This is a genomic window from Flavobacterium sp. UGB4466 (genome assembly GCF_903469665.1).
In the GTDB taxonomy this organism is placed as follows: domain Bacteria; phylum Bacteroidota; class Bacteroidia; order Flavobacteriales; family Flavobacteriaceae; genus Flavobacterium; species Flavobacterium lipolyticum.
Genome location: NZ_CAGKLC010000039.1, coordinates 1 through 40,538, shown reverse-complemented (window position 1 = coordinate 40,538; position 40,538 = coordinate 1). Strand labels below are relative to the sequence as shown.

33 protein-coding genes are annotated in these 40,538 nt (G+C 35.6%); 25 read left to right on the top strand and 8 right to left on the bottom strand.

The window, feature by feature from the left end:
- Positions 1 to 254 precede the first annotated feature (254 nt).
- The 9 genes from serS to proC all read left to right on the top strand — a co-directional run bounded on the left by serS (position 255) and on the right by proC (position 8,625).
- Positions 255 to 1,526, top strand: a complete 1,272-nt coding sequence (gene serS / locus JO950_RS11490; protein WP_202702767.1) for a serine--tRNA ligase — start codon at positions 255 to 257, stop codon at positions 1,524 to 1,526.
- Between the two features lie 110 nt (positions 1,527 to 1,636).
- A complete protein-coding gene (gene lgt / locus JO950_RS11485; RefSeq protein ID WP_202702766.1) occupies positions 1,637 to 2,461 on the top strand; it encodes a prolipoprotein diacylglyceryl transferase in 825 nt (274 codons plus the stop codon).
- A gap of 117 nt (positions 2,462 to 2,578) precedes the next feature.
- The gene (locus JO950_RS11480) at positions 2,579 to 4,360 is read left to right on the top strand and encodes a tetratricopeptide repeat protein (protein WP_202702765.1); all 1,782 of its coding nucleotides are present in this window, start codon (positions 2,579 to 2,581) and stop codon (positions 4,358 to 4,360) included.
- A 135-nt stretch (positions 4,361 to 4,495) separates the two neighbouring features.
- Positions 4,496 to 4,807 (top strand): DUF4286 family protein, encoded by a 312-nt coding sequence (locus tag JO950_RS11475; protein WP_202702764.1) that lies wholly within the window; start codon positions 4,496 to 4,498, stop codon positions 4,805 to 4,807.
- 77 nt (positions 4,808 to 4,884) lie between these two features.
- Positions 4,885 to 5,070: a hypothetical protein gene (locus JO950_RS11470; RefSeq protein WP_017495903.1), complete on the top strand. Its 186-nt coding sequence runs from the start codon at positions 4,885 to 4,887 to the stop codon at positions 5,068 to 5,070.
- Between the two features lies 1 nt (position 5,071).
- The gene (locus JO950_RS11465; RefSeq protein WP_202702763.1) at positions 5,072 to 5,548 is read left to right on the top strand and encodes a nucleotidyl transferase AbiEii/AbiGii toxin family protein; all 477 of its coding nucleotides are present in this window, start codon (positions 5,072 to 5,074) and stop codon (positions 5,546 to 5,548) included.
- An 82-nt stretch (positions 5,549 to 5,630) separates the two neighbouring features.
- Positions 5,631 to 6,416, top strand: coding sequence for a 16S rRNA (adenine(1518)-N(6)/adenine(1519)-N(6))-dimethyltransferase RsmA (gene rsmA, locus JO950_RS11460; protein WP_017495904.1), 786 nt, complete (start codon positions 5,631 to 5,633; stop codon positions 6,414 to 6,416).
- Positions 6,400 to 7,749 (top strand): magnesium transporter, encoded by a 1,350-nt coding sequence (gene mgtE, locus JO950_RS11455; protein ID WP_017495905.1) that lies wholly within the window; start codon positions 6,400 to 6,402, stop codon positions 7,747 to 7,749. Before rsmA ends, mgtE begins: the two co-directional genes overlap by 17 nt.
- 99 nt (positions 7,750 to 7,848) lie before the next feature.
- Positions 7,849 to 8,625, top strand: coding sequence for a pyrroline-5-carboxylate reductase (proC, locus tag JO950_RS11450; protein WP_202702762.1), 777 nt, complete (start codon positions 7,849 to 7,851; stop codon positions 8,623 to 8,625).
- Between the two features lie 105 nt (positions 8,626 to 8,730).
- Here proC and nhaA read toward each other — a convergent pair whose 3' ends face one another.
- Both nhaA and JO950_RS11440 read right to left on the bottom strand, forming a co-directional pair.
- A complete protein-coding gene (gene nhaA, locus JO950_RS11445) occupies positions 8,731 to 9,876 on the bottom strand; it encodes a Na+/H+ antiporter NhaA (protein WP_202702761.1) in 1,146 nt (381 codons plus the stop codon).
- A 163-nt stretch (positions 9,877 to 10,039) separates the two neighbouring features.
- Complete coding sequence (locus JO950_RS11440) at positions 10,040 to 10,729, bottom strand: alpha/beta hydrolase (protein WP_017495908.1); 690 nt, start codon at positions 10,727 to 10,729, stop codon at positions 10,040 to 10,042.
- A gap of 333 nt (positions 10,730 to 11,062) precedes the next feature.
- On the opposite strand from JO950_RS11440, the gene JO950_RS11435 reads away from it, so the two are divergent.
- The 4 genes from JO950_RS11435 (at position 11,063) to JO950_RS11420 (ending at position 13,348) form a co-directional block, all read left to right on the top strand.
- Entirely contained in the window at positions 11,063 to 12,010 is a 948-nt protein-coding gene (locus JO950_RS11435) for a 2-hydroxyacid dehydrogenase (protein ID WP_202702760.1), read from the top strand.
- A 180-nt stretch (positions 12,011 to 12,190) separates the two neighbouring features.
- Positions 12,191 to 12,574 (top strand): DUF4234 domain-containing protein, encoded by a 384-nt coding sequence (locus JO950_RS11430; protein WP_017495910.1) that lies wholly within the window; start codon positions 12,191 to 12,193, stop codon positions 12,572 to 12,574.
- Positions 12,549 to 13,013 (top strand): DUF2752 domain-containing protein, encoded by a 465-nt coding sequence (locus JO950_RS11425; protein WP_202702759.1) that lies wholly within the window; start codon positions 12,549 to 12,551, stop codon positions 13,011 to 13,013. The genes JO950_RS11430 and JO950_RS11425 overlap by 26 nt, the downstream gene beginning before the upstream one ends.
- A 59-nt stretch (positions 13,014 to 13,072) precedes the next feature.
- Entirely contained in the window at positions 13,073 to 13,348 is a 276-nt protein-coding gene (locus JO950_RS11420; protein ID WP_017495912.1) for a TM2 domain-containing protein, read from the top strand.
- A 64-nt stretch (positions 13,349 to 13,412) separates the two neighbouring features.
- On the opposite strand, the gene JO950_RS11415 is transcribed toward JO950_RS11420, so the two are convergent.
- Positions 13,413 to 15,215, bottom strand: a complete 1,803-nt coding sequence (locus tag JO950_RS11415) for a lysophospholipid acyltransferase family protein (protein ID WP_070906348.1) — start codon at positions 15,213 to 15,215, stop codon at positions 13,413 to 13,415.
- Positions 15,216 to 15,334: 119 nt separating this feature from the next.
- Between JO950_RS11415 and JO950_RS11410 the strand changes: the two genes are divergently transcribed.
- From JO950_RS11410 to JO950_RS11400, 3 genes are all read left to right on the top strand, one after another.
- Positions 15,335 to 16,096, top strand: a complete 762-nt coding sequence (locus tag JO950_RS11410) for an exodeoxyribonuclease III (RefSeq protein ID WP_202702758.1) — start codon at positions 15,335 to 15,337, stop codon at positions 16,094 to 16,096.
- Positions 16,097 to 16,210: 114 nt separating this feature from the next.
- On the top strand, positions 16,211 to 17,155 hold the full coding sequence (locus tag JO950_RS11405) for an OmpA family protein (protein ID WP_202702757.1): 945 nt from the start codon (positions 16,211 to 16,213) through the stop codon (positions 17,153 to 17,155).
- Between the two features lie 260 nt (positions 17,156 to 17,415).
- Entirely contained in the window at positions 17,416 to 18,453 is a 1,038-nt protein-coding gene (locus JO950_RS11400; protein WP_202702756.1) for an NADP(H)-dependent aldo-keto reductase, read from the top strand.
- A gap of 131 nt (positions 18,454 to 18,584) precedes the next feature.
- On the opposite strand, the gene JO950_RS11395 is transcribed toward JO950_RS11400, so the two are convergent.
- The 3 genes from JO950_RS11395 to JO950_RS11385 form a co-directional block, all read right to left on the bottom strand.
- On the bottom strand, positions 18,585 to 20,549 hold the full coding sequence (locus JO950_RS11395) for a transglycosylase domain-containing protein (protein WP_202702755.1): 1,965 nt from the start codon (positions 20,547 to 20,549) through the stop codon (positions 18,585 to 18,587).
- Positions 20,550 to 20,704: 155 nt separating this feature from the next.
- Positions 20,705 to 22,066 carry a DNA repair protein RadA gene (gene radA, locus JO950_RS11390; RefSeq protein ID WP_202702754.1) on the bottom strand — a complete coding sequence of 454 codons (1,362 nt, stop codon included), beginning with the start codon at positions 22,064 to 22,066 and terminating at the stop codon, positions 20,705 to 20,707.
- On the bottom strand, positions 22,066 to 23,220 hold the full coding sequence (locus tag JO950_RS11385; protein ID WP_202702753.1) for an alpha/beta hydrolase: 1,155 nt from the start codon (positions 23,218 to 23,220) through the stop codon (positions 22,066 to 22,068). Before JO950_RS11385 ends, radA begins: the two co-directional genes overlap by 1 nt.
- Before the next feature lie 766 nt (positions 23,221 to 23,986).
- Between JO950_RS11385 and JO950_RS11380 the strand changes: the two genes are divergently transcribed.
- The 6 genes from JO950_RS11380 to JO950_RS11355 all read left to right on the top strand — a co-directional run bounded on the left by JO950_RS11380 (position 23,987) and on the right by JO950_RS11355 (position 34,093).
- Positions 23,987 to 25,093: a hypothetical protein gene (locus tag JO950_RS11380; protein WP_202702752.1), complete on the top strand. Its 1,107-nt coding sequence runs from the start codon at positions 23,987 to 23,989 to the stop codon at positions 25,091 to 25,093.
- Positions 25,094 to 25,106: 13 nt separating this feature from the next.
- Entirely contained in the window at positions 25,107 to 26,789 is a 1,683-nt protein-coding gene (locus tag JO950_RS11375; RefSeq protein ID WP_202702751.1) for a glycerophosphodiester phosphodiesterase family protein, read from the top strand.
- A 22-nt stretch (positions 26,790 to 26,811) separates the two neighbouring features.
- Complete coding sequence (locus JO950_RS11370) at positions 26,812 to 27,891, top strand: T9SS type A sorting domain-containing protein (protein WP_202702750.1); 1,080 nt, start codon at positions 26,812 to 26,814, stop codon at positions 27,889 to 27,891.
- A 409-nt stretch (positions 27,892 to 28,300) separates the two neighbouring features.
- Positions 28,301 to 31,675, top strand: a complete 3,375-nt coding sequence (locus JO950_RS11365) for a TonB-dependent receptor (protein ID WP_202702749.1) — start codon at positions 28,301 to 28,303, stop codon at positions 31,673 to 31,675.
- 11 nt (positions 31,676 to 31,686) lie between these two features.
- Positions 31,687 to 33,084 carry a RagB/SusD family nutrient uptake outer membrane protein gene (locus JO950_RS11360; RefSeq protein WP_237732341.1) on the top strand — a complete coding sequence of 466 codons (1,398 nt, stop codon included), beginning with the start codon at positions 31,687 to 31,689 and terminating at the stop codon, positions 33,082 to 33,084.
- 106 nt (positions 33,085 to 33,190) lie between these two features.
- Entirely contained in the window at positions 33,191 to 34,093 is a 903-nt protein-coding gene (locus JO950_RS11355) for a glycerophosphodiester phosphodiesterase family protein (protein ID WP_237732340.1), read from the top strand.
- Between the two features lie 169 nt (positions 34,094 to 34,262).
- Here JO950_RS11355 and panD read toward each other — a convergent pair whose 3' ends face one another.
- Complete coding sequence (panD, locus tag JO950_RS11350; protein WP_017495920.1) at positions 34,263 to 34,613, bottom strand: aspartate 1-decarboxylase; 351 nt, start codon at positions 34,611 to 34,613, stop codon at positions 34,263 to 34,265.
- Positions 34,614 to 34,627: 14 nt separating this feature from the next.
- A complete protein-coding gene (panC, locus tag JO950_RS11345) occupies positions 34,628 to 35,506 on the bottom strand; it encodes a pantoate--beta-alanine ligase (RefSeq protein WP_202702746.1) in 879 nt (292 codons plus the stop codon).
- A 78-nt stretch (positions 35,507 to 35,584) separates the two neighbouring features.
- Between panC and JO950_RS11340 the strand changes: the two genes are divergently transcribed.
- The 3 genes from JO950_RS11340 to glmS are packed head-to-tail and all read left to right on the top strand — an operon-like array spanning position 35,585 to position 39,896.
- On the top strand, positions 35,585 to 36,391 hold the full coding sequence (locus JO950_RS11340; RefSeq protein WP_017495922.1) for a glycogen/starch synthase: 807 nt from the start codon (positions 35,585 to 35,587) through the stop codon (positions 36,389 to 36,391).
- Between the two features lie 21 nt (positions 36,392 to 36,412).
- A complete protein-coding gene (locus JO950_RS11335; RefSeq protein WP_202702745.1) occupies positions 36,413 to 38,035 on the top strand; it encodes a DUF4270 domain-containing protein in 1,623 nt (540 codons plus the stop codon).
- Positions 38,036 to 38,045: 10 nt separating this feature from the next.
- Positions 38,046 to 39,896, top strand: coding sequence for a glutamine--fructose-6-phosphate transaminase (isomerizing) (gene glmS, locus JO950_RS11330; protein WP_202702744.1), 1,851 nt, complete (start codon positions 38,046 to 38,048; stop codon positions 39,894 to 39,896).
- Positions 39,897 to 40,538 lie beyond the last annotated feature (642 nt).

Below are 40,538 nucleotides of genomic sequence, written 5' to 3'. Positions count from 1 at the left end.
GAAGAGTGAAGAGTGAAGAGTGAAGAGTGAAGAGTGAAGAGTGAAGAGTGAAGAGTGAAGAGTAAAGAGTGAAGAGTAAAGAGTGAAGAGTAAAGAGTGAAGAGTAATCTCTGCGTATCTCTGTGTTTTCTCTGCGAATCTCTGTGGTACAGCCTCGAAATAACTTTAGAACCAACTTTGTCATGATCTTAGGAAACATTTCCTTAAATTTGCTTCCATTATAAAAAAAATACAATAGTTATAAAAAACAAGCTATGTTACAAATCGCATTTATTAGAGAGAATCAGGAGAAAGTAATCAAGGCTTTAGCAAAACGAAATATCGATGCTAAAAGCGTTGTGGAAGAAGTGGTGCAATTAGACGAAAACCGTCGCGCAACACAAGTAGAATTAGACAACACTTTATCCGAATCTAATAAATTGTCCAAAGATATAGGGGAATTGATGAAAGCTGGCGAGAAATCGAAAGCTGCAATCTTGAAAGAAAAAACAGTTTCCTTAAAAGAAAAAAGCAAAGAATTGGGTGAAAAAGCAGAAGCTTTAGCCGCCGAATTAACCAATAAATTATACACTTTACCCAATCTTCCTGCTGATATTGTTCCGGAAGGAAAAACACCAGATGACAATCTGAACGTTTTTCAGGAAGGTGATATTCCGGTTCTGCACGAAGGAGCACAACCACACTGGGAGTTGGTGAAAAAGTATGATATCATCGATTTTGAATTGGGTGTAAAAATTACTGGAGCAGGATTCCCGGTTTATAAAGGAAAAGGAGCCCGTTTACAGCGTGCTTTGATCAATTACTTTTTAGACAAAAATACTGCTGCCGGATACAACGAAGTTCAGGTACCGCATTTGGTAAACGAAGCTTCAGGTTATGGAACAGGACAATTACCGGACAAAGAAGGGCAAATGTATCATTCAACTGTTGATGATTTGTATTTGATTCCAACCGCTGAGGTTCCGGTTACGAACTTGTTTCGTGATGTAATTTTAAACGAGAGCGATTTGCCGGTTTTGCATACCGCTTATACGCCATGTTTCCGTCGTGAGGCAGGTTCTTACGGAGCTCACGTGCGTGGATTGAATCGTTTGCACCAGTTCGACAAAGTAGAAATTGTACGTGTGGAGCACCCGGATAAGTCTTATGAAGCATTAGACGGAATGGTCGAACACGTAAAAGACATTTTGAAAGAATTAAAATTACCATACCGTGTTTTACGTTTGTGTGGGGGTGATATGGGCTTCACATCTTCTTTGACTTATGATTTTGAAGTGTTTTCAACGGCACAGGATCGTTGGTTAGAAATCAGCTCAGTTTCTAACTTTGAGACTTTTCAGGCCAACCGTTTGAAATTGCGTTTCAAAGACAAAGACGGAAAAAATCAATTGGCACATACCCTAAACGGAAGTTCATTGGCATTGCCAAGAGTTTTGGCCGGAATTTTAGAAAATTACCAAACTCCGGAAGGAATCGTAGTACCGGAAGTATTACGTCCATACTGTGGATTTGATATTATAAATTAAGATTGAAATAAGGTTTACAGTCGCAGCCTCAGTTTCCAGTGAATTGCACTGAATATTGAGACTGCGACTGAATACTGTAAACCGAGACTGAATACTAAAAAAAGAGGAAGATGGGAGGGATTTTAAATTGGGACGCAGATCCCGTTATTTTTTGGATTACAGATAGTTTTCCATTAAAATATTATGGCGCTTTTTTTGCCTGCGGATTACTGCTGGGCTACGCTATAGTGCGTAATATTTACAAAAAAGAAAATCTTTCGCTCGATAATCTTGATAGTTTATTGGTTTATGTGATCGTCGGGACCATTTTGGGTGCGAGATTGGGACATTGTTTTTTTTACGAACCGTCCTATTTTTTACAGCATCCTATAGAGATTCTGTTGCCCATACAAAAAGTTGCGGGAGTTTATAAATTTGTTGGATACCAAGGGCTCGCTAGTCATGGAGGTTCAATAGGAGTTCTAATCGCTATGGTTTTATATTGCCGAAAGTATAAAGTAAAATTCCTGTGGCTTTTAGATAAAATGGCAATTGGAGTTCCGGTAACGGGAGCTTTTATCAGATTTGGAAATTTTATGAATTCTGAGATTTACGGAAAACCTACCAATGGAAACTGGGGTGTGGTTTTTCAGAGAGATGATTTGATTCCAAGACACCCGACACAGCTGTATGAAGCCTTTGCCTACCTGTTGATTTTTGTGATTTTATTGATGATGTACAAATCAGAGAAGATACGAAAAACGGATGGTTTGATCTTTGGCTATTTCCTGATGTTACTGTTTCTGGCGCGATTTATAATTGAGTTTTTCAAAGAAAATCAGGAAGCTTTCGAAAATAGTATGCTTATTAACATGGGGCAAATATTGAGTATTCCTTTTATTTTGATAGGTCTGGGACTGATTGTCTGGAAGTCTAAGAAGAATGTTCTTATTTAGTTTTCATTCGCGGTTCTCAGTCTCGGTCTACGTTGAATAATGTAAACTGCGACTGCAAACGGAGATCGAGAACTGTGACTATAAACTGTCACTGAACACTGAAAAAAAAGCTAAAATATGAAAAACAGCATCATCTATATCGTCTTATTCTGGTCTGCTTTTGCATTTTCACAGAATGAACAGCTTGCGCAGTATTATTACGATAAAGGTGATTTTGAAAAAGCTAAAATCAGTTACGAAGAACTTTTAAACAGTTCGCCGTCCAATACACAATATTTTTTAAGAACAATTGACTGTTATCAGCAGTTGCAGCAGTTTGACACTGCACAGAAAGTAATTCAGGATCGTTACAACAAATACAAACAAGGCGTTTTTTTAGTAGAGTTAGGGTATAATTTCCAACTGCAGAAAAACGATGCGAAAGCCAAAAGTTACTACGAACAGGCGATCGAAAAGATTAAAACCAATCCGAATGATGTTTACGGAGTTGGTAATTCTTTTGAGAAAAAAGTATTGCTTGAGTATGCATTACGAGCCTATCAGACCGCCATGTCAATTCAGCCGAATTATAATTTCAATTTTCAAATCGGAATGTTGTACGGACAGTTAGGGCAGACGGACCAGATGATTGATCTTCTGCTGACAGAATCGTACAAAAATCCACAGAACGCAAATTTAATACAGACACAGCTGTCTCGTTTCATGAACGGTGAAACGGATAATACCGCTTTTAAAGATGCGATGCGAAAAGCTTTGATTCTGAGAACACAAAAAGATCAGGATGTGTTTTGGAATCATTATCTGAGTTGGTTTTATGTACAGCAGAAAGAATTCGGTAAAGCCTTTATTCAGGAAAAAGCAATTTACAAACGCGACCCGGAATCACTCTCAAGCATTGTTAATCTGGGACAATTTGCGTTAAATGAAGATGACACTGACACAGCAGAGGAAATTTTTAATTTTATTCTTCAGACGACTAAAGATCGTGATTTACTCATTCAGACAAATTCGTCTTTGATGCAGATAAAAATCGATAAAGCGCAGGAAAAAGAGTATCCATTAATCAATTCCGAACTACAACAATTGCTCATAACCTATGAAATAACTCCTTTTACCTTATCTTTGCAAATAATTCAGGCACATTTCCTGGCATTTAGTCTCAAAAAGACAGAAGAAGGTAAGGATATTATTAAAAAAGCGCTGGAATTAAATCTGAATGCCTATCAGCAGGCAGATGCGAAAATGGAACTGGCAGACATTCTGCTTTTAGAAGAGAAGTTCAATCAGGCACTTATTTATTATTCGCAAATTCAATTGGATTTGAAGAATGATGTAATGGCGCATGAAGCGAGTTTGAAAGCCGCCAAAACAAGTTATTACAAAGGTGATTTCGAGTGGGCTTTGAAACAGTTTAAAGAATTGAAGGCGGCAAATACGCAATTAATTGCCAATGATGCACTCGAGTATTTTTTACTGATCAACGACAATACAGTTGCCGATTCAACACAAACCGCTTTGAAGCAGTTTGCCAAAGGTGATTTTTTGATGTATCAGAATAAAAAGCAGGAAGCAATAGCTCAGTTTCAAGGGATATTGAAAACGTTTAAAGGGCAGGAAATTGAAGCTGTTACAATGTTGCGTTTAGGTAAAATTTACGAAAGCCTGAAGGATTACACCTCAGCTTTGGCGCAGTACCAGCAGATTATTGACTATCATGGTGACGGAATTTATATCGACGAAGCCTTGTTTTTCTCTGCAGAAATTTACAACGACGAATTGCATAATGCAGAAAAGGCAAAGCCTTTATATGAGAAGGTAATTTTTAATCATCAGGACAGTATTTACTTTGTTGATGCCAGAAAAAAATACCGGGAGTTAAGAGGAGACAAGAATTTATAATTTAGCTCATTAGACTTCTTAGATTTTAGATCACTTAGATTGTTTAGATCTCAAAATATCTCAGCATCTAAGTTTAATAAGCATTAATCTAACATTCTAAGAAGTCTAAGAAGTCTAACAATCTAGAAAGAAAAAATGATTATTTACAACGTTACTACCAATATACACGAGAGCGTTCAGGAGCGATGGTTAAAGTGGATGCAAGAGAAACATATACCGGAAATTCTGGCCACACAAAAGTTTTCTTCGGCAAGAATTGTCAGAGTGATGATTGAGGAAGAAATGGGTGGAATTACCTATTCTGTTCAATATGTTACAGACAGCAAAGAAACGTTAGAACGTTATTATATCGAAGACGAACCGGCATTTCATAGAGAAGCGTTGGAATTATTCGCTGATAAAATGCTTTCTTTCAGAACAGAGCTGGAAGTGATTTCGGAACATTAAAAGAGATTGTTGGATTATTAGATTTTTCGAATAATCCAACAATCTAACGATCTAACAGTCTAACAATCTAAGAAAAGATGGAGATTCGGTTTCAAACAAAAGAAGAAAGCAACAAACAGCAACAGGAAGATTTCCTGAAGTTGTCTAAAACCGAAAGAGTTTACGCTTTTTTTCGTTTGATGGAACAGGTAAGCAGGTTTCCGATTAAGAATAAAGAGGATAAGAATAAAGATAATTTTCTCATTGTGATTAAACCAAAATAGGATGTCAAAATTGTGGAATCAAAACATTGATGAATTTATCACTTTAGCCAATAAACATCAGGTTCGTATGCTTATGGTAGGTGGAGGAGCGGTTAATTTTCATGGTTATCAGCGACATTCAGCAGATGTTGATTTTTGGATCGAGACAACAGCAGAGAATTTTAAAAGACTGATTCTTGTTTTTAACGATATGGGGTATGAAATTGATGATTTTCCTGATAATGTGAAAAGACAAGAACAGAATATATCCGTTAAATTTTCGCCTACAGACTTAGATTTGGAGTTAATTACCAGATTTTCGGTAAATAAAACTTTTGATGAGGCTTATAGGGATAGTGAAGAAACAACGGTTAATGATAAAACATTTTTAAAATGGAATGTTTTATCACTGGAAGACCTGATTACAAGTAAGATTAAAGCGAACAGAGCTAAAGATTTACTCGATATTCAGCAACTTCGTGAAATAAATAAGAAGTAGATGATTTGATTGTTAGAGTATTCGATATTTTAATAATCTAACAATCTAGGGAGTCTGACAATCTAAGAATCTAGAAAAGAGAATGGAAAAAGTAAAAGCTAAAAAACATTTAGGACAACACTTTTTAAAGGATGAAAGTATCGCCAAAGCAATTGCAGATACCTTAAGCCTGAACGGATATGATGAGGTTTTAGAGATAGGGCCGGGGATGGGTGTGTTGACTAAGTATTTGCTTGACAAACCAATTAATACACACGTGATCGAGATCGACACAGAATCGGTGGCGTATTTAGGTGAAAATTATCCAAAATTAAAAGATAACATTATTTCTCAGGATTTCCTGAAGTACAATATTAATGAGGTTTACGAGAACAAGCAATTTGCTATTATCGGAAACTTCCCTTATAATATTTCAACACAGATTGTTTTTAGAACTTTAGAATTTAAACATCAGATTCCGGAATTTTCGGGGATGTTTCAAAAAGAAGTTGCAGAACGAATCTGCGAGAAAAAAGGATCAAAGGCTTACGGAATCTTATCCGTTCTGGCCCAGGCTTTCTATACTACAGAGTACCTGTTTACAGTAGATGAAAACGTCTTTATTCCTCCGCCCAAGGTGAAGTCGGGTGTGATGAGAATGACCCGAAAGGAAGATTATAGTCTTCCTTGTGGAGAAAAATTGTTTTTCACAGTAGTGAAAACGGCTTTTCAGCAAAGACGAAAAACATTACGTAACAGTTTGAAAACATTAAATTTAACTGATAAGTTGCGAGAAGACACTATCTTTGATAAACGTCCTGAACAGCTTAGCGTAGAAGAATTTATTGAACTGACTCAAAAAATAGAAGCCGATGGAGTTCAAAGTTAGCAAAGACTTAATCCAACAATTAGAAGAGCACATTGTTAAGAAAAATGACAAGGAACTTGAAATTTTACTTAATGATTTGCACCATGCTGATATAGCCGAAATTCTGGACGAGCTGGATTTCGACGATGCTACCTATATTTTTAAGGTTTTAGATAGTGATAAAACGGCCGAGATTCTTCTGGAACTAGAAGATGATCTTCGTGAAAACATCTTAAGCCGTCTGTCGCCTAAAGAGATTGCAGAAGAGCTTGATGAGCTGGAAACCAATGATGCGGCCGATATTATCGCCGAACTTTCGCAGGACATTAAAGCAGAGGTAATCTCTGAGTTAAACGACGTTGAGCACGCTAAAGACATTGTCGAATTACTGCGTTACGACGAGAATACTGCCGGAGGTTTGATGGGAAAAGAGCTGGTGAAAGTTAATGAAAACTGGAATGTTCTTACCTGTGTCAAAGAAATGCGTATTCAGGCCGAGAATGTTTCCAGAGTACATTCAATTTATGTCGTTGACGATGAGAATCGTTTGAAGGGCAGGCTGTCTCTTAAAGATTTATTGACCACTTCTACCAAAACACAGATCGGAGATATTTACATCAGAAAGTTAAATTTTGTAAATGTTGATACCGAAGATGTTGAAGTTGCCCGTATCATGCAGAAGTATGACTTAGAAGCAATTCCGGTGGTAGACGAGTTAGGCCGTTTGGCAGGAAGAATTACTATCGATGATATCGTAGACGTAATTAAGGACGAAGCCGATAAAGATTATCAGTTGGCAGCGGGTATTACACAAGACGTTGAATCTAACGATAGTGTTCTGGAATTGACCAAGGCACGTTTGCCATGGCTTTTAATTGGAATGGTAATCGAAATTGTGGCATCATTTGTACTAAAGGGTAACGAAGCCACTTTTCAGAAATATTCAACTCTGATTATTTTTGTGCCGTTGCTTTCTGCGACAGCAGGTAACATTGGAGTTCAGGCTTCGGCAATCGTTGTGCAGGGTTTGGCAAACGGAACATTAAAAGAATTCAGCAGAGGATATTTTAGCAAGGAGATAACCGTTTCGATGATTTCGGGAACTATTATTTCATTACTTTTACTGGGATATCATTCCATTATGTACCAACAATACCTGGTAGGAATGGCCATTTCAATTTCGATGATTGTAGTAATTTTGTTTGCAGCGACTCTGGGAACTTTAGTGCCGTTGTTTTTACATAAAAATAAAATCGATCCCGCTATTGCAACAGGACCTTTTATCACCACAACCAATGACGTATTTGGTATTATGCTCTACTTCGGAGTAGCCAAACTTATTCTTGGATTCTAAGTTTTTGCAACAAATTAATAGATAAGAGTGATTATTGATCTCTAAAATCGGCGTAATTTGTAACCCAATAATTCGCTATTAACCAGCCAAATAAAAGCAATGAAAGTACACATTATAGGAGGCGGAAACCTCGGGGTTTCTATTGCCTTGGGAATTGCTAAATTCTCTAAAAATAATCAGGTTACCGTTACAAGAAGAAACACCGCCAGTATTCAGTATTTATCAGAGTATGGAATTACGGTTTCATCAGATAATAAACATACTATTCAGGAAGCTGATGTGGTTATTTTAACCATAAAACCCTATCAGGTAGACACTGTTTTAGCAGAGATTTTGCCTGTTATTAAAGGAAAAACAATTGCCTCGGCTGTAAGTGGATTGTCTCTGGACATGCTTCAGTCTAAAACCAATAATGAATTTGCAGTAGTTAGAATTATGCCCAATATTGCTGCGCAGTTTGGTGAATCGGCAACCTGTATTTCTTTTCCTGAACAAGACAGAGAAAAAGCATTACCAATTGTTGATTTGTTTCAGGATTTGGGGACTGCTCCGGTAATTGACGAAAAATTAATGGATGCGGCAACCGTTCTTGGCGCATGCGGAACAGCCTATGCCTTAAGATATATTCGCGCTTCTATGCAGGCCGGAATCGAAATTGGATTTGATTCTAATACCGCTTTGGCTATCGCTGCTCAAACAGTCAAAGGAGCGGCAAAAATGTTACTGGAGGAACAAGTACATCCCGAACAATTAATCGACCGTGTAACGACGCCTCAGGGTTGTACAATTGTAGGTTTGAATGAAATGGAGCATAATGGTTTCAGCTCATCACTAATCAAAGGAATTAAGACCTCTTTGAAGCAAATCAAAGGATAGTTATAAACGATATTATTTTAAAAATCCAAATTCCAGGTGTTGATACATTGGAATTTGGATTTTGTGTTTTTTAGAGTTTTGTAGAATTAATTGTTTTATGAAAAACTAGGCCTTCTTTTTCTTCGACAAAGTAAACTTTAGATAGAATAATCCAAAAAGACCTGAAAGCACAGAGGCAATCAGAATAGCGATCTTCGAGAAAACAATAATTTCAGGATCCTTAAAAGCCAGAATAGTGATGAAGATGGACATGGTAAAACCAATTCCGCCCAGCATTCCGGCACCTAGTATATGAGCCCATTTTAAGTTTTTAGGCAAGCTGCACAATCCAAGACTTACACCAATAGCCGAGAAAAGTAAAATTCCTAAAGGTTTCCCTACTACGAGCCCCAGGATAATTCCAAATGTATTAGGGTGATTCAAACCTTCATGCCAGTCCGACTGAATAGCGATACAGGTATTCGCAACAGCAAACAAAGGCAGAATAAAAAAAGCAACCGGTTTGTGTAGAAAATGCTGCAATTTATAAGAAACAGAATTTTCATCGCCACTTCCAAATGGAATTACAAAAGCCAGAATAACTCCCGTGATGGTAGCATGAACACCTGAGTTTAGCATGAAATACCACATTACAACACCTCCGATAAGATACGGGATAAGGTTGTGAACTTTCAAACGATTCAAAACAAACAAGAAAACCCAGATTCCCAACGCAATTGCAAGATTTATAAATGCGATTGAGGTTGTATAAAATATAGCGATAACGATTATGGCTCCCAAATCATCTATAACAGCTAAGGCAGTTAAAAAAACTTTTAGCGACGAAGGAACTTTTTTTCCTAAAAGAGATAAAATTCCAATGGCGAAAGCGATATCGGTTGCCATTGGGATTCCTGCTCCGTTTTGAGTTGCTGTTCCAAAATTTAAAATCAGAAAAATACCGGCAGGCACTAGCATGCCTCCTAAGGCAGCCATGATGGGTAAAGATGCGTTTTTAATATTGGACAATTCACCATGATAAATCTCTCTTTCTAATTCTAAGCCAATTAACAAAAAGAAAATAGCCATTAAACCATCATTAATCCAGTGTGTAATTGAATGTCCGTTGAGGTCTTTTTCCCAGAAAGCAATATATTCCGTTTGATAAGATGAATTGGCAAGATAAAGCGATATGATGGTGACAAAAAGCAGGAGTAGTCCTCCTGATTTTTCATTGTTGAAGAAGGCTTTAAAAGTTTTTGTTAATTTCATTTTTATAAAAGTTCAGTGAATTTAGAAGGGATTTTTTGGAGGCATATATTTTCAAAGTTAAAAAAAAATGAACGAATAAAAAATTCAGGTGTATCGCGTTGCGGGATGCGGTTGCGGTATTAAATAAAAAAAACCGCTAATAGTTAGCGGTTCGGAGTGTTTTTTAGAATGTAGCAGCTGCTTCTAAAATTAAGGCTGTCACTTCTTTGGGGTGTGATGCGAGGGAGGCATGTCCTGCATCGAGACGAATGATTTTTTTGGGGTTTATTCGCTCCGCCATTTCTTTTTCTGTTTCCGGTGGAATCATATTGTCGAAGTTGGAAATTTGATACCAGCTTGGTTTGTTTTTCCATGCCGGTTCACCTGCGATGTCTCCAAAACATTGTCCGTGTATCGGTTTTTGGGCCAGTGATAAGACCAGTGTTTCTTTATGGTCTAAATCCTGAGCAAATGCGTCATGAAACTCGTCATATTTAATCCATAGAAAACCTTTTGGGTCAGGATAAATACTGGCTCCGCCCGATCCTGGTCTACGACCTAAAAGAGCTCCCAGGCTATCTCCTGCATCAGGAGCAAATGCTGCAATGTAAACTAAGCCTACCACTTTATCATGATGTCCGGCACCCGAAATTACTGCTCCTCCATAAGAATGTCCTACCAGAAGCACTTTTCCTTCCTGAGCATCAATTAGATCCTGAGTTTTATTGATGTCATCTTGTAAAGAAGTCAAAGGGTTTTGAACGCTTCGCACTTTATACCCTTCTTTTACTAGTCCCGGAATTACATGTTGCCAATGTGAACCATCTCCCCAAGCACCGTGAACCAAAATAATGGTTAAATCTTTTGTTGCCATAATTACTGTTGTTTAATTGATTAAAATAAAATCTTTAATTTAAAATTCAATATGTGATGTAGCAAAATGGGGCGAGTTGTCCTCCGAAGTAAAAATCTATGCATAAATATATGAAATTAAATAATTCGTTAATGTTAAGATATAGAGAACTTTAATTTGTAACTGTTTTAACTTCAGGGGATAATGTTCTTGCCAGGAAACCGGGAAGCTATTACAGTCCATTTTTTTAAGACCTTTTTTCTTTACATCTCTGTGAACTCCGGAAGCTAATAGTTGAAACGGGAAATTTAAATAAAGAATAAGCTGTATTTTTGTTTTATAAAATAGAGTACAATGAGTATAAAAATTCTTCATATTGATAGCAATCATCCGGTTTTATGGCAACAATTGGAAGATGCAGGTTTTGAAAACCATGCAGATTTTAAATCTTCAAAAGAAGAAATTGAAGCGAAAATTGCAAACTACAACGGAATTGTGATCCGAAGCCGTTTTAAAATTGACAAGACCTTTTTAGATCAGGCAACTAACTTAAAATTTATTGCTCGTGTAGGGGCTGGCCTGGAAAGTATTGACTGCGAGTATGCCGAAACAAAAGGAATTCATTTAATTGCCGCGCCGGAAGGAAATCGAAATGCAGTTGCAGAACATTCGCTGGGAGTGATTTTGTCCTTGTTTAATAATCTCAATCAGGCAGATGCCGAAGTGAAATCAGGACATTGGAATCGGGAAAGTAACCGCGGTCATGAATTGGATGGTAAAACAGTGGGGATCATTGGTTACGGAAATATGGGAAAAGCATTTGCGAAAAAACTTCGCGGCTTTGAAACGGAAGTGTTGTGTTACGATATTCTGGATAATGTAGGAGATCAAAATGCGAGACAGGTGTCATTAGCTGAGCTACAGCAAAAAAGCGATGTGTTGAGTCTTCATCTCCCGTGGACTCCTGAGACGGATAAAATGGTGGATCAAAGTTTTATAAATGCTTTTTCAAACCCCTTTTGGATTATAAATACCTCACGCGGTAAAAACATTGTCACAGCAGATTTAGTAGAGGCGATGAAAACTAAAAAGATTCTAGGCGCGGGTCTGGATGTTTTGGAGTATGAGAAATTATCTTTCGAAACCTTATTTCAGGAAGAAAGTACGCCGGAAGCCTTGCGATATTTAATGGAGTCTAAAAATGTTTTACTGACGCCTCATATTGCCGGCTGGACATTCGAAAGTCATAAACGACTGGCTCAGGTGATAGCCGATAAGATAAAAGTGGTCTTTAATAGATAGTCTTGTAGGGTGAGATTGAAATTCAGCTTCCTTTTTACAATTAAATAACGAGTTTTTTCTGTAGAGTTTTTGGGTTATAATTAGTTTTTAAGATTATTTTTTAATAATATTGTTTCTAAATAAGGAGTAACCGAAAATCCCAAGAGTAGGACATAACCAATTAATTTTAACTAGTAAAAAATGGAAAACGATTTTAAAGAAACGTCAAATAATTTTAATGACCAAATTCCGGTATTCAAAGTAGATCCAATAATGGTGTTGCTTTTTAGTTTTTTAACTTGCGGATTGTACTTGATTTATTGGAATATTAAAGTATCTGAGGTTTTTAATGCCGTAGCAGGAAAAGAGGTTATCTCTCAGCCAGTTGCAATCTTTGCAGGATGCTGTATGCCGGTAAATATTTATTTTTATTATTTAGCTGGTAAAGAAGCGTTGCCAAAAGTATATCAAAGAACTGGAGAGCTTCAAAAAGACCAGTCAACTTTATTAATTGTTTTAGGGTTCTTTTTTCCTATGGCAGCAGCAATGATTGTACAAGGTGATATCAACAGATTATACAAATAATAGTAGAATAAAACGTAAAATTTACGGAATTATCGGTGCAGCAATTACACTGATAATTCCGTTTTTTTTAATGCTCGACAACCATAACGACCATCTGGAGACAGATCAGTCGTTTTGTCCTTTTAAAATGGTAACCGGTTTCCCTTGTCCGGGTTGCGGGATTACTAAATCATTAGTTTATTTTTATGAAGGCGATATCTACAAGTCGCTTAGTTACCATATTCTGGGGCCGTTTGTAATTGTATTTTGCTGGCTTACCATCATTATACTGACTACTGAAATTATTACTAAAAAAGAATATTTTACAGGACTTCTGTACAATAGAAAATTAGCCTACAATATGGCTTATTTTTTAGCCTTTTATCATTTGATACGCTTGGTTCTTTTTATCAGAGAAAGCTCTTTTGATGATATTTTACATCAGTCCATTTGGTTTTAAGTCTAAGAATATCATCCGCTTAAAGTTGAATTTAGAATAACTAAAAAAACACTATAAAAATGGAAAACAGTAAAACAGAACATTGGAATAATCCTCCGGTTCATCGGGAGGAGAATAAAAAAGTAGTTGCAGGAATCCTGGCAATTTTATTAGGTGCGCTGGGTATTCATAAGTTTTATTTAGGATACAATAAAGAAGGGGTTATTCAGCTTATTCTCGGATTTATTTTCGGAATAGGCGGTATAATAGGTGTGATCGAAGGAATAATTTATCTCACCAGATCAGACGAAGAATTTTATCAAACCTATCAGGTTGGTCAAAAAGGCTGGTTTTAAGTCGTTTTAAAGCATAAAAAAATCCCATTTTACGATGGGATTTTTTGTTTGTATGATGATGCAATTAATCTTCTTTCTCCGATAATTTGCGTTCTAATTCTATTTGAAATTCTTCAATAACTGGTTTCATCGTGCTTTCAGGAATATCTGCTATTCTGATATACATTAAACCGTCTACGGCATTATTGAACAAAGGATCGACGTTAAAAGCGACTACGCGGGCATTTTGCTTGATGTACTTCTTGATTAAAACAGGTAAACGTAAATTTCCTGGTTCCAGTTCATCGATAATCTTGTCAAACTTGTTCAAGTCAGACTCGGCTTCGTCAAAGATAAAATCTTTATCAGCGTCTTTAAGTTTTACTTTATAAGCTTTCTTCGGGTGAATATACTGTGCGATATACGGATCATAATAGTTAGACTTCATGAACTCAATCATTAACGATTTAGAGAAGTCAGAAAACTGATTGCTGATACTTACACCACCAAGCAAATATTTATGTTCCGGATAACGTAAAGTGGTGTGAATAATTCCTTTCCACAACAAGAACAAAGGCATTGGTTTTTGCTGGTATTCTTTGATGATAAAAGCACGCCCCATTTCAATTGATTTGTGCATCATATCATGCAATTCCGGTTCGAACCTGAAAAGATCAGTCAGATAAAAACCTTCAATACCATGTTTTGGATAGATTTCAGAACCTAATCCCATGCGATAAGCACCAGCTATTTTTTTGGTGTCATCATCCCACAAAAACATATGGTGATAATACTGGTCGTATTCGTCTAAGTCAATAGATTCGTTGGTTCCTTCGCCCACTTCACGGAAAGTAATTTCACGTAAACGACCAATTTCGTGTAAGATATTCGGAATTGATTTTGCACGCGCAAAAAATACTTCGTAGTTTTTACTCTGCAGCAGCCTGCAGTCACTGTTTCTTAACGCACAAACCTCGTCAATCATTTTTGACTCATTTGCCGGAGTTGCAATTTTTTTAGGTGCTTTCGGAATCTTTAGGCTTGCGGTGTCTAATAATTTGCTGTCTTTCTCAAAAGGATTAGCCAGCATATAGGTTTTCTTTCTTAAAAATTCTGAATATTCTTCAAATGATTCGATTTCATTTTGTTCGTTCACCGAGATTGGTTTTCCGATACGAACTTTAATCACACGGTCTTTTTGCGTAAGCAGCTCCGAAGGTAATTTTGCTGTACGTAAAGTATCGTCAATCTTAGAAAGCCAATAAAACAACTTACTGTTTTTGGCATGGAAGTAAATAGGGATTACCGGAACTTTGGCTTTTCGGATTAACTTCAAAGCGCCTTCTTCCCATGGTTTATCCACGACTAATTTTCCATCCTTGTATGTCGAAACTTCCCCTGCAGGGAAAATTCCCAACGGTTTCCCGTCACTTAAATGGCGTAAAGTTTCTTTAATACCCACCACACTTGATTTGGCATCCTTATGATTTTCAAAAGGATTGACAGGCATGATGTATTTTTTTAACGGAACAATTCTATGTAGTAAAAAGTTGGCAATGATTTTAAAATTAGGTTCTCTTTCAAGCATTAATTTTAAAAGTAAAATACCATCAATTCCCCCAAGAGGGTGATTTGAAATGGTAATATAAGCACCATCTTTCGGTAAACGTTTTAAATCTTCTTCGGGAATTTCAAATTTGATTTCCATCTCATCCAAAATCCCGTTTAGAAATGCAACATCCTCTAAATGTTTATTATGATCGTAAATTTTATTAAGAGTAGATATTTTAAGGACTTTCATAAGAAGCCAGCCCGAAAAAGTACCCAAAACTCCGTACTTATCAACATTTATCGCTTTTGCAACTTCTTTCGCGGTAACTAAACCCATGTACTATTTTTAATTTATTAAGAGCAGCGAACAAAGATAACAAAAAACTCTACTTTTCGCTGTTTCAAATGCAAACTTTCCACTTTTTTATTACATTTGAAATCCTAAAAAAAACACTGATGAAAATTATTTCTTATAATGTAAATGGAATACGTGCTGCAATAACCAAAGGTTTTATTGAATGGCTACAACAAGCTAATCCAGATGTGATTTGTCTTCAGGAAATAAAAGCTACTGAAGAACAGATTCCGGTTGAGGAGATTACCGCAGCAGGTTATCCCTATCAATATTATTATCCGGCAACAAAAAAAGGATATAGTGGTGTTGCTATCTTATCTAAAACAAAACCCAATAATGTGGTGTACGGAACCGGAATTCAGCATATGGATTTTGAAGGGCGTAACCTTCGTGCCGATTTTGACGATTGCTCTGTAATGAGTTTGTACCTGCCTTCAGGAACTAATATTGAAAGACTGGATCATAAATTTATGTTTATGGACGATTTTCAAACTTATATTAACGAATTAAAATTGACGATTCCGAATCTGATTATTTGTGGGGATTACAACATTTGCCATGAAGCGATTGATATTCACGATCCGGTTCGAAATAAAACGGTTTCAGGATTTTTACCAGCAGAACGTGCCTGGCTTGACGGATTTATGAAATCAGGTTTTATCGACAGTTTCCGTCATTTTAATAAAGAACCGCATCATTATTCCTGGTGGAGTTACCGTGCAGGAGCCCGAGGAAACAACAAAGGCTGGCGTATCGATTACAATCTGGTGAGTAATGTTATGGAGCATAGGTTAAAAAGAGCCGTAATTCTTCCGGATGCCGTTCATTCAGACCATTGTCCTGTTTTAGTCGAAATCGAGTAAAAGTGGTATTGTTATTGTTGAATGAATTGCAGTTTAAATTTAAACATTGACGCTGTCATTGGTATTGAGTTTTGACATTATACGATTATTAATACCCTCCAAATAAAACAAAAAATGATTAAAAAGGCCTCTGTCGGATTATTGGTTGTAGCAATGACTATGACCTCATGCGTATCCAAGAAAATTTACAACGATCTTGAAACCAAATATTCAGATCTGAAAAAAGAAAACCGTGCAATTGCTGATGAAAACGAGAGTTTACAGAAATCAAAAAATCAGTTAGAACTGGATCGTGACGCTTTAACAAAAGATTTAAATGCAACTAAAGCGGATCTTGAAAAACAAAAAGCAGATCTGGCTGCTCAACAGAAAAAATACAAAGTACTTCAGGACTCTTACAATGCGTTAGAGAAAAACAGCAACGATGCTTTAGAAAGTAATATGGCTAAAAACCGTGAACTTTTGGCACAACTGGAAGCGAAATCTAAAAAATTGGCTGATGAACAGGCTCGTTTAGATAAAACAGCAAATCGTCTGAACGAACTCGAAGCGATGATAGCCGCAAAAGAAGAGGCAATGCGTAAATTGAAAGAGACGCTGTCTAAAGCATTAAACGGTTTTGAAGGAAAAGGGCTGACGGTAGAACAGAAAAACGGAAAAGTATATGTTTCGATGGAAAACAAACTGCTTTTTAATTCAGGAAGCTGGGCCGTTGGTACCGAAGGTAGAAAAGCGGTAGTGGAACTTGGAAAAGTTTTGGGTGATAATCCGGATCTTTCGGTTCTAATTGAAGGGCATACCGATGATGATCCGTACGCAGGTTCAGGACCGATTGCCAACAACTGGGATTTGTCTACCAAAAGAGCCACCGCCATTGTAAATATTTTAAGCGAAAATACTAAAATCAATAAGCAAAAATTAACGGCAGCGGGTCGTAGCGAATTTTCTCCGCTGGCAAGCAATGCTACTCCGGAAGGAAAAGCAAAAAACCGCCGTATCGAGATCATTTTAACACCAAGATTAGACGAGATTGCGGAAATGCTTAATAGTATAAATTAAGGTGCTAAGGTTTTAAGGAGCTAAGCTTCTAAGGTTTTTAGGAAAAGGTTCAAAGTTTTGCTTTGGACCTTTTTTTGTTAGAAAGGTAAGAACTTATAATCCCCCAATTTAATATTTCAGAAGTTTTGGAAAAAATCTTGTAATTTTTTTAACTTTTGTCAAATTTCTATTTGAGAAATAGCATCGTATCTTTGAATTATTAGAATTTTAAAGAAAAACTTAGAACCTTAGCTCCTTAGGGACTTAGCAACTTAAAAAATATGAAATACACCACTTTACCCCATACCGACATAAAAGTTAGTAAAATCAATCTCGGAACGATGACTTTCGGGCAACAGAATACAGAAGCCGAAGGGCATCAGCAAATGGATTACGCATTGGAGAGAGGCGTTAATTTTTTTGATACAGCCGAAATGTATTCCGTTCCAGCACGTGAAGAAACTTACGGAAGTACAGAGAAAATTATAGGAACCTGGTTCAAGAAATCGGGAAATCGTGACAAAGTGGTATTGGCTACTAAAATTGCTGGTCCGAATCCTGCGTTCACATACATGCGTGAAAAAGGTGATTTCTCACCAGCAAGCATCAAATATGCTTTAGAGAACAGTTTAAGACGTCTGCAAACCGATTATATCGATTTGTATCAGATGCATTGGCCGGAGCGAAAAACCAATTGTTTTGGACAGCGCGCTTTTAACGGTCACAATGATGTTTGGGAAGATAACTTCAGAGAAGTACTAGAAACATTTGATGGCTTAATTAAAGAAGGTAAAATAAAACATATTGGAGTTTCGAATGAAAACGCCTGGGGAATGATGCGCTTTTTAGAAGAAAGCAAATACCAGAACCTTCCAAGGATTAAAACAGTTCAGAATCCGTACAGTTTGCTGAATCGTCTTTTTGAAGTAGGTTCTGCCGAAGTTTCAAAGTATGAAAATGTGGGCTTGTTGGCTTATTCTCCTTTGGCTTTTGGAGTTTTGACGGGTAAATTTTTAACCGGAGAAGCGCATCCAAATGCCAGAATCAATCTTTTTCCGCAATATACACGTTACAACAGTGCACAAAGTACACAGGCCACAAAGTTATATCAGGAAATCGCGATTAAACATGGTTTAACCTTAACTGAATTAGCAATGGGATTTGTGTTGCAGCAGCCATTTTTAACAAGTGCTATTATTGGTGCCACGACTATGGAGCAGCTAAAGGAAAATATTGATACCATTGATGTAGTACTGTCAGAAGAAATCATAGCCGAAATTAATGCTGTTCAGGCCATAATTCCTGATCCTGCTCCTTAATTAGTACTACTAAATCAAACACAAATTCCACAAATTAACACGGATTGAACTAGTGTTAGTTTGTGGAATTTTTATGTAGAGGATAAGCGATTTTAAGCCTAAAATTAGTGCCAATCCGTGAAATCCGTGTTTTACAAATCAAACTCATCGGCAATAGCCAAAGAATCATTCTTCACCGCTGTAGAATCCGGAGCTTTAATTCTGATCAAGGAACGCGCATTTCCCGAAATGTAAACGGGTAATTGTCCAAGAGTATCTTCAGGAACCAACAAACCTCTTCGGAACATTAAATTCTTCAGGAATTTTTGATTTTTCAATGCATAATCCCTTAAATTACCTTGATCATTAAACTGATACATGAATTTTCTGGGTTTTGGAATAATTGTCGCTAAGTACAGGCATTCATCAACATTTAAATTAGCGGGGCTTTTCTGGAAGTAAAAATGACTTGCTTCTCCAATCCCGTACACATTAGGTCCCCATTCGATGATGTTGAAATAAACTTCCAGCATTCTTTCTTTGCTTACAACGCGATTGTTCTCTAAAATATATACCAGTAAAATTTCTTCGAGTTTGCGCGAAAGCGTTTTTTCTCTGGTGAGGAAAACGTTTTTAATCAACTGCATGCTGATGGTGCTCGCGCCGCGTGAGAATTTTTTCGTTCTGATGTTTTTTAGGATAGATTGTTTAAAAGCCTCATTGATAAAACCACGATGCGAAAAGAACGACGGATCTTCGGTTGTCAGAACACATTTTCGCAAATAAGGTGAAATTTGATCTAAAGGCGTGTAGTTTGGATTTGCATTCCCTACTAAAATTGGTCGCTGTAGTACATTTTGAATAATAGCCCGGTAAACAAATTCGCCATTTAATTTGTTAAGATCAGCTTCGCCGTATTTCGTAATTTTTAAACCTTCTTTGTTGAGTTTACTGTCAAAAACTAAAGCATTCGGTTTGTTTTTATTGAATTTAAAATCGAGCTTATAATCAAAATTTCCGGCAGCTTCCATTCCTTCAAAATGGGTAAACAAACCTTCGGGCAGAGAAACAATAAAATCTTGTGCCTGCATTTTCGGAATGTTTACTTTTAAAGTATAAACAGTATCTTTCTCCGTGTTATAAGAAACATAAGGATGCAGTTTGATTTTATTCAACTGCATGCTTGAAGTGCTGTCAATCGAAATAAAACTATCTCCAAGTAAGAAACGATAATCAAAACGGGCATTTTTGATTATGACATCTTTGCTTGCAATTTTTGGATGATTGATTTTTAAATTAGTGATTGAAGTATAACCATCAAGGTGTAATTCACTGCCGTCTTTTTCAATATTCTGAACATTCAGGCGAATCGAATCAAAGCTCGCTTTTAAGTTGTATCGTTCGTCTAAGTACGGAACACGAATGGCTCCGGTATCCAGATTAAAAAAACGAATATCGGCTTTTTTATTTCTCGGATCGGCAAAGCCTTTGATGTTCCAGCGCTGATCAAAATCTTTGCTTTGAACATGAAGATTGGTTTCAAGCTGCTTGTTATTTAGAACCAGTTTGTTGATGGCTACAGACGTTTTTTTGCCATTGTCATCGATTCTGAAAGTCAAATTCTCGAGCTTCATATCGGTCGGAACCAGATTTAATAGTTTCGAAATGATGCGATAAGCAAAGGTGGCATATTTGCGTTTTTCATTTTTATCCGAATCTGATTTATCTTTTTTTAAGAAAGCATCAAAATTGCGAATATTTCCTTTTTTGACCAACTGAATGTAACCGTTGTTGATTTTTAAAGTTCCAATTTGTACATCGCCAATCAATAAATTAGCAAGACTGATACTGGTTTCTATTTTTTGAATATGGCAAAGCGTGTCGGCATTTTTAGGAACCAAAATCACGTTGGTTAATTTTATGCCGGACAAACCGTCAAATGAAGCCGATTTTACGGAAAATGTACTGTTGTATTCCGTGTTCATTTTGTGGGTTACTTTGGCGATAGCTTGTTTTAGAAGTGAATCGCGAAAAAAGTAAAACCCTAAAAAAAACACTACCAATACTAATGCAAGTATGAAGAGTACTTTGTATATTTTTTGTTTTGAGAATTTCATAAAGTTAATTTCATAAAAAGTGCACTTATTCGCAAAATGAACAGTTTTTCAGCCGCTAATTTCTCGAATTAGAGTAACACGAACAAATTTGAACTTGTACTAAATTTAAATAAAAGTTCGTGTTTAATTGGTGTAATTCGTGGCGAAAAAACGAATTATCCAAATAAAATCCCTGCTACATCTTCAATTTTAGCCACAAGCTCAATTTTGATTCCAGTATCCTTTAAAGCAATTTTATTGTATTTGGATACAAAGATAGTGGTGAATCCAAGTTTTTCAGCTTCCTGAATACGTTGGTCAACACGATTTACCGGGCGAATTTCACCTGAAAGTCCAACCTCTCCGGCAAAGCAGAAACCTTTGGTTACCGGAATGTCTTCGTTGGAAGATAAAATTGCAGCAACAACAGCTAAATCAATCGCAGGATCGTCAACAGAAATTCCACCTGTAACGTTCAAAAAGACATCTTTGGCCCCTAAACGAAATCCGGCTCTTTTTTCGAGAACCGCCAGAATCATGTTTAGCCTTTTAGCATTATAGCCCGTTGTGCTTCTTTGCGGAGTTCCGTAAACTGCGGTACTGACTAAGGATTGTATTTCGATCATCAAAGGACGCATGCCTTCAAGTGTGGTCGCAATTGCTGTTCCTGATAATTCTTCGTCTTTATGGGAGATCAGAATTTCAGAAGGGTTAGATACTTCGCGTAAACCACTGCCCAGCATTTCGTAAATTCCAAGTTCTGCAGTAGAACCAAAACGGTTTTTTAACGAACGTAAAATTCGGTACACATGATTGCGATCGCCTTCAAACTGTAAGACTGTATCGACCATGTGTTCGAGGATCTTAGGGCCTGCAATATTTCCGTCTTTTGTGATATGTCCGATCAGGATAACCGGAATATTAGTTTCTTTGGCAAATTTGATGAGTTCGGCAGTGGTTTCTCGGATTTGAGAAATACTTCCTGCAGTAGATTCAATATAATCGGTATGTAAAGTCTGAATCGAATCGATAATTACAATTTCAGGCTGTATGGCTTCAATTTGTTTGAAGATATTCTGTGTTTTGGTTTCCGTCAAAATGTAGCAATTGTCACTGTTAGGAGTGATTCTCTCTGCGCGCATTTTGATTTGCTTCTGACTTTCCTCGCCGGAAACGTATAAGGTTTTGTAAGGTAGTTTAAGTGAAATCTGAAGCAAAAGTGTACTTTTTCCAATACCCGGTTCACCTCCTAAAAGCGTTAAGGATCCGGGAACAATTCCGCCTCCCAAAACACGGTTTAATTCACCATCAGTAGTATTCATTCGAATTTCCTGTGCCGAATCAATTTCGTTAATTTTTAAAGGACGCGGCGCTTTACCGTTTGAAGTAGGTTCGCTTTTCCAGGCTACCTTTTCCTGCTTCTGGATAATTTCTTCGGCAATAGTATTCCATTCTTTGCAGGCATTGCATTGCCCTTGCCATTTGGCATATTGAGTTCCGCAGTTCTGGCAAAAAAAGGAAGTTTTAACTTTTGACATTATTTGGTGGTTTTTGCTAATGCATTCATCTGGTCCATTTTCTCGTACATCAAATCTTTATTCAAATCACCAATGGGCTCCATTTGAGAAGCATTTTGGTATTTTTTAGAAGCTCTTTTAGGATCTCCCATTTTTTCGTACATCAATCCTAATTCATATTCTCCCAACATGGCTTTTGGATAATTTACATTTCCAATTTCAGCCATCTTGCCTAATTCATCATAAGCATTCTTTTTTAGAATAAGATTTTCAATTACTTTAAAATCACTCATTCTTACCGGAATCTGAACCCCCAGAACTTTAGACATCGTATTGTATTTGTTTTCTAAATAATCAGCATATCCGGTTTCCAGAACGGCAATTTTATTATTGTATTCGGAAGAATTGATAGGCTTGTAAACATCGAAAATTTGATATAAGGCACTAGGTATTGCATGTAAAACCTGAGTATAGTGGGTGGTGCCTTTAAATAAATCGTATTTGTAACTTACTAATGGATTATTAGCGATTTTAATATTGCTGTCTAATTTTTCGATTGGTTCTTTGAGTTTTTTATTGTCACCATCGGCTGCAGAAAGATAATAGAATACAGGTTCTGTGACTTTGGCAAGTTTCTCAGGTATTCTAATTTCCATTTTATTCGCCAGTTCCGGACTAAAAGCAATATAGGCATTAAAAAGAGGCTGCTCTTTGTAAAGGTAAAAATTGATGAAGCTGGCGGTTACGTCATGACCGGCGATAATCCTGAAAGGCGATGTGCGGTATTTTTTCTCAATATAAGGAACCAATTCGGCACCCACAAATTCAAAAAAGTTGGCTCCTTTTTCAAATGGCAGCCCGGTATTTTGATCAATAGTAGTATCGTCTTCGCGTTCGTCGTTTTTGTTTTGATGGACACCAATAATGATCATCTCAGGTAAGTCTCCCCAATAGGTACCATAACTTACGGCACCGGAAAAAGGATCGAATAAATAATCACCATCCAGTAGGTATAAAACGGGATATTTTTTATCGGGATTGGCTTCGTAAGATTCCGGAAGTCCAATGGTTATTCTTCGTTCTTCTCCGAGCTTTTCGGATTTAATGTTGTCAAATTTTTTCTGCGAGAAGACAGAAATTGAAATAAAAGTAATAAGTAGGTAAACTTTTTTCATGAGTTGTGAATTTTGATCTATTAAAAGTTTGGGACATTTTAATGGTTAACAAATATATGCATTTAAGATATTCTATCTTTTAAAAAAATGAAGACTTTCTTCATGGGAAATTATAAGTATTTTATGATGATTTGTTTTTTGAAGTTAGAACTAATTATGTAGCAATTTCAATAAACAAAGCATAATGAGAGGAAAAATTACGTTGTATTATCCTTGGATAGGCTTGTACAAAAGGGTAAAAACAGGTAAAATTTTTTCAGGACGAGATAAAGGAAAACTTCATGAAGTTTTTATAAAAAAACACTTGTCACATCAATTGACCACATATAACTAATTATATACCACTTATTAATTAACACACCTTGTATAAGTAAAATCGGGTTAAATTTATGTAAAATGAAATGAAATTTACCAAATGATAAGGAACTTAATTTTTCTATTGATTTTGCTCTTTAATAGTGTGTTAAGTGTTTTCACTGAGTAGATTATGCCGTATTTCATTTTTTGTTTACTAGTGCTGACTTAAATGGTTTTTTGAGTTATGTACTTACAATAACATAATTCTGTTTTTTGTGGGTCGATTTTTAATCAGGTACAAAAATACAACGTCAAGAACTAGGAGATTCAAATAATTACAGGTTTAAAATTAACAGCAACTAAGAGACTAACTCAATAAATATATTTGACAGACCTACAAATTATATTAAAAATCAACGGATTCAATTTTACTCAACGAGTTATTATTAATGACAAAAATCAAGTATTTATGAAAACAACTAAATTTCAAAATCAATTAAAAAGGAAAGATTATTTTTTTAATTTATTTACCTTTTTATTTTTTACAGGTTCCGGTTTTGCTCAAACTTTTATTCCATTACCTTATTCTAGTGATACATATCCGTATTATTATGCCGCATCGATATTTGATTTACTGGTAGATAAAGACAACAATGGCCCTAGTAGTGGTCTAAAAGGTGTAGAAGGTTTTAGATGGTGGCATGATAATGATCAATCTACCGAGTATATGGGAATGTCATTAACCTGGAGCGCTTATAACAAGGCCAATTTATGGGTAAAAGGAGATATTTACTCTCAGGGAAACTTAACGGTTGCCAGTACTAACCCAAATGGTCAACATGACAATTTTAAGGTGCTGGTGGATGATTACAAAACACAACTTATTAGTTATGGAGACGAAAATGGTTTGAATATTTCATCAGATTTAGGAAACAAGGTATACATTGGTGATAGTAACGATACTGTTCTTTTTCCCGGCGAAAATATTGGAATAGGCATTGATTCTCCTCAATTCAAAGTTCATGCAAATGGTACAATAGCTAGTGATTATAATGGCATTCAGGTTAAATTAGCTAACAATAAGACTAAGACTGACGGATGGATTGGTACCGGTTCAAATCATGGTCTATTTATTGGAACAAATGGAACAGGTTCAAACATGTATTTGGACACTAGTGACAATGTATATATTGGTGGTGTACAGCCAAGCGAAATTAATACTTCAAAGAGAAGTTCTTATGATTTATTTGTTCATAAGGGCATATTGACTGAAGATTACGGAATTGGTCCTAAAGCAACATGGGCAGATTATGTTTTTAACGATACTTACAAATTAAAAACACTAAAAGAAATCGATGAATTTATTTCAGTAAATAAACATTTGCCTAACATACCTTCTCAAAAGTCAATATCTGAAAATGGCTACAATTTGCATGAGATGAATGTAAGGCTTTTGGAGAAAATAGAAGAACTTATGCTTTATACAATAAACCAACAAAAGGAATTGGATAAGATTAAAGAGGACTATCAGGGATTGAAAAATTCTATCCGAAATCTAGAGATCAAGCGTCATTAAAAAACCTGAAACAATGAAGAGTATAAATCTTTACTTCAAAAAAATCAACCAGAAAGGCTTGTTTTTTTTGAGTCAATTATTGTTTTTTCTATCTATTACTACGGTATTAGGACAGGAAAAAGTAGCTTTAAACACTACAGCCGAAATAAGTTTACTAAATATTTTTAGTCCGGATGCGGATTTATCGGGAGGAATAATTGGAGAGGTATTGGGTAACGGTAACATTCAAATAGAAGTTTGGACGTATGATGAAAGCAGGCCTTTTAAAAAAGGTACTTTAATTTATAAACTGTCTACTACTGCTACCACAAATAATTTTGCAGGGACTTCATTTACGCAAACAAAGAATTCAATGACTTCCAGTGATGCCGCCTGGCTGTCCAATTACCCTGATACCTGGGAGACTGCCGATATCAAAAGGGCTTTATGGGCAATTGATAAATCTCGTTATGATAAATCTCAAAAAACATCCGTTTATAATTTTTTATCGACTAATATTAAAGTAAATATTTTTGTATTTACCACAAATGCAACCTTCTCCAGGATCAAAGTACCGGGAATAGGTGTTATTGGTTCGGCAGGAGGAAATCTACAATTTGATTCAAATCACTTTTGCTATAATTTAGATAATTCCGGTGATCCTATTTGTACTATTTGGAGCAAAATTAAATCTCCAAATTTAGAGCACGGATCTAATTTAGTATTTGCTGCACACAGAGGGTATTGGGGATACGACTTAGGTAATGGCCCTCCTGAAAATACTCCTGAAGCAATAAAAGCCGCCTTGAAGTACACAAAAGTTATAGAATCGGATATTACACGGACGAAAGATAATTTAATAGTTGTAAGTCACGACTATTACTTGCCCCGTCTTACAAACTATTCCGGACCAGATACAGATTATATTTATGATAAAACCCTGAATGAATTGAAAACATTAAAGTTAAGAAAACGCAATGGGACCGTAAGTGATAATAATTTTATAACTTTTTCTGATCTGTTAGATGAAATGATTGCAAACAAAACAATATTAACCATTGATATTAAATCTGCCAAATCCCGAAATCAGATGTATACCAAGGAGTGCATAGCAAGGTGCGATTACGATCCGCTACTGAATCCAACAAACGCAGACAGAATGCAAAAAGAGGATTATATGTTAATATTGAGAAAATGTATTGAAGTAGCGAACACTAAAAATGCCTTAAAATATGTAGCATTCAAAGTAACCTATACCTATGAAGATATTGTAAATGGTATGCCAGCCGATTTCGACAAAAATTTGCTTTCCAAAATCCTATATTTTCCTGTTTTACAACCTGGTGGCGATATTCAGTCTAAAGCTCAATTTATTGATACTTGGTATAGTACTGCCGGCAATAAAATTATGGCTTTTGAAACCAACTTTAAAAGTGAGAGCGAAAGTACTATTAACTCTTTTAGTAGAGGAGGTAAATTATATGGAAACTTATTTGAATATACGTATAAAATAACTGGATTAAGACCAGGAATTTATTCTGAAGAGGCTATGGGACCTAAAGGGAACGTAGACAGATGGGCACAATGGAATATTAAAGATATGCGTATTGACGTTAGAGGAGATCATTATTTTTTAAATAGTATTCCTTACTTTAATATATCCGTTCTCACAACTGACAGACCTGATATCTGGTCCCAAGTACAATCCAATTTTTGATTACATGTAAATTTATACCGTTATGAAAAATATTTCTTTTTGTACTTTTTCGATAGGACAACTAAAACTTTTACCACTGCTATTGCTGCTAAATTTTAATGTGTCATTTTCTCAAGCAGGGCCTTATTCCTACTTTGCACCTTATGGGAATAATGTATTTACAAGCAAATCAGAAGCAGATCATAATTCGCAGGTTCTTATAGCGAATCAAATGGATAATTTATCACAAAGTAAAGATGGTCTGGTGATTATATGTGATTTTGAAGCTCCAAAGAATGGAGATCAATTATTAAGTTTTGAAAGCAGTAAAGGGCGATTTTTAGAAGTCTTCTATCAAAATCAAACCGTGATGCTTAGAAGATATCATGAAAATGGTACATATTACGATTATCTTTTATTTGATCCGTTATTTACTTTAAAAGACCAGACTCCTGTTGATGCAGTCTGGACAGTTCGATACTTTTTTACAGCCCGCTTTATGTGGATTGAAGTGCAAATAAAGCAAACTACAATTCCAATTAACACTCAGTATTTGTCAGCAACTTACTTTGGTTTGGATTACAAGTTCAATGATGCTAATTCTCCAATGAATGAATTTTTAAAGAGGACTTCTACCGCTAAAATTCGCGTAGGTTCTAATGCTAATAGTACAAAATTTAAAATACCGGGGATAGTTAAGATACATGAATTTAATTATTCAGAACTTAAAGATCATGTACAAACTCATTTTTCATATCCAAAAGAAGAAAATAAGACACAGAAAAAAAGAGAAGTTGCATCCACTCCTGAAGATAAGAATAATGAATTAGAAAAAGCAAAAACAGAGGGTCTAGAAACAAACAATGATTTTGAATTTAAAGTTTATCCAAACCCATCAAAAGACTATTTTAATATCGATATCAATTCAAATAGTAATCGTGAAATTCAAATTCAAATTTTTAATCTGCAAGGTAAGGAATTGTATTCTGAAGCCAAAAATCTAAATTTAGGCTATAACAAAATTACAATAAACCATAGCAATATTAGATCGGATAGCGATGTAATGTTTTTAAAAATAACGACAAAGGATAATACTTATTCTTATAAACTACTCGACAACTAATCAGTAAAAATACTTTCATATTTCTTAACCGCTTGTTTTACTATAATAGAAATTTAAGGCAGCAACTTTTAAAGAATTAGGTGTTTTAAAATTAATTATTTAACAGCTAATATTAGAAAAAACCGTTTCATCAAGTAAATCTGTGGTAGTAATAAAACAAGTTACAAATGAGATATGTAAAAGGATGTGATTTGAATTAACAATAAATAAAAGGATATTTTAAAAACAAAAAATATGGAGAAAAAAAGTAACAGTATTTTAAAAAGTTCAAAAAATCGAAAAATAACCATGTTTTCCGGTTCTATGTTTTTAACTGTCTAGCCAAGAAGTTCTGAAACAGGGTATAAAGATAAAAATTGTCTCTTCTTAAGGAATTAGTTATCCAAAAAAATAAATAAAAACCAATTTTATGAATGAAAAAATAAAGGTCACTTTGTTGACCATGATATTGTATTTCCTAAATCTAACGGGATATGCACAAGTTATGACTCTGAATTACAATGATGTAAGTGTTGGAAAAGCAATAGAAACCCTGAAGGAAAAAAGTGGATACTCTTTTGTTTTTGAATCGGGAGACTTTGATACAAGAAAGATAATTTCGATCAATGCAACAAATCAATCTATTGATGAGATTGTAAAACAAATTATTGTAGGACAGGAGGTTCAGTATGAGATTAAGGATAAAATTATTAGAATAAGAAAGCAAAATAGATTTATCCCTACAGCTACAAAAATTGAAAAAATTACAGGAATAATTACAGATAATAAAGGGCTTTTTATTGCCGGAGCAACAATTAAAAATAGGGAAACCAATAAAGCTACTATTTCTGATTCCGAAGGTAAATTTGATATAGAAGCTTCATTAGGAGATAAACTGGAGATTTCCTATATAAGTTACATTACTACATCAATTACAGTATCTGATAAAAGTATGGTTAGTATTATACTGCAGGAAGATTCTAAAGTTCTTGATGAAGTAATAGTTATTGGCTATGGGAAACAGTCAAAAACGAAGGTAATGGGGTCTTCTGTTCAGATTAAAGCAGAAGAACTTAATAAGGTTGCCGGAGCCAATTTTGTACAACAATTGAGTGGAAAAATGGCAGGAGTTCAAGTTAATGAAACATCAGGGCAACCGGGATCCTCTTCAAAGATAATTATTCGCGGTACAGGTACATTAACCGCAGGCTCTAATCCTCTTATTGTTGTAGATGGTGTTCCTCTTTCTGAGGGAGCAACATTAAACGCCATAAATTCCTATGATATCGAATCTATAAATGTTTTAAAGGATGCCGCTTCTGCTGCTATTTATGGATCAAGAGGGGCTAATGGAGTCATTCTGGTTTCTACAAAAAAAGGAAAAAAAGGAGCTCCAATAATATCATTTGATTATTATACCGGTATCCAAAGACAGGCTTCCGGAGTAGAAATAGTAAACGCAAATCAAGCGGCTCAATTTTTCAATGAAGCCAGAGATTGGGGGTATGTGTCTAAAAAACCTGACAGTCGAAGTGAAAATGACGATGAAGCTACAAGAATAGCAAAAGGCGCAGGTAAGCGTGAGCTTAGACTTAATTACCTGAAAAACCCCGGATTAGAAGGGTTAGCGAATACCAGTTGGATGGATGAAGTTTTTAGAGATGCGCCGATAACGAATTATTCACTTGGAGTTTCGGGAGGAAATGAAAAATCAAATTATTACATTTCCGGAAATTATTTCGAACAACCAGGAATTGTTATCGAAACAGATTATAAACGTTATACCTCTTCAATTCGGTTTAATACGGAATTATCAGATAAATTTAAATTTGGTATTAGCTTGAACCCTTCTTATTCGGTTCAGAATAAGTACAATCAGGATGATGGATTTAATACCAATCCTGTTCTCTCGCTTCTTATTTCCTATCCATTTTTTAGTCCTTATAATAAAGATGGTTCTTTAGCTATTGGCAATCAACTTGCTGCAAATGCTCCTCAAGATGGGGCTTTGGCAGAAAATCCGGTTGCGGTCATGAAACTAAATTCAAATGTAGAGAGGTATTTCAGGCTGTTTGGAAATGCTTTTGTTACCTATGATATTAGTGATGGGCTGCAATTTAAAACATTGTTTGGTGGAGACTATAGAAATATTTTAAACCAATTCTACAGTCCGTCTTCAGTAGGTTATTATAGAATGCCCGCTCCCAAGGCAGCTGTAGCTTCTGAGACGAATTCAACTGCAAAAAATATTATTACCGAGAATACATTAAACTATACTAAAAATTTTGGAAAGCATCAAATTGAGCTATTGGCAGGATATACGTACCAAAGAGAAGAAGGAAATTCATCAGATATTGTAGGTACAGGAATACCGGATGATAATCTTCCAAATATTGCGGGAGCCAGCGCCTTTAAGGTGACCAGTTCAAAAGATACATGGGTATTGATCTCCTACCTTGGCCGTGCTCAGTATTTTTATAAAGAAAAGTATCAACTCACAGGGACTTTGAGGCGTGATGGTTCCTCTCGTTTTGGTTCTAATTCAAAATGGGGACTTTTCCCTTCTGTAGCCGGAGGCTGGATAGTAAGTAAAGAAGCCTTTTTTCCTGAAACGACGATTTTTACTTTTGCTAAAATACGTGCCAGTTGGGGTAAAACGGGAAATAATCAAATTGGTTCTTATGGATCTATTCCGTTAGTAAATCCTCAAAATTATGTATATGGAAATGAATTAAATCCCGGATTTGCAACCACCAGTTCCCCTAATCCGAATTTATCATGGGAAACCAGAACGTCAACCAATTTAGGATTGGATTTAACTATCTATAGAAAATTTAATTTCACAGCTGATTTTTATTCGTCGATTACAAGTGATTTGCTTCTAAATGTGCCCGTACCGCAACAATCTGGATTTACAACTTCTACTCAAAATACGGGAGAATTAAAAAATTCGGGTTTTGAAATTTCATTTGAAGGAAACGGGATCAATCTGGGGCAAGTAAAATGGAATTTCGGAGGAAATATTTCAACCAATAAAAGTGAAGTGTTAAAACTGGGAAATAACCAGAATGAAATAATAACAGGTTATCAAGGATCTTACAGAACAAAGGTCGGAGGTCCAATTGCAGAACTTTATGGATATAATATTTTGGGAATTTATAAAACAAATGAGCAAATTGCGACAACACCCCATATGCCTGGCACCCTAACGGGAGACTATATTATGGAAGATATTAACAAGGATGGAATTATTAATGAGAAAGATAAAAAAGGCTTTGGAAGTTATGCTCCTAAGATTGCCTATGGTTTTAATTCTTCCTTTACTTATAAAGATTTTGAATTAAGCTTCTCTATAAACGGAATTCAGGGCAGAAAAAAATTCGCTAAAGAATTGGCCGTGTTTATGGAAGCAGGTGAAGGGTTTTCTATACCCAATACCTATTATTTTGAGAATAGATATCATCCTATTAATAATCCGGACGGTTTTTTGGGGCAACCCAATACGGGAAATTTCTCGTCAAACAGACAAGCTGCCAGAGGATCAAGCATTACTTTTACTAATGCGGACTATATAAGACTTCGAGATATACAAATAGCTTACAATCTGCCTAAGACAGCCATAAAAAAGATTGGTTTAACAAGGGCAAGAATTTACCTTTCGGGTAATAATCTGATAAATATTACGAAATACAGAGGTTTCAATTCTGAAGCAGAAACGGCTAATATTCTTGAAATGGGGTTTAATGATAATCGCATCTATCCTAATACAAAATCTGTAATTTTTGGAACTAACTTAACTTTTTAAAGATGGCTATTATGAAAAGAATAAAAATAATTGGTTTTTTCTGTCTGATGGCGCAGTTTTCCTGCACAGATGATTTATATCAAAATCCAATCACGTCAAAAGTGGCTACTAAATTTTATAGTACAGAAATCGAAATTGAAGAAGCCGTTAATGGTGTTTATGATGGATTACAATTAAATGGACTTTATGGACTAAATATGGTGGCATTGGGTGAGATTCCTTCAGACGCGACTTATGATGAAGTTCCATTAAATGATGACGGCACATTTGGCAAGTTGGATAATTTTAGTGTCACAAGTATTGTAGGTTCGATAAGCGAAACCTGGAGAGATTCTTATAAAACAATTCAACGCGCTAATGTGGTATTAAACAGAATTGAGAAGATCCCCTTTAAGGTTGCTGTTATCAGAGATAATCGGATAGGAGAAATGAAATTTATTCGTGCGCTTTTGTATTTCAACTTGGTAAGATTATATGGAGATGTGCCATTAGTCACTCAGGAAACGATAGATCCTAATAGTTATTTAGGACAGGGAAGAGCTTCGACCAAGGTTGTATATGATCAAATTATAAAAGACCTTACAGAAGCCGAAACCCTTTTACCTGTAAAGGCTGATAAAGCGGGCAAGGTAATTAAAACAGCTGCACAAGCTTTATTAGGAAAGGTCTATTTGACCTTGAACGATTTGCAAAATGCTAAAATATGGCTGCTAAAAGTTAAAGATTCTAATATTCATGATTTAGTGTCTATTGCAGACGTTTTTGATATTAACAAGGAAACAAATAAAGAAATATTATTTTCAGTTCAATTTGCTTCCGGCATAAATGGGAATAGTGAAGGAAGCAGTATGCAGCAAATATTTAGTCCTTCAGGAACAATATCGGGAGCAAAGGGACATAACCTTCCGACCAAAAATCTGTATAGTATGTATACAGCCGCAGATAACCGTAAAGGCAAGTATGTTGCTATAACAGCATCGGGAGTTCCTTTTTCTTTAAAACTTACTAAAAGCAGTACAGTTCCTGCGGATGGAGGAAGTAATGTAGTTGTGATTCGTTATGCAGATATTATCTTAATGTTGGCAGAAATAGAAAATGAACAAGGTAATATTACTTTGGCAAAGACTTACTTAAATTTAATAAGAACACGGGCAGGGCTTGCAAATATTTCTTCTGTAAATCAGGTAGATCTGAGAAGTGCTATTGACTTGGAACGAAAACTTGAATTGGTTGGAGAAGGAGATAGATGGTTTGACTTACTTCGCAAAGGAACGGCAATAACGGTAATGAATCAGTGGTTTAAAAGTGAAGGAATATTGATTACAATCGATAGTCATAATCTCTTAATGCCAATTCCTCTAACAGAGATAAATACAGATCCGGCTATCAAACAAAACCCAGGTTATTAGGCTTTAGTAAAAATCAGAAAAGAAGCATGAAAATTGTAATAAGCACCAAAACCATGCTTTTTTTCTGATCGTGAAATTTGTTTAAATCCAAACATAAAAAAGTAAAATGAAAAAAATACTCGTAACGATGGTATTGCTAATACTGTTTTTTGAAACTATTCAAGCTCAGACTCATGCAGATAAGCTCATTAGTGTTTTGCAAGATTCCAAGAGTAAATATGTTTTTGTAGCTGCGCATCGTGGAGACTGGAGAAATGCTCCTGAAAATTCTATAAGAGCGCTAAAAAAATGTATTGAGATGGGAGTTGACATCATGGAAACAGATGTCAGGCTTACAAAAGACAGTGTTTTAGTGTTAATGCACGATACTAGCATTGATCGTACCACGACTGGAAAAGGGAAATTATCGGATTATACTTATGATGAATTGCAGAAATTTTATCTTACCGGTGGTTTAAACAGAAAGACTTATGAAAGAATTCCAACTTTTGAAGAATTTATGCTTACCGCAAAAGGAAAGATACTAATAAATGTTGATAAGAGTTGGAAATATATGGACAAGGTTGTTGAAGTATTAAAGAAAACAGGAACACTTCGTCAGGCATTAATCAAAGGCGAAGATTCTTATGCTGAGGTTTATACTAAGTATGCTTCGCTAATAAATGATGTTTTTTATATTCCCATTATCAGAGAAGAACAGACGAACCTAAATACGTTTGTTGATGACTACCTCAATAAGACTCATCCTATTGCCTTTGAGGTACTGTATTCTTTTGAAAAATCACCTATGTTTGAACAAATAAAAAAGATAAAACAAAGAGGAACAGAAATTTGGGTGAATACCTTATGGGGCGAAATGTGTGCCGGTCATGAAGATGAACGTGCTATAGACTCGCCCGATACAAATTGGGGTTGGGTTATAGAGAATGGAGCTACAATGATACAAACTGACAGGCCAACAGAATTATTAGAATATTTAAAAAGAAAAAGACTGCATACATTAAATTAGCGAAATTCTTGGCAAAACAGGCACATTCAGAGGCTAAGTTAATTTTCGAGTAAAACAGTAAAAATGACCGATATTGAAAATCAAAACCGGTCATTTCTGTTTTTTATGGTTTTTTGAAGAATCTTTTTAGGCTACAAAAACAGATTCTTTTAAATTTTGAGAGAAAACCTTACGTTAACGAATTATCATTTTCATTTGGGAAAATGATCCATGGTTTGAACGTTTTAGCTTCTTCAAACTCCAGGGTAGCATAAGAGATGATAATGATAATGTCGTCTTTTTGAACCTTTCTCGCGGCAGGTCCGTTCAGGGTTATTTCTCCTGAATTTTTCTCTCCCTTGATTGCGTAAGTTTCAAAACGTTCGCCATTATTGATGTTTACAATTGCTACTTTTTCGCCTTCAATAATGTTTGAGGCTTCTAGTAAAGTTTCATCAATAGTAATGCTGCCAATATAATTTAAATCAGCGCCGGTCACTTTTACTCGATGAATTTTAGATTTTATAACTTGAATTTGCATGGTGCAAAGGTAAATTAATTTAATGAAATGGTGTCAATCAACCTGATAGAATTAACAAATACCGCTATAAAGGCACGGTAGTTTTTGTCTTTATTTTTATGTTCTATAGGTAATAATGTGGATTCGTCAGCAATGACGAAATATTCGAGTTCAAATCTTTCGTTGTCTTTGAAAGAATTTTCGACAAACTGAATCGTTTCTTCAGGAGTGCCTTTGTGAAATATTTCTTTTGCTTCAGTAAGTACTTTAAAAATTATAGCGGCTTCTTTGCGTTCCTCAGTAGTTAAGCGTTCGTTTCGGGAGCTCATGGCAAGTTGATTGTCTTCTCTGAAAATAGGACAGCCAACAACATTTACGGGTAAATGATTTTTTTCGACCATTTTTTTAACAATCTGTAGCTGCTGAAAATCTTTTTCTCCGAAGTAAGCATTGGTAGGAGTTACGATTTCGAACAAACGTTTTACGATGGTTCCGACTCCGTTAAAATGACCGGGTCTGAATTTTCCTTCCATCTGATTTTCTAAACCGTCAAAATCAAAAGCTTCAGAAACGGTATGTCCTTCGTAAATATCTTCTACGCTAGGAGCGTATAGAATTATTTTGTCGCTTAAACCTCTCATTTTCTTCACATCTTCTTCTAAAGTACGCGGGTATTTTTCGAGATCTTCGGGGTTGTTGAACTGAGTTGGGTTCACAAAAATACTTACAACGGTATCGTCATTTTCTTTCAGTGATCTTTGCATTAAAGCCAGATGCCCTTGGTGTAAAGCTCCCATTGTGGGTACAAATCCAATAGTCGAATTTGTGGTTTTGATAGTTTTTAAATAGGCTATCAAAGCTACTTTACCGTAGAAAATATGCATGGCAGTATTATTAAAATTTACTGCAAACATAATATATTAGTTAATAACTGCATAAAATTTTGTAATTTTGCAACGTTTTTATTACCAAAAATTAAGTAAAATACTATTATGAAAGATAAGAGGATATTATATGTATCATCTGAAGTCGTGCCTTATCTGGCTGAAAATGAGGTTTCTTTAATGTCTTATGACGTTCCGAAAATGATTAACGATCAAGGAGGTCAGATTAGAATTTTCATGCCAAGATATGGAAATATTAATGAGAGAAGACACCAGTTACACGAAGTAATTAGACTTTCAGGAATGAACTTGGTAGTGAATGACTTAGATATGCCATTGATTATTAAAGTTGCTTCCATTCCGAAAGAAAGAATTCAGGTTTACTTTATTGATAATGATGAATATTTTAAACGTAAAGCAACTTTTGCCGACGAAGACGGGGTTTTGTATCCTGATAATGACGAACGAGCTATCTTTTTTGCAAAAGGAGTTGTTGAAACTGTAAAAAAACTAAACTGGGTTCCGGATATTATCCATGTTCACGGTTGGTTGGCTTCGATGTTGCCTATTTACATGAAGCACTATTATAAAAATGAAGCTTTATTTTCTGAAACTAAGATCGTAACTTCGGTTTACGGACAATCTTTTGATGAAAATCTGGATTTAGAAATGATTAATAAAGTAAAATTTGACGGGGTTCCGCATGAATCAGTTGCTGATCTGGAAACGCCTAACTACGAAAATATCTTAAAAGCCAGTATATTGCATTCTGATGCCGTAATTATTGCTTCTGAGCATGTATCGCCAAGTTTAACAAAATTTATAGAATCTTCAGGAAAACCTTTTTTACCTTTCGCCACGAAAGATGCATTCGCTGAAGCGTATACAAATTTCTATAAAACAATGGGTCTCTAAATTTAAACTTTATTATTACACATGTACAATACTTCTTTTGTTAAGAAAATACTATTAGTTGCAACAGTTGTCCTTTTATATTCTTGCGATAAAGATTTTAATGCGATTGGTGATGGTTTGATCGGAGACGATCATTTTGGTCTGGAATCTGAAAAATATGAAGTTTTAGCTTATAATCAGGAAGTAACCCCAATCCAGTCAAACGGATCGGTAAATTATGGTTTAGGTATTTATGATAATGCAGTTTTTGGTAGTTCCGCTGCCAGTTTTGTGACTCAGGTTGGTTTGGATACGTATGCACCTACTATTGGTGATGCACCAGAAATCGTAAGTGTGGTGCTAAGTGTTCCTTATTTTAATCATGTAAAAACGGCAAACAGTGACGGAAGCAGAACTTTTGTACTGGATTCTATCTACGGAGCCTCTAATGGTAAAATTAAATTAGGGGTTTATGAGTCAGGGGTTCAGATGCGTAGTTCTTATTTTGATGGAGGTGCTCAATTTGCACAGTTGTATAATACAGATATGGATACAGATACAGGTGTGGATAGTTACATTAATTTTGATAAATCTAAAAAACCATATGTTGCTACTGGAAAGGCTTTAAATGACGATCCTAACATAGCACAAAATGATGAATTTTTCTTTAATGCGAGTGAGATCACAGATGTAAGTACAGATCCCACAACGGGTAAAGAAACAAGTACTAAAGTTGCCCCTGAAATGCGTTTGAACCTGAATAAAACCTTCTTCATGGATAAAATTCTTAAGGCTCCGGCTGCAAAATTGGCTTCTGCCGATGTTTTTCAGGAGTATTTTAGAGGATTATATTTTAAAGTAGAGCGTTCAGGTAGTAGTCCGGTTAATATGGCTTTGCTGAATTTTGCAACAAATGGTAAAATAACGATCAAGTACAAGGCTAAGACGGCTATAACAACAGACCCAGACACTACAATGGAGGATAAGACCTTAGTTATTAAGCTAACAGGTGCTTCGGCAAGTTTGCTTAAAGAAGCAAAAGACCCTGCTTATGCCAGTGCGATAGCAAATCCAAATAATAAGGCTGGAGACGACAGACTTTATTTAAAAGGAGGTCAGGGATCTTTAGCGGTATTAGAATTGAATGGTTTTGGAGCAAAATTAGATCAAATCAGAACCAATAAGTGGTTAGTGAATGAGGCTAATTTAGTTTTTTCTATTGATACAGATAAAATGACTGGGATTTATGAGCCTAAACGAATTTATTTGTACAACCTGGATGATAATGTGCCTATTGTAGATTACGTTTCTGATGCAACTTCTTCATCTAATCCGTTATTGAATAAGGCAATATATAGTGGGATTATTAATGTAGATCCTACAACCAAAAGAGGTACTACCTATAAAATTAGATTAACCAATCATATTCGTAATATGATTAAGAATGCAACTGTGAAAAACGTAAAGTTAGGTTTGGTGGTGACGGGTGATGCAAGCACAATAGCTTCTAACAAATTAAAACTAAAAAACAACGTTATCTCAGAGGCACCTAGAGCCTCAGTTATTAGTCCATTAGGGACGGTATTATTTGGAGGCACTTCAAGTGCAACTATTCCAAAAGGGAAGAAATTACAGCTTGAAGTTTACTACACGAAACCAAATTAATAATTAATATATGTGTGGAATTGTTGGATATATCGGTCATCGAGAGGCTTATCCTATTGTAATCAAAGGATTAAAGCGGCTCGAGTACAGAGGATATGACAGTGCCGGTGTTATGTTGTATAACACTGAATCAGGGATAAAACTTTGTAAAACAAAAGGGAAGGTTTCGGATCTTGAGGTTAAAGCCAAAGAGAACTTAGACGCAACCGGAAGCATAGGAATTGGACATACACGTTGGGCAACTCACGGAGTTCCAAATGATGTAAACTCACACCCACATCTCTCTAATTCAGGAGAGTTGGTTATAATTCATAATGGAATTATTGAGAATTATGCACCGCTAAAAGAAGAATTAAAAAAGAGAGGTTATACTTTTAAATCAGATACAGATACCGAAGTTTTAGTGAACTTAATTGAAGAAGTTCAGAAAAATGAAGGTTTGAAATTGGGTAAAGCAGTTCAGATAGCTTTAAATCAGGTAGTAGGAGCTTACGCAATTGCTGTTTTTGATAAAAAGAACCCAAATGAAATTGTAGCTGCCAGATTGGGTAGCCCATTGGCAATTGGTGTTGGAGAAGGAGAGTATTTTATTGCCTCTGATGCTTCGCCTTTTATTGAGTACACTTCAAATGCGATCTATCTTGAAGATGGTGAAATGGCAAACATTAGATTGCATAAGCCTCTTAAAGTGAGAAAAATCAAAGATGATTCATTAGTAGACCCTTACATTCAACAGCTTCAAATGAATTTGGAGCAAATTGAAAAAGGAGGGTACGATCATTTCATGCTAAAAGAAATCTACGAGCAGCCAAGTGTTATAAAAGACACGTACAGAGGAAGACTTCATGCCAATGAAGGAATCGTTCAGATGGCAGGTGTTGAAGATAATTTAGAGAAATTCTTAAATGCTAAACGTATTTTAATCGTTGCTTGTGGTACTTCATGGCATGCTGGTTTAGTAGCTGAGTACATCTTTGAAGAATTCACCCGTATTCCTGTTGAAGTAGAATATGCATCAGAGTTCAGATACCGTAATCCAATCATCAATAAAGACGATGTGGTAATTGCGATTTCTCAATCGGGAGAAACAGCTGATACTATGGCGGCTATTAAGTTGGCGAAAGAAAATGGAGCATTTGTTTTTGGTGTTTGTAATGTCGTAGGTTCTTCTATTTCAAGAGAAAGTCATGCAGGTGCTTATACGCATGCAGGACCAGAAATTGGAGTAGCATCGACTAAAGCCTTTACAACTCAAATTACGGTTTTAACCATGATCGCATTGCGATTAGGTAAAGCAAAAGGAACGTTGTCTAATACGGATTTTCATACCTACTTACAGGAATTAGAGATTATTCCTGAAAAAGTAGCAGAGGCGTTAGAAACTAACGACCGAGCAAAAGAAATTGCAGCAGCATTTAAAGATGCGCCAAATTGTTTGTACTTAGGACGTGGTTATAATTTCCCGGTAGCGCTGGAAGGAGCTTTAAAACTTAAAGAAATCTCTTATATCCATGCCGAAGGTTATCCTGCTGCCGAAATGAAACACGGGCCAATTGCTTTGATTGACGAGCACATGCCGGTTATCGTTATTGCACCTAAACAAGGACATTACGATAAAATTGTAAGTAACATTCAGGAGATCAAATCGCGTAGTGGTAAAATCATCGCGGTAGTTACTAAAGGGGATACACAAGTTCGCGAATTAGCGGATTATGTGATTGAGATCCCTGAGACTTCAGATGCATTGTCTCCACTGATCACAACCATACCTTTACAATTGCTTTCGTATTACATCGCAGTAATGAGAGGTTGTAATGTTGATCAGCCACGTAACCTGGCAAAATCAGTTACAGTAGAATAGAAATATTTATTTAAATATTTAGAAATGCGAGGCTCAGGCTTCGCATTTTTTTTTGTTATTTTTTTTCTGGTATAAATTCTTGTAGTTCTGTTTTTCTTATTGATTTGGTTTGTTTAAGATATTGTTGAGAGGCGATTGGATTGTTTTTTTCTACCGGCAATTATTTTAAAATTTAAATTTGTAGGTTTTGAAGTATTAATTTATATATTTGTAGGAAAATTTGTTATTTTTATTGATGTTTGGCAGATAGGCATTTTGTTCCTGAATAGAGATAGTTTTTTAGTGCGCCTGAATATTTGCGATTTTATTTTTTCGGTGATTCTAGTTATGAGGGATGATATCGTCGTATGCAATTACCGCTGTTCAATCGGTTTTTGAAAAAGCAAGAAGCTTTGATTGCTTGTACAGACTACATAGGAATTTGTAACTGATTTGAAAGAGGGATTGTGAAATAGCATTTGTTAAATCTTTGGAGATATTTGGGCTTGCCTTTTTAATTGTCATATTTTTTTTATCCTTGGTGTATTTTTATTAAATCCTCATTTTTTTGCTTTAAAATAATATGTACGCATAGTATTTAGGGTTTTACAAGTTTGATCTTTGAGTTTAATTTAATAAAATCAATTGTCAAATAGTTAATAT

What these genes read in the sequence shown, in the direction of transcription:
- serS (WP_202702767.1), top strand. Translation starts at nt 255, where the DNA reads ATGTTACAAATCGCATTTATTAGAGAGAATCAGGAGAAAGTAATCAAG.
- lgt (WP_202702766.1), top strand. Translation starts at nt 1,637, where the DNA reads ATGGGAGGGATTTTAAATTGGGACGCAGATCCCGTTATTTTTTGGATT.
- JO950_RS11480 (WP_202702765.1), top strand. Translation starts at nt 2,579, where the DNA reads ATGAAAAACAGCATCATCTATATCGTCTTATTCTGGTCTGCTTTTGCA.
- JO950_RS11475 (WP_202702764.1), top strand. Translation starts at nt 4,496, where the DNA reads ATGATTATTTACAACGTTACTACCAATATACACGAGAGCGTTCAGGAG.
- JO950_RS11470 (WP_017495903.1), top strand. Translation starts at nt 4,885, where the DNA reads ATGGAGATTCGGTTTCAAACAAAAGAAGAAAGCAACAAACAGCAACAG.
- JO950_RS11465 (WP_202702763.1), top strand. Translation starts at nt 5,072, where the DNA reads ATGTCAAAATTGTGGAATCAAAACATTGATGAATTTATCACTTTAGCC.
- rsmA (WP_017495904.1), top strand. Translation starts at nt 5,631, where the DNA reads ATGGAAAAAGTAAAAGCTAAAAAACATTTAGGACAACACTTTTTAAAG.
- mgtE (WP_017495905.1), top strand. Translation starts at nt 6,400, where the DNA reads ATGGAGTTCAAAGTTAGCAAAGACTTAATCCAACAATTAGAAGAGCAC.
- proC (WP_202702762.1), top strand. Translation starts at nt 7,849, where the DNA reads ATGAAAGTACACATTATAGGAGGCGGAAACCTCGGGGTTTCTATTGCC.
- nhaA (WP_202702761.1), bottom strand. Translation starts at nt 9,876, where the DNA reads ATGAAATTAACAAAAACTTTTAAAGCCTTCTTCAACAATGAAAAATCA.
- JO950_RS11440 (WP_017495908.1), bottom strand. Translation starts at nt 10,729, where the DNA reads ATGGCAACAAAAGATTTAACCATTATTTTGGTTCACGGTGCTTGGGGA.
- JO950_RS11435 (WP_202702760.1), top strand. Translation starts at nt 11,063, where the DNA reads ATGAGTATAAAAATTCTTCATATTGATAGCAATCATCCGGTTTTATGG.
- JO950_RS11430 (WP_017495910.1), top strand. Translation starts at nt 12,191, where the DNA reads ATGGAAAACGATTTTAAAGAAACGTCAAATAATTTTAATGACCAAATT.
- JO950_RS11420 (WP_017495912.1), top strand. Translation starts at nt 13,073, where the DNA reads ATGGAAAACAGTAAAACAGAACATTGGAATAATCCTCCGGTTCATCGG.
- JO950_RS11415 (WP_070906348.1), bottom strand. Translation starts at nt 15,215, where the DNA reads ATGGGTTTAGTTACCGCGAAAGAAGTTGCAAAAGCGATAAATGTTGAT.
- JO950_RS11410 (WP_202702758.1), top strand. Translation starts at nt 15,335, where the DNA reads ATGAAAATTATTTCTTATAATGTAAATGGAATACGTGCTGCAATAACC.
- JO950_RS11405 (WP_202702757.1), top strand. Translation starts at nt 16,211, where the DNA reads ATGATTAAAAAGGCCTCTGTCGGATTATTGGTTGTAGCAATGACTATG.
- JO950_RS11400 (WP_202702756.1), top strand. Translation starts at nt 17,416, where the DNA reads ATGAAATACACCACTTTACCCCATACCGACATAAAAGTTAGTAAAATC.
- JO950_RS11395 (WP_202702755.1), bottom strand. Translation starts at nt 20,549, where the DNA reads ATGAAATTCTCAAAACAAAAAATATACAAAGTACTCTTCATACTTGCA.
- radA (WP_202702754.1), bottom strand. Translation starts at nt 22,066, where the DNA reads ATGTCAAAAGTTAAAACTTCCTTTTTTTGCCAGAACTGCGGAACTCAA.
- JO950_RS11385 (WP_202702753.1), bottom strand. Translation starts at nt 23,220, where the DNA reads ATGAAAAAAGTTTACCTACTTATTACTTTTATTTCAATTTCTGTCTTC.
- JO950_RS11380 (WP_202702752.1), top strand. Translation starts at nt 23,987, where the DNA reads ATGAAAACAACTAAATTTCAAAATCAATTAAAAAGGAAAGATTATTTT.
- JO950_RS11375 (WP_202702751.1), top strand. Translation starts at nt 25,107, where the DNA reads ATGAAGAGTATAAATCTTTACTTCAAAAAAATCAACCAGAAAGGCTTG.
- JO950_RS11370 (WP_202702750.1), top strand. Translation starts at nt 26,812, where the DNA reads ATGAAAAATATTTCTTTTTGTACTTTTTCGATAGGACAACTAAAACTT.
- JO950_RS11365 (WP_202702749.1), top strand. Translation starts at nt 28,301, where the DNA reads ATGAATGAAAAAATAAAGGTCACTTTGTTGACCATGATATTGTATTTC.
- JO950_RS11360 (WP_237732341.1), top strand. Translation starts at nt 31,687, where the DNA reads ATGAAAAGAATAAAAATAATTGGTTTTTTCTGTCTGATGGCGCAGTTT.
- JO950_RS11355 (WP_237732340.1), top strand. Translation starts at nt 33,191, where the DNA reads ATGAAAAAAATACTCGTAACGATGGTATTGCTAATACTGTTTTTTGAA.
- panD (WP_017495920.1), bottom strand. Translation starts at nt 34,613, where the DNA reads ATGCAAATTCAAGTTATAAAATCTAAAATTCATCGAGTAAAAGTGACC.
- panC (WP_202702746.1), bottom strand. Translation starts at nt 35,506, where the DNA reads ATGTTTGCAGTAAATTTTAATAATACTGCCATGCATATTTTCTACGGT.
- JO950_RS11340 (WP_017495922.1), top strand. Translation starts at nt 35,585, where the DNA reads ATGAAAGATAAGAGGATATTATATGTATCATCTGAAGTCGTGCCTTAT.
- JO950_RS11335 (WP_202702745.1), top strand. Translation starts at nt 36,413, where the DNA reads ATGTACAATACTTCTTTTGTTAAGAAAATACTATTAGTTGCAACAGTT.
- glmS (WP_202702744.1), top strand. Translation starts at nt 38,046, where the DNA reads ATGTGTGGAATTGTTGGATATATCGGTCATCGAGAGGCTTATCCTATT.